Origin of the sequence: Streptomyces sp. NPDC050759, from assembly GCF_044456945.1 — a bacterium.
Lineage (GTDB): Bacteria > Actinomycetota > Actinomycetes > Streptomycetales > Streptomycetaceae > Streptomyces.
This window is the reverse complement of sequence record NZ_JBITGI010000020.1, coordinates 112841-157235: the sequence shown is the minus strand read 5'-3', so window position 1 is coordinate 157235 and position 44395 is coordinate 112841. Positions and strand designations below refer to the sequence as shown.

47 protein-coding genes and 1 pseudogene (1 of these 48 only partly in view) are annotated in these 44395 nt (G+C 71.2%); 23 read left to right on the top strand and 25 right to left on the bottom strand.

Annotated features, from left to right (window positions below; all coding sequences use genetic code 11):
* Positions 1-368 precede the first annotated feature (368 nt).
* The 3 genes from groL (at position 369) to ACIBJB_RS40515 (ending at position 5105) form a co-directional block, all read left to right on the top strand.
* Positions 369-1994: a chaperonin GroEL gene (gene groL / locus ACIBJB_RS40525; RefSeq protein ID WP_057608613.1), complete on the top strand. Its 1626-nt coding sequence runs from the start codon at positions 369-371 to the stop codon at positions 1992-1994.
* 376 nt (positions 1995-2370) lie between these two features.
* Positions 2371-3492: an NADH:flavin oxidoreductase gene (locus tag ACIBJB_RS40520; protein WP_398938725.1), complete on the top strand. Its 1122-nt coding sequence runs from the start codon at positions 2371-2373 to the stop codon at positions 3490-3492.
* An 89-nt stretch (positions 3493-3581) separates the two neighbouring features.
* Positions 3582-5105: a carboxylesterase/lipase family protein gene (locus ACIBJB_RS40515; protein ID WP_398938722.1), complete on the top strand. Its 1524-nt coding sequence runs from the start codon at positions 3582-3584 to the stop codon at positions 5103-5105.
* 27 nt (positions 5106-5132) lie between these two features.
* Here the strand turns inward: ACIBJB_RS40515 and ACIBJB_RS40510 are convergent, their stop codons facing one another.
* The 7 genes from ACIBJB_RS40510 to ACIBJB_RS40480 form a co-directional block, all read right to left on the bottom strand.
* Positions 5133-5702 carry a hypothetical protein gene (locus tag ACIBJB_RS40510; RefSeq protein ID WP_398938720.1) on the bottom strand — a complete coding sequence of 190 codons (570 nt, stop codon included), beginning with the start codon at positions 5700-5702 and terminating at the stop codon, positions 5133-5135.
* Positions 5703-5733: 31 nt separating this feature from the next.
* Positions 5734-5952, bottom strand: coding sequence for a type II toxin-antitoxin system RelE/ParE family toxin (locus tag ACIBJB_RS40505; RefSeq protein ID WP_359429715.1), 219 nt, complete (start codon positions 5950-5952; stop codon positions 5734-5736).
* Positions 5953-5981: 29 nt separating this feature from the next.
* Positions 5982-6257, bottom strand: a complete 276-nt coding sequence (locus tag ACIBJB_RS40500) for a type II toxin-antitoxin system Phd/YefM family antitoxin (RefSeq protein ID WP_311717885.1) — start codon at positions 6255-6257, stop codon at positions 5982-5984.
* Positions 6258-6325: 68 nt separating this feature from the next.
* Positions 6326-7141 carry a hypothetical protein gene (locus ACIBJB_RS40495; RefSeq protein ID WP_398938717.1) on the bottom strand — a complete coding sequence of 272 codons (816 nt, stop codon included), beginning with the start codon at positions 7139-7141 and terminating at the stop codon, positions 6326-6328.
* A 274-nt stretch (positions 7142-7415) separates the two neighbouring features.
* Positions 7416-7949 (bottom strand): DinB family protein, encoded by a 534-nt coding sequence (locus ACIBJB_RS40490; RefSeq protein WP_398938715.1) that lies wholly within the window; start codon positions 7947-7949, stop codon positions 7416-7418.
* Between the two features lie 25 nt (positions 7950-7974).
* On the bottom strand, positions 7975-8169 hold the full coding sequence (locus ACIBJB_RS40485) for a DUF397 domain-containing protein (RefSeq protein ID WP_398938713.1): 195 nt from the start codon (positions 8167-8169) through the stop codon (positions 7975-7977).
* Positions 8153-8992, bottom strand: a complete 840-nt coding sequence (locus ACIBJB_RS40480) for a Scr1 family TA system antitoxin-like transcriptional regulator (protein ID WP_398938711.1) — start codon at positions 8990-8992, stop codon at positions 8153-8155. Before ACIBJB_RS40480 ends, ACIBJB_RS40485 begins: the two co-directional genes overlap by 17 nt.
* Positions 8993-9108: 116 nt before the next feature.
* Here ACIBJB_RS40480 and ACIBJB_RS40475 point away from each other — a divergent pair, with 116 nt between their 5' ends.
* The 5 genes from ACIBJB_RS40475 (at position 9109) to ACIBJB_RS40455 (ending at position 11628) form a co-directional block, all read left to right on the top strand.
* Positions 9109-9498, top strand: coding sequence for a hypothetical protein (locus tag ACIBJB_RS40475; protein WP_398938709.1), 390 nt, complete (start codon positions 9109-9111; stop codon positions 9496-9498).
* Between the two features lie 88 nt (positions 9499-9586).
* Positions 9587-9793 carry a type II toxin-antitoxin system VapB family antitoxin gene (locus ACIBJB_RS40470; RefSeq protein WP_398938707.1) on the top strand — a complete coding sequence of 69 codons (207 nt, stop codon included), beginning with the start codon at positions 9587-9589 and terminating at the stop codon, positions 9791-9793.
* Positions 9784-10206 (top strand): PIN domain nuclease, encoded by a 423-nt coding sequence (locus ACIBJB_RS40465; RefSeq protein ID WP_398938705.1) that lies wholly within the window; start codon positions 9784-9786, stop codon positions 10204-10206. The genes ACIBJB_RS40470 and ACIBJB_RS40465 overlap by 10 nt, the downstream gene beginning before the upstream one ends.
* A gap of 51 nt (positions 10207-10257) precedes the next feature.
* Positions 10258-10944 carry a class I SAM-dependent methyltransferase gene (locus ACIBJB_RS40460; RefSeq protein ID WP_398938703.1) on the top strand — a complete coding sequence of 229 codons (687 nt, stop codon included), beginning with the start codon at positions 10258-10260 and terminating at the stop codon, positions 10942-10944.
* Between the two features lie 45 nt (positions 10945-10989).
* Positions 10990-11628, top strand: coding sequence for a dihydrofolate reductase family protein (locus tag ACIBJB_RS40455; RefSeq protein WP_398938701.1), 639 nt, complete (start codon positions 10990-10992; stop codon positions 11626-11628).
* A gap of 5 nt (positions 11629-11633) precedes the next feature.
* Here the strand turns inward: ACIBJB_RS40455 and murQ are convergent, their stop codons facing one another.
* Together murQ and ACIBJB_RS40445 are read right to left on the bottom strand one after the other, a co-directional pair.
* Positions 11634-12569 (bottom strand): N-acetylmuramic acid 6-phosphate etherase, encoded by a 936-nt coding sequence (gene murQ / locus ACIBJB_RS40450; protein WP_398938699.1) that lies wholly within the window; start codon positions 12567-12569, stop codon positions 11634-11636.
* 34 nt (positions 12570-12603) lie between these two features.
* Entirely contained in the window at positions 12604-13491 is an 888-nt protein-coding gene (locus tag ACIBJB_RS40445; RefSeq protein WP_398938697.1) for a MurR/RpiR family transcriptional regulator, read from the bottom strand.
* A gap of 55 nt (positions 13492-13546) precedes the next feature.
* On the opposite strand from ACIBJB_RS40445, the gene ACIBJB_RS40440 reads away from it, so the two are divergent.
* Both ACIBJB_RS40440 and ACIBJB_RS40435 read left to right on the top strand, forming a co-directional pair.
* Positions 13547-13930, top strand: coding sequence for a hypothetical protein (locus ACIBJB_RS40440; RefSeq protein ID WP_398938695.1), 384 nt, complete (start codon positions 13547-13549; stop codon positions 13928-13930).
* Positions 13927-14187, top strand: a complete 261-nt coding sequence (locus ACIBJB_RS40435) for a DUF4031 domain-containing protein (RefSeq protein WP_069764921.1) — start codon at positions 13927-13929, stop codon at positions 14185-14187. The genes ACIBJB_RS40440 and ACIBJB_RS40435 overlap by 4 nt, the downstream gene beginning before the upstream one ends.
* A gap of 10 nt (positions 14188-14197) precedes the next feature.
* On the opposite strand, the gene ACIBJB_RS40430 is transcribed toward ACIBJB_RS40435, so the two are convergent.
* Together ACIBJB_RS40430 and ACIBJB_RS40425 are read right to left on the bottom strand one after the other, a co-directional pair.
* Positions 14198-15301 carry a GNAT family N-acetyltransferase gene (locus tag ACIBJB_RS40430; RefSeq protein WP_398938693.1) on the bottom strand — a complete coding sequence of 368 codons (1104 nt, stop codon included), beginning with the start codon at positions 15299-15301 and terminating at the stop codon, positions 14198-14200.
* A 26-nt stretch (positions 15302-15327) separates the two neighbouring features.
* Positions 15328-15972, bottom strand: coding sequence for a hypothetical protein (locus tag ACIBJB_RS40425; protein ID WP_398938691.1), 645 nt, complete (start codon positions 15970-15972; stop codon positions 15328-15330).
* 42 nt (positions 15973-16014) lie between these two features.
* Between ACIBJB_RS40425 and ACIBJB_RS40420 the strand changes: the two genes are divergently transcribed.
* Both ACIBJB_RS40420 and ACIBJB_RS40415 read left to right on the top strand, forming a co-directional pair.
* On the top strand, positions 16015-16692 hold the full coding sequence (locus tag ACIBJB_RS40420; RefSeq protein WP_398938690.1) for a maleylpyruvate isomerase family mycothiol-dependent enzyme: 678 nt from the start codon (positions 16015-16017) through the stop codon (positions 16690-16692).
* A gap of 89 nt (positions 16693-16781) precedes the next feature.
* On the top strand, positions 16782-17474 hold the full coding sequence (locus ACIBJB_RS40415; RefSeq protein ID WP_398938688.1) for a copper homeostasis protein CutC: 693 nt from the start codon (positions 16782-16784) through the stop codon (positions 17472-17474).
* 191 nt (positions 17475-17665) lie between these two features.
* Here the strand turns inward: ACIBJB_RS40415 and ACIBJB_RS40410 are convergent, their stop codons facing one another.
* Positions 17666-19729, bottom strand: coding sequence for a HelD family protein (locus ACIBJB_RS40410; protein WP_398938686.1), 2064 nt, complete (start codon positions 19727-19729; stop codon positions 17666-17668).
* Positions 19730-20027: 298 nt separating this feature from the next.
* Here ACIBJB_RS40410 and ACIBJB_RS40405 point away from each other — a divergent pair, with 298 nt between their 5' ends.
* Positions 20028-20210 (top strand): hypothetical protein, encoded by a 183-nt coding sequence (locus tag ACIBJB_RS40405; protein WP_398938684.1) that lies wholly within the window; start codon positions 20028-20030, stop codon positions 20208-20210.
* Between the two features lie 15 nt (positions 20211-20225).
* Here ACIBJB_RS40405 and ACIBJB_RS40400 read toward each other — a convergent pair whose 3' ends face one another.
* The gene (locus tag ACIBJB_RS40400) at positions 20226-21872 is read right to left on the bottom strand and encodes a DNA repair helicase XPB (RefSeq protein ID WP_398938681.1); all 1647 of its coding nucleotides are present in this window, start codon (positions 21870-21872) and stop codon (positions 20226-20228) included.
* Positions 21873-22010: 138 nt separating this feature from the next.
* Here ACIBJB_RS40400 and ACIBJB_RS40395 point away from each other — a divergent pair, with 138 nt between their 5' ends.
* Positions 22011-22559, top strand: a complete 549-nt coding sequence (locus tag ACIBJB_RS40395) for a hypothetical protein (protein ID WP_398938679.1) — start codon at positions 22011-22013, stop codon at positions 22557-22559.
* A 3-nt stretch (positions 22560-22562) separates the two neighbouring features.
* Here ACIBJB_RS40395 and ACIBJB_RS40390 read toward each other — a convergent pair whose 3' ends face one another.
* Positions 22563-23462 carry a UTP--glucose-1-phosphate uridylyltransferase gene (locus ACIBJB_RS40390; RefSeq protein ID WP_398938677.1) on the bottom strand — a complete coding sequence of 300 codons (900 nt, stop codon included), beginning with the start codon at positions 23460-23462 and terminating at the stop codon, positions 22563-22565.
* Between the two features lie 134 nt (positions 23463-23596).
* Positions 23597-26119 (bottom strand): helicase-associated domain-containing protein, encoded by a 2523-nt coding sequence (locus tag ACIBJB_RS40385; RefSeq protein ID WP_398938675.1) that lies wholly within the window; start codon positions 26117-26119, stop codon positions 23597-23599.
* A 133-nt stretch (positions 26120-26252) separates the two neighbouring features.
* On the opposite strand from ACIBJB_RS40385, the gene ACIBJB_RS40380 reads away from it, so the two are divergent.
* Together ACIBJB_RS40380 and ACIBJB_RS40375 are read left to right on the top strand one after the other, a co-directional pair.
* The gene (locus ACIBJB_RS40380; protein ID WP_398938673.1) at positions 26253-27311 is read left to right on the top strand and encodes a hypothetical protein; all 1059 of its coding nucleotides are present in this window, start codon (positions 26253-26255) and stop codon (positions 27309-27311) included.
* A gap of 52 nt (positions 27312-27363) precedes the next feature.
* The gene (locus ACIBJB_RS40375; RefSeq protein WP_398938671.1) at positions 27364-28008 is read left to right on the top strand and encodes an HAD family hydrolase; all 645 of its coding nucleotides are present in this window, start codon (positions 27364-27366) and stop codon (positions 28006-28008) included.
* On the opposite strand, the gene ACIBJB_RS40370 is transcribed toward ACIBJB_RS40375, so the two are convergent.
* The gene (locus ACIBJB_RS40370; protein WP_398938669.1) at positions 27975-28235 is read right to left on the bottom strand and encodes a hypothetical protein; all 261 of its coding nucleotides are present in this window, start codon (positions 28233-28235) and stop codon (positions 27975-27977) included. The two genes, ACIBJB_RS40375 and ACIBJB_RS40370, sit on opposite strands and share 34 nt — an antisense overlap.
* A gap of 163 nt (positions 28236-28398) precedes the next feature.
* Here ACIBJB_RS40370 and ACIBJB_RS40365 point away from each other — a divergent pair, with 163 nt between their 5' ends.
* Together ACIBJB_RS40365 and ACIBJB_RS40360 are read left to right on the top strand one after the other, a co-directional pair.
* Positions 28399-28782, top strand: a complete 384-nt coding sequence (locus tag ACIBJB_RS40365) for a cold-shock protein (protein WP_007382863.1) — start codon at positions 28399-28401, stop codon at positions 28780-28782.
* Positions 28782-29240, top strand: coding sequence for a hypothetical protein (locus ACIBJB_RS40360; protein ID WP_398938667.1), 459 nt, complete (start codon positions 28782-28784; stop codon positions 29238-29240). The genes ACIBJB_RS40365 and ACIBJB_RS40360 overlap by 1 nt, the downstream gene beginning before the upstream one ends.
* Here ACIBJB_RS40360 and ACIBJB_RS40355 read toward each other — a convergent pair.
* The 4 genes from ACIBJB_RS40355 to ACIBJB_RS40340 all read right to left on the bottom strand — a co-directional run bounded on the left by ACIBJB_RS40355 (position 29233) and on the right by ACIBJB_RS40340 (position 32740).
* Complete coding sequence (locus tag ACIBJB_RS40355; protein ID WP_398938665.1) at positions 29233-30081, bottom strand: 1,4-dihydroxy-6-naphthoate synthase; 849 nt, start codon at positions 30079-30081, stop codon at positions 29233-29235. The two genes, ACIBJB_RS40360 and ACIBJB_RS40355, sit on opposite strands and share 8 nt — an antisense overlap.
* Positions 30071-30736 (bottom strand): futalosine hydrolase, encoded by a 666-nt coding sequence (locus tag ACIBJB_RS40350; RefSeq protein WP_398938663.1) that lies wholly within the window; start codon positions 30734-30736, stop codon positions 30071-30073. The genes ACIBJB_RS40355 and ACIBJB_RS40350 overlap by 11 nt, the downstream gene beginning before the upstream one ends.
* A gap of 19 nt (positions 30737-30755) precedes the next feature.
* The gene (locus tag ACIBJB_RS40345) at positions 30756-31259 is read right to left on the bottom strand and encodes a hypothetical protein (RefSeq protein ID WP_398938661.1); all 504 of its coding nucleotides are present in this window, start codon (positions 31257-31259) and stop codon (positions 30756-30758) included.
* Between the two features lie 71 nt (positions 31260-31330).
* The gene (locus tag ACIBJB_RS40340; protein ID WP_398938659.1) at positions 31331-32740 is read right to left on the bottom strand and encodes an MFS transporter; all 1410 of its coding nucleotides are present in this window, start codon (positions 32738-32740) and stop codon (positions 31331-31333) included.
* A 314-nt stretch (positions 32741-33054) separates the two neighbouring features.
* Here ACIBJB_RS40340 and ACIBJB_RS40335 point away from each other — a divergent pair, with 314 nt between their 5' ends.
* Positions 33055-33981 carry a DUF3027 domain-containing protein gene (locus ACIBJB_RS40335; RefSeq protein ID WP_398938657.1) on the top strand — a complete coding sequence of 309 codons (927 nt, stop codon included), beginning with the start codon at positions 33055-33057 and terminating at the stop codon, positions 33979-33981.
* A 101-nt stretch (positions 33982-34082) separates the two neighbouring features.
* Here ACIBJB_RS40335 and ACIBJB_RS40330 read toward each other — a convergent pair.
* A pseudogene (locus ACIBJB_RS40330) lies at positions 34083-34262 on the bottom strand (RNA polymerase subunit sigma-70); the annotation flags it as partial.
* 171 nt (positions 34263-34433) lie between these two features.
* Between ACIBJB_RS40330 and ACIBJB_RS40325 the strand changes: the two are divergent.
* Complete coding sequence (locus tag ACIBJB_RS40325; RefSeq protein WP_398938654.1) at positions 34434-37565, top strand: sacsin N-terminal ATP-binding-like domain-containing protein; 3132 nt, start codon at positions 34434-34436, stop codon at positions 37563-37565.
* A 5-nt stretch (positions 37566-37570) separates the two neighbouring features.
* On the opposite strand, the gene ACIBJB_RS40320 is transcribed toward ACIBJB_RS40325, so the two are convergent.
* Both ACIBJB_RS40320 and ACIBJB_RS40315 read right to left on the bottom strand, forming a co-directional pair.
* Complete coding sequence (locus ACIBJB_RS40320; protein WP_398938652.1) at positions 37571-37807, bottom strand: hypothetical protein; 237 nt, start codon at positions 37805-37807, stop codon at positions 37571-37573.
* A complete protein-coding gene (locus ACIBJB_RS40315) occupies positions 37804-38049 on the bottom strand; it encodes a hypothetical protein (RefSeq protein WP_398938650.1) in 246 nt (81 codons plus the stop codon). The genes ACIBJB_RS40320 and ACIBJB_RS40315 overlap by 4 nt, the downstream gene beginning before the upstream one ends.
* A gap of 217 nt (positions 38050-38266) precedes the next feature.
* Here ACIBJB_RS40315 and ACIBJB_RS40310 point away from each other — a divergent pair, with 217 nt between their 5' ends.
* Positions 38267-39121, top strand: coding sequence for a DUF5707 domain-containing protein (locus ACIBJB_RS40310; protein WP_398938742.1), 855 nt, complete (start codon positions 38267-38269; stop codon positions 39119-39121).
* Between the two features lie 133 nt (positions 39122-39254).
* Positions 39255-40055: a hypothetical protein gene (locus ACIBJB_RS40305; protein WP_398938648.1), complete on the top strand. Its 801-nt coding sequence runs from the start codon at positions 39255-39257 to the stop codon at positions 40053-40055.
* A gap of 119 nt (positions 40056-40174) precedes the next feature.
* On the opposite strand, the gene ACIBJB_RS40300 is transcribed toward ACIBJB_RS40305, so the two are convergent.
* Together ACIBJB_RS40300 and ACIBJB_RS40295 are read right to left on the bottom strand one after the other, a co-directional pair.
* Complete coding sequence (locus tag ACIBJB_RS40300) at positions 40175-42571, bottom strand: HAD-IC family P-type ATPase (RefSeq protein WP_398938646.1); 2397 nt, start codon at positions 42569-42571, stop codon at positions 40175-40177.
* 112 nt (positions 42572-42683) lie between these two features.
* Positions 42684-42968, bottom strand: a complete 285-nt coding sequence (locus ACIBJB_RS40295) for a DUF2530 domain-containing protein (RefSeq protein ID WP_398938644.1) — start codon at positions 42966-42968, stop codon at positions 42684-42686.
* A gap of 112 nt (positions 42969-43080) precedes the next feature.
* Here ACIBJB_RS40295 and ACIBJB_RS40290 point away from each other — a divergent pair, with 112 nt between their 5' ends.
* Positions 43081-44395, top strand: the 5' portion of a protein-coding gene (locus tag ACIBJB_RS40290; protein ID WP_398938642.1) for an NCS2 family permease. 80 nt of this gene lie beyond the right edge of the window; only the first 1315 of its 1395 coding nucleotides appear in the window; its start codon is at positions 43081-43083; its stop codon lies beyond the right edge, outside the window.

The following is a 44395-nucleotide window of genomic DNA, read 5'->3' as shown; positions in this document are numbered from 1 at the left end:
GCGGGGGCCCCCCCCCCCCCCGGCGCGCCCCCCCCCCCCACCCCGGCCCCTTATCGCCGTACGCGGCTTTCGCGCCGGTGGGTCGTCCTGGGTCTCAACGTGACCGGCTCCGGGCGGCTCGTGGGGGCGGGGAGAGGGCTGGCGGCAGGGCCGGGTGGGGGCCCGATACGCGAGAGGCGCTTGCACTCGACCATGGCGAGTGCTAATCATTGGCGTTAGCACTCTGAAGGTGAGAGTGACAAAGATGGACCGGGTCGGTGAGGCCCGCAGGCCTTGTGGGGCAAGGATCCACAGGCCGGCGAGCCGTCCGTCGCGGGCGCGGGCGCGGTCCGAAGGAATCACCCCCAGTCCTGGAGGGACCACTTCACATGGCCAAGATCATCGCGTTCGACGAGGAGGCGCGGCGCGGCCTCGAGCGCGGCATGAACCAGCTCGCGGACGCCGTCAAGGTGACGCTCGGCCCCAAGGGCCGCAACGTCGTCCTCGAGAAGAAGTGGGGCGCCCCCACGATCACCAACGATGGTGTCTCCATCGCCAAGGAGATCGAACTCGAGGACCCGTACGAGAAGATCGGCGCCGAGCTGGTCAAGGAAGTCGCCAAGAAGACGGACGACGTCGCCGGTGACGGTACGACCACCGCGACCGTGCTCGCCCAGGCCCTGGTCAAGGAAGGCCTGCGCAACGTAGCCGCCGGCGCCAACCCCATGGCCCTCAAGCGCGGTATCGAGAAGGCCGTCGAGGCCGTCTCCGCCGCCCTGCTCGAGCAGGCCAAGGATGTCGAGACCAAGGAGCAGATCGCCTCCACGGCCTCCATCTCCGCCGCCGACACCCAGATCGGCGAGCTCATCGCCGAGGCGATGGACAAGGTCGGCAAGGAAGGCGTCATCACCGTCGAGGAGTCCCAGACCTTCGGTCTGGAGCTGGAGCTCACCGAGGGTATGCGCTTCGACAAGGGCTACATCTCGGCGTACTTCGCCACCGACATGGAGCGGATGGAGGCGTCGCTCGACGACCCGTACATCCTCATCGCCAACTCCAAGATCGGCTCCGTCAAGGACCTGCTCCCGCTCCTGGAGAAGGTCATGCAGTCGGGCAAGCCGCTGCTGATCATCGCCGAGGACGTCGAGGGCGAGGCCCTGTCGACCCTGGTCGTCAACAAGATCCGCGGCACCTTCAAGTCCGTCGCCGTCAAGGCTCCGGGCTTCGGTGACCGCCGCAAGGCCATGCTCGGCGACATCGCCATCCTCACGGGCGGCGAGGTCATCTCCGAGGAGGTCGGCCTCAAGCTGGAGAACGCGACCCTGGACCTCCTGGGCCGCGCCCGCAAGGTCGTCATCACCAAGGACGAGACCACCATCGTCGACGGTGCCGGTTCGTCCGACCAGGTCAACGGTCGCGTCAACCAGATCCGCGCCGAGATCGAGAACAGCGACTCGGACTACGACCGCGAGAAGCTCCAGGAGCGCCTGGCGAAGCTCGCGGGCGGCGTGGCCGTCATCAAGGCCGGTGCCGCGACCGAGGTCGAGCTCAAGGAGCGCAAGCACCGCATCGAGGACGCCGTTCGCAACGCGAAGGCGGCCGTCGAGGAGGGCATCGTCGCCGGTGGTGGCGTGGCCCTCATCCAGGCCTCCTCGGTCTTCGAGAAGCTGGACCTGGAGGGTGACGAGCTGACCGGCGCCAACGCCGTGAAGCTGGCCCTGGAGGCCCCGCTCAAGCAGATCGCCGTCAACGGTGGTCTCGAGGGTGGCGTCATCGTCGAGAAGGTGCGCAACCTGCCCGTCGGCCACGGCCTCAACGCCGCGACCGGTGAGTACGTCGACATGATCGCCGAAGGCATCATCGACCCGGCGAAGGTCACGCGCTCTGCCCTGCAGAACGCCGCCTCCATCGCCGCGCTGTTCCTCACCACCGAGGCCGTCATCGCCGACAAGCCGGAGAAGGCGGGCGCTGCCCCGGCCGGCGGCGGCATGCCGGGCGGTGACATGGACTTCTGATCGACCCCCGGCCGCCAGGCCTGACGGTTGATCAACGTCCTTGCCGGGGGCGGCCCTTCCTGGAAACAGGGGGTGGCCGCCCTCGGTCTTTTCCTGCGCTATGCTTGATCACGAGCCGCTCGACGTGAACTCCCGTCGGTCGACTACGCGTTGGTGGTCCAAGGAAAGACGCCCCGCTTCCTGTGGGGAGATGCAGGTGCAAGGCCTGCCCGGCGCTCGACAAGAAGCCCGTCCCACGATGGTGGGGCGGGCTTCTTTCATGCGTGGCCTCCCTGCGTGGGCGGAGTCACAGCGCATCGGGAAATCCTGAGCCGGATGAGGCGGTTGGCACCTGGGTAGTGTCCATGCGCATGCACATACCGAGGAGTACTGCCACGTGACCGCCCCCGCCACCTCCCGCGCCGCCGAGATCCTCTCCCGTCCGGTCCACATCAACGGCCTGACCGTCCCGAACCGCATCGTGATGGCGCCCATGACCCGGAGCTTCTCCCCGGGCGGCGTCCCCGGCGCGGACGTGGCCTCGTACTACTCCCGCCGCGCCGCCGCCGGAGTCGGTCTGATCGTCACCGAGGGCACCTACGTCGGCCACGAGTCGGCCGGGAACAGCGGCAGCGTCCCGCGGTTCCACGGCGAGGAGCAGCTGGCGGGCTGGGCGAAGGTCGCCGAGCAGGTGCACGCGGCGGGCGGCACCATCGTCCCGCAGCTGTGGCACATCGGCATGGTGCGTGAGCAGGGGCAGCCGCCCTACGCCGACGCCCCCGCCGTCGGGCCCTCCGGCATCCGCCTCGGCTCCGACGAGCCCACCGGCAAGGCCATGACCCAGCGCGACCTGGACGACGTCATCGGCGCGTTCGCCGAGGCCGCGGCCGCCGCCGAGCGCATCGGCTTCGACGGGGTGGAGCTGCACGGCGCCCACGGCTACCTCCTCGACCAGTTCCTGTGGGCGGGCACCAACCGCCGCACCGACGCCTACGGCGGTGACCCGGTCGCCCGTACGAAGTTCGCGGCGGAGATCGTGGCGGCCGTACGGGAGACGGTGTCGTCGGAGTTCCCGATCATCTTCCGCTACTCGCAGTGGAAGCAGGAGGCCTACAAGGCGCGCCTCGCCGAGACGCCGGAGGAGCTCGAGGCGATCCTCGTCCCGCTCGCCGCCGCCGGAGTCGACGCCTTCCACGCCTCCACGCGCCGCTACTGGCTCCCCGAGTTCGACGGCTCCGACCTCAACCTCGCCGGCTGGACCAAGAAGCTCACCGGCAGGACCACCATCACCGTCGGCTCGGTCGGTCTCGACGGCGACTTCATCCGCGGCTTCATGGGCGAGGGCTCCCCGGTCAAGGGCATCGACGACCTGCTCGACGCCCTGGAGCGCGAGGAGTACGACATGGTCGCCGTCGGGCGGGCGCTGCTGCAGGACCCGCAGTGGGCCGCGAAGGTTCTGGCCGGCCGGTTCGACGAGCTTGAGCCGTACGACGCGTCCGCGCTGAAGTCGTTGAGCTGACGGGACAACGGTCCCCGGCTTGGTTGACTCACGCAAGGGAAGTGGGCTGGAGTGAAGCGACCAGCCCCCTACCCGTGAGGAGTTCGACGATGACGTCAGCCGAGGATCTCGAAGTGCGCACCGCGGCCGGTGCCGTGCGCGGGCGGGCCGAGGGCGGACTGATGGTCTTCCGGGGGATCCCGTTCGCCGAACCACCGGTCGGGGAGGCCCGGTTCCAGGCGCCGCGGCCCGTGAAGGGCTGGGAGGGGACCCGGGAGGCGTACGCCTTCGGGCCCCCGCCCCCGCAGGAGTCCGCCTTCCAGGGGCGCGCGGGTGTCCCGGAGACACCCACCGGGGACGACTGGCTGACGGTCAACGTCTGGACGCCCGGCACGGACCCGTCGGCCCGCCGCCCGGTCATGGTGTGGATCTACGGCGGCGCCTACAAGCTGGGTCACGCCGGCAGCCCCGGCTACGACGCCCAGCACCTCGCACGCGCCGGTGACGTGGTCGTCGTGACCCTCAACTACCGCGTCGGCATCGAGGGGTTCGCCCTGCTGGAGGGGGCGCCCGCGAACCGGGGGCTGCTGGACCAGGTCGCGGCACTGGAGTGGGTGCGGGACAACATCACGGCGTTCGGTGGCGATCCCGGGCAGGTCACGGTGTTCGGGGAGTCGGCCGGGGCCGGGTCGGTGGCCTCGCTGCTGGCGATGCCGAGCGCGCGGGGACTGTTCGGGCGGGCCGTCGCGCAGAGCGTGCCCGGCACGTACTTCTCCGCCGAACTCGCCCGGGACATCGCGGTGGAGATCGGCAAGGAGGCGGGTCTGGCGCCGACGGCCGCCGCGCTGTCCGCGGTGGACCCGCTCGAACTCCCTTCGGCGGGAGAGCGGTTGAGCTCGCGGATGCGTGATTACGACGACCGGTGGGGGCAGGTGGCGCCGACCGCGACGCCGTTCTCGCCGGTGGTCGACGGCGAGGTGCTGCCGTGCACTCCCTGGGAGGCGCTGGCGGCCGGCGCGGCCCGGGACGTGGAGCTGCTGGTCGGGCACAACCGGGACGAGTACCGGCTCTTCCTCGCCCTCGCCGACCGGCTCGGCCGGACAACCGAGGAACAGGCGACCTCGGCCCTGCGGATGTTCGCGCCGGGCCCGGACGGCGAGCGCGCCTACCGCGAGGCCTTCCCGGACGCCACACCGAGCGAACTCTACGAACGCGTGCAGACGGACTGGCTGTTCACCATGCCCTCCCTGCGGCTGGCCGAAGCGCAGGTCGCCGGCGGCGGGCGCGCCCACCTCTACGAACTGGCCTGGTCCGCGCCGGGGTTCGGTGGCGTGCTCGGAGCGTGCCACGGACTGGACATCCCGCTGCTGTTCGGCACGTACGACGCCGACCTCGGGAATCTGCTGTTCGCGGGGAGCGGGGTGCCGGACGAGGCGAGGGCGTTGACCGCGCGCTTCCAGACGGCGTGGACCGGGTTCGCGCGGACCGGGGATCCGGGATGGTCGGCGTACGACGGCGAGGCGCGCGCCACTCAGGTCCTGGACGTCACCCCCGAGGTGCGGCCGTACCCGGAGGAGGTCTCCCGGCGGCTGTGGGAGACGTACGACTTCCGGGCGCTTCCCCTGCTGAAGTAGGCCCTGCTGAAGTTGGTCTTCCGGGCGTTAGAGATTGCCGAGCGGCTCGATGTCCACCTTGACCGGGGTGCCCCACACCCGCAGCACCTCGTAGTCGGTGAACTCGTGCACGAGCCGGTACGCCATCGCGGCGCGCGGGCCACGGCGCTGGGCGTTGATGTAGAGCTCGGCCTCGTGCCGGTCCCGCCTCGGCGTCCCGCACAGCTGCCACTCCTGGCCGGTCCACAGCTCCGGCAGCCAGCGCTGCTGGGGCTGCGGCCGGTCTTCGCGGACGCCGTACCTGGAGGGGGTGGGGCCGGCGGTCCTCGGGCGCGCGCCGGGCCCGTTGATCTCGGCACGGCGGGCCGCCCGGCGCCGCGTCTCGCACAGCAGGCACAGGTCGGGGGCGTTCTCGTCGACCGGGCCGTTGGGGTGCTCGGCGCAACGGGTGGTGGGGGCGGCGCCGGTGACGCTGTCCTCCAGGAGGTCCAGGGCCCGCTTGATGTCCGCCTTCACCTCGTGCAGCTTGGCGTCGGGGGTGTCACCGGCGAGCGACTCGCCGTGCTCGCCGAGGAGACGGAGGGCGCGGCCCAGGGCGGTGAGCTGGGCGTGGTTCATGGGGTGGCTCCGGTTGTCGCGGGGGCCGGGTTCAGTTGCTGCGGCCGACCTTCAGCACATGCACGGTGACGGTGGGTCCGTCCGGCCGGTACAGCACGCGCCAACTTCCGACGTGCAGCCGGTAGTAGCCGGAAGTTCCCAGGGCCCGGGCCGCATCAGGACGGGGATCGTCGGCGAGGGCGCGTACTGCCACGGCAGTCGCCTTGGCACCTACTGGGTCGAGGACGCGGAGCCGTCGGAACTCGTTCATGGCGTGGTTCTCCCACACCACCGTGTACGTCACGAAGCGGCCTCTCGGCGATCTTCCGCCTCCAACTGTGCCATGAACGCGTCGTGGGACATCGACGGGCCGGCCGGAGCGGCCTCACGAGCGCGCGCCTCGGCGATGTCCGCCTCATCACGCAGCCGCTGCAGCTCTTCCAGTTCGCTTATCGGGATGAGTGCCGCAGCGGGCTTGCCGTACTCGGTGATCAGGATCTGCTCCTGTCCGTGCCGGACCCGGCCGACCAGTTGGCCGAGCTGGTTGCGGGCTTCGACGAGCGGATACGTGTCCATGGGAAAACTGTACACACCAGCGGGTGTGTGTACTGCCTGCCGCGACAAAGCCAGGCTTGGGTCAGTCGTCATGCGTATGTGCCCTCTTCTCGTTTCAGGGACATCGCGGCCCGGATCTCGTTCGCGCGGGCGTGGATCTCGGGGGCGGGCAGGAGTGAGGCGGGGCGCGTGGGGGCGTATCCGTCTCGGCAACCGCGGCAGAAGCCCCCCGGCAGGGTCTCAGGAGGCCCGGGCACTCTGCACTCCGCGCACCCCAGGATCCGGTGGGGCGCTTGGGGAAGCGGCAGCTCCGGTGGCATTTTGTCGGTCAGGCGGCGGCGGAGCAGTGCGGCCGGGTGGTGGACCGGAGTCGGCAGGCCGCTGGTCAGGGCGTGGCGTACGACCTCCTCGGTGGCTCCCCGGGCGAACCACAGCTCCGCCAGCGGGGCGAGGGCCGCGCATTCGGCGGCGGAGAGGGACAGAGAAGGCGTCTCACGGCCCAGCGCGGCGAGGAGGATGTGGGCGCGGGAGCGGGTGGGCGGGCGGTGTTCGGTGCCTTCTGGTACGTCACCTCTCGTGAAGGCGGCCCACCAGTCGTCGTCGCGTGCGGTACGGGACCACCACGATCGGGTGATCCAGTGGGTGCTGCCCGAGTCGGCGGCCAGCTTCTCGCGCCCCCGGCGCAAGTGGCCTGCCTCTTGGAGGCGGTTGAGGGCAGTACCGAGGGCGCACTGTCCGTAGGGCAGCTGCTTGGCCAGCGTCTTTACGGAGATGTCGGCGGCGTCGGGGAGCCGGTCGAGGTACGCCGCGATGGCGGCTTCGCGGGGTGGGAGGTGGGCGAAGTCGTGCGCGGTGCGGGCCTGTTGGCCGGGGGCGGAGCGTTTGCCGTATCCCGGTTTCGCCATGGGGTGCGGGGATGCGTGCGCGGGGAGGAAGGCAGGACTAAGATTGGCATCAGCCACGGGATCGACTCGCATTCGATCTTGTAGGTCAAGCCCCCGCAGGTGTTGCTAGCACCTGGCGGGGGCTGTTCGTTATGCGGGCACGCTAGACGATCGTGACTGTGCGTGGCAAGCCGGTTGCTTCCCGTCAACACGCGGGGTGGGAGGGCGGGTTGAGGCCCTCCACCCATTCCTTGCAAAGAGGGCTCGGAGCTGGACGCTTGAGCTTCGGGACCGGTCAGCCCATGCTCTTGGCGCCGTCCAGGGACTCGCGGATGATGTCGGCGTGGCCCGCGTGCTGGGCGGTCTCGGCGGCGATGTGCAGCAGCACCCTGCGGGCCGACCAGCGAGCCCCCGGCTCGTTCCAGGGCGCCTCGGGCAGCGGGTGAGAGACGTTCAGGTCCGGCAGGGCGGTGACGAGTTCGTCGGTCCGGTGGGCCGTCTCCTCGTAGTCGGCCAGCACTCCGGCCAGCGTCTCGCCGGGCTGCATCCGGAACTCGTCGGCCCGCCGGGCGAAGTCGGCCTCGGTCATGGCGGTGAAGTCGGGCATGGCCGAGGGGCCGTTGAGGATGAACTCCGCCCAGTGCCGCTCCACCGACGTGACGTGTTTGATCAGGCCGCCCAGACACAGCTCGCTGGCCGTGGTCCGCTGCCCGGCCTGCTCGTCGGTGAGGTCGCGGGTCGTGAAGCGCAGGAAGCGCCGGCTGTGGGCCAGCGCCTCCAGCAGGTCGGTGCGCTCGTCCGTGGTGATGGTGTGTGTGGTGTCGGTCATGGGGCCACGTTAGGAGTCGTATAGGTCAGATCCTGACCTCTACGACCGCCTCGACGAAGGCGGACCATGCCTCGGGCCGGAGCATGAGCTTCGGGCCGTGGGGGTTCTTGGAGTCGCGGACGGAGATGGCGGTGGGGTGACCGTCGGCTACTTCCAGGCAGTCGTCGCCGGTGCCACCGCTGTACGTGGACTTGCGCCAGGACTCAGGGGTGTTCCTCATGTGCGTAATCCTGCGCCATCGCCTTGATCAAGACCAGGGACTTCTCGCGGGGGAGGGCGGATGACGTGAGGAGTTCGTAGTAGAGCCGATAGCGGGCGACGCTCGCGGGATCGTCCTCCAGCCGTCCGGTGTCGACTCCCTCCAGGTAGACCAAGGGCGGAGCGTCGTCGAAGTCCATCAGCTTGATGGAACCCTGCATCGCCGGGTGGGCTCCCGCGTCGAACGGCAGGACCTGGACGATCACACGGCTCCGGTGGGCCAGGTCGGCGATGTGGTGCAGTGCCTCGCCCATGACCGCTCGACTGCCCGTGACCCGATGCAGCGCGGCTTCGTCAACCACGGTCCACAACAACGGCGTTGTTGGATCGGCCAGGATGCGGGTCCGCTCCATCCGGCCCTTCACCAGTTCCTCGATCACGTCGTCCGGAGCCGTCGGCTGATAGGCACGGCAGACGGCTCGTGCGTACGCAGGTGTCTGGAGCAGGCCGGGGATCAGCATCGACGCGTATTGCCTGATCGCCGTACACCTCGCCTCCGCCTCGGCGGCCTCCGCGAAGTGCTCCCGGTACTTGGACTTCGCCGACGCCCCACAGTTCCGCCGGAAGAAGTCCTCCGTCCCCAACACCTCATCCAGCAACCGCGCGTACTCCGACTGCATCCTCCGCGTGCCCGCCTCCAGTTGCCCCACGAACGACCCGCTCACGAACAGCCGTTGCCCCAGCTCCTCCTGGCTCAGCCCGGCCTTCTCCCGCGCATGGCGCAACTCCGCGCCCAGTAGAGCCCTCGGTGACGACGACGGGTCGAGGTCCTTTGATCCCGGCATGTGCGACTCCCCATCCATCAGGTGAGGTTGTTGGGCTGGTCCGTATGGCCAGGTTAGGGGCGCGCCGGACACGCTGTGTTGCGAATAGCAAACTCACCGTGCCCATGGAGGAAAGCGTGCGGTCCACCCAAGAAGTCCTGGAATCCCTGCGACAGGCCCTCACCGGCGTCGGTGTCGTCCTGCCGTCCCTCGCCGTCGACCCCCTCACCGGCGCCGGCGACGAACCCTTCCCCCTGGTCGACCTCGGCCGGTGCAACGTCCGTACGGCCGAGCGGCTGGCGTCGGTACTGCGGGGGGAGTCGCCGCCGATCGGGACGTACGCCGTGGACAAGCGAGACGGGAGGGTGGGGGAGGTCATGGGGCATCTAGGCGGGAGGGTGCAACTGCGGCCCGTGGGTGGTGGGCGTGAGTGGGACTGTCCGCGGGAGGAGGTGGGAGTCGCGCCGCCGGAAGAGGTGTTGCGGGCTCGGTTGCGGAGCCGGAACCGGGAGGCGCGTATCTCGTGACGTGTGTATAGGGACGCCTCGGCTTGGCTACCATTTCACGCAGAATCATGCATACTATTTCTTTGAAACTATATGCCTGGAGGTGGCGATGTCACGCACCATGATCGACCTTGATGATGTGCTTCTGGCTGAGGCCGCCGAAATACTGGGCACGACGACCAAGCGGGCCACGATCAACGGCGCTCTGGCGGAGTTCGTGGCCGCGGCCAAGCGGCGGCGCTTCATGGAGATGCTGGACGAGGGCCATTTCGACGACCTCGCCGACCCGGAAGTGATGGCGGGTGCATGGCGCTAGCGAAGTACCTGGTCGACAAGAGTGTCTGGGCACGGGCCCGGCATCCCGCCGTCAGGGCGGTCCTCGGACCTCTTGTCGAAGGAGGTCTGATCGCGACCTGCGCTGTGATCGATCTGGAGATCCTCTACAGCGCCCGGAACGCGGAGAGCCATGCCGCAGGACGCTCGGTTCGCCGCGGGTTCGAGTGGTTGCCGCTGACGGACGAGATCGGTACGCGGGCCGTCGAGGTTCAGGCGCTGCTGGCCGAGAAGGGACACCATAGGGCGGCCTCGGTGCCGGATCTGTTGATCGCCGCCACCGCCGAACGCCACAAGGTCACCGTTCTTCACTACGACGCGGACTTCGACACCATCACCGCGGTGACCGGGCAGCCCACGGAGTGGGTTGTTCCGCGAGGGAAGGCCGACGGCTGATCTTGATGAAGCGGTCGCGCCCGGACAGCTCGCCCCTGCTGAACTGACCCCATGACGATCCTCAGCCCCCGAGTTCTCCGAGCCCTCGCCCGCTTCAACGACGCCCACCCCTGGTCCCACAACGCCCACTTCCACCCTTGGCTGCTACGGCAGTTGCCCCCGCGCTACGACCGCGCCCTCGACGTCGGCTGCGGTGCCGGAGATCTCGTACGGCTGCTGGCGACCCGCGCGACACATGTGCACGGCATCGACAGTGACGAGCGAATCATCGGCAAGGCACGGGAGTTGACCGATCCCGGCCTTCCCGTCACCTTCTCCGTCGCGGACGGGCTGTCGTACGACGTGGGTGCCCCCTACGACGTCATCACCTGCGTCGCCGTACTCCACCATCTCCCCCTGACCGAGACCCTCGTCCGCTTCCGGCAGCAGTTGGCCCCCGGCGGCACCCTGGTGATCGTCGGGCTGACGCGAGAAGACACCCGCGTCCAGACACTCCTCGGCCTCGGGTCCGTTCCGCTCAACCTGGTCACCGGTTGGGTCAAGAACAGGGGACGTACGGCACCACGGCGCCCCGTCGCGATGACCGCCCCGACCCGACCGGCGGACGTCCCCTACACCGAGTTCGCCCGCGAGGTCCGCCGTATCCTCCCCGGCGCCCGGCTGAGGCGGCGGCTCTTCTGGCGCTGCACCCTCGTCTGGAAAAAGGTGCGCGGGGATGTCGATCCAGGCACGCTCTGAACGACGCAGAGGTGAGAGCACGGCACCACACGAGAGGTGAAGGACATGCCCAAGGTCCGGGTACACAACGTGACGATCTCCCTCGACGGCTTCATGGCCGGTCCGAACCAGCGCCTGGACGCCCCGTTCGGCGACGGCGTCGGCTGGGGCGACGAGCTGCACAGCTGGTTCATCTCCGCGTCGCAGGACGCGGCCGCGGGGAAGTCCGGGATCGATGTCGACTACTTCGTCCGCGGTGATCAGAACATCGGCGCCACGATCATGGGGCGGAACATGTTCGGCCCGCAGCGTGGGCCGTGGGAGGACGAGTCCTGGCAGGGCTGGTGGGGCGACAACCCGCCGTACCACCACGATGTCTTCGTCCACACCCACCATCTGCGCCCGGCACTGGAGATGGAGGGCGGGACCACCTTCCACTTCACCGACGAGCCGCCGGAGACGGTCCTTCAGCGTGCCTTCGACGCCGCGGACGGCAAGGACGTCCGGATCGGCGGCGGGGCGGCGGTCATCCGGCAGTACCTGCGCGCCCGGCTGATCGACGAACTCCACCTGGTGATCGCGCCGCTCCTCATCGGACGCGGGGAGCGGCCGCTCGACGACCTGGGCGACGGGATCGACGGCTACCGGGTGTCCGAAATGGTCAGCTCACCGAACGTCACCCACGCGATCCTCGTCCGCAGCTGAGCCTGCTAGCGGGCCGTCGCCGCCAGTGCCGCGCGCAGGTGGCCGTCGGACTCCTCCAGGAGCCGGGCCGCCGTGGGGCCGTCCACGTCGGCCAGGATGGTCAGGATCGCGTTCTTCACCTCGCCGTCGGTGGCGGCCAGGGCGCGCTCGACCTCCTCGTCGTCGGCGCCGGTGGCGAGGGCGACGATACGGCGGGAGCGGGCGCGCAGCTTCTCGTTGGAGGCGCGGACGTCGACCATCAGGTTTCCGTAGGTCTTGCCGAGGCGGATCATCGTGATCGTCGACAGCATGTTGAGGACGAGCTTCTGGGCCGTGCCCGCCTTGAGACGGGTCGAGCCGGTGAGCAGCTCGGGGCCGACGACCACCTCGATGCCGTGATCGGCGGCCGCGGCGAGCGCGCTGTCCGCGTTGCAGGACAGGCCGACCGTCAACGCCCCCTGTGCGCGGGCGTGTTCCACCGCTGCGATGGCGTACGGGGTACGGCCGGACGCGGACACCCCGACCACCGTGTCCACGGCCGTCACCGCGAGCCCGTCGAGGTCGGCCCGCGCAAGCTCCGCCGAGTCCTCCGCCCCCTCCACGGAGGTGACCATGGCCTCGGGGCCGCCCGCGATCAGGCCCACGACCTGGGTGGGGTCGGTGTTGAAGGTCGGCGGACACTCGGAGGCGTCCAGCACACCGAGGCGTCCCGCGGTGCCCGCACCGGCGTAGATCAGCCGACCGCCCCGGGCCATCCGGTCGGCGATCGCGTCGATGGCGGCGGCGATCTGCGGCAGACGCCGGGACACCGCGGCGGCCACGGAGGCGTCCTCGCCGTTCATCAGCCGGGCGATGTCGAGGGTCGGCAACTGATCGATGTCGGCCAGCTCCGGCCGAAAGGCCTCGGTGGTGAGCGACTCCAACGCGGCACGCAGCTCACGGGAAGAGGACGTGGAGGTCATGGCGGTGACTCTTTCAGAGTTGCGTTCCGATCGACTATCGACGATGCCGGTGCGCCAGCGCCTCGTAAGACGCGGCCAGCGCCGGCGCCGCCGTCTCGTACGTCCGCTGCGCCACCCCCACGAACAGACAGTCCACCACCAGCAGCTGACTCGTCCGCGAGGACATCGCGGCCGGCCGCAGCTCACTCTCCCGGGCCGTGGACGTCGTCAGCACATGGTCGGCGTACTGCGTCACCGCCCCGCCCGGCCGCCCGGTGATGGCGACGGTCGTGGCCCCGTGCTCGAAGGCGACGCGCAGCGGCTCGATGACGTCCCCGGTCGCCCCGGAGTGCGTGATCGCGATCGCCACGTCGCCCGACCGCAACTGCACGGCGTTCGTCACGGCGAGATGCGGGTCGCTGTGCGCCTGGGCTATCAGTCCTATCCGCAGCAGCTTCTGGGTGAGGTCCTGGGCGACGAGACCGGAGGCCCCCACGCCGTACACGTCGATCCGCCGCGCCGAGGCCGTCGCGGCGACCGCCGCCCCCAGTTGCACGGTGTCGAGCCCGGCCGCCGTGTCCGCGAGGGTCTGCTGTTCGTCGTAGGCGAGTTTGGCGACCACGTCGGCGAGGGAGTCGTCCACCGCGATGTCCGTGGTGATCGCGGGTGCCCGCCCGGACTGCTGCTGCGCGGCCAGCCCGGCGAGGGCGAGCCGCAGGTCGCGGTACCCGGGATACCCCAGCAGCCGGGCCGTCCGCACGACGGTCGCCTCGCTGGTCCCGGTCAGTTCCGCGAGGCCGGTGACGGTGAGCGCCGCGCACCCCGCGGGGTCCTTCGCGACGGCCTCGGCGACCCGCTGCATGGAGCGTGTCATGGACGGACCCAGCGTGCGCACCTTGGCGGCGAGGGCGCCGCCGAAAATTTCCTTCACTTCCTGGGTCACGTATGAAAGATATTTTCGGCTCGGGCCCGTGGTCAAGAGCGCGCACAATGGCACCATGGAGTCCATCGATCGACTGGAACAGATCCTGCACACGGCCCGCGCCCTCGTACTCGCCGACCTGGCCGCCGGTGAGGTCGCCGCCGCGGACGTGGTGTCGATGGTCGAGGACTCCGTCGTACAGCGGCGCTGGTGGGTGGAGCAGTGGCCCGAGGGTGCGGCATTCGTGGCGGGCCTGGTCGCCCAGGACGTCCAGGACGCCCTTCTCGAGCGGTACGGCCGCTGGCCCCTGTGCCCGGTGTGCGGCTCCGGCGACCCGCACGCCCTGGACGTCGAGCCGGAGCTCGGCCCCGACCCGCACTGGGTGTGCCACAAGGCGGGTGTGAAGATCGCGGCGGTCGGCTCGCTCGGGACCGCGGCGGGCGGGACCCCGTCCTCGTGACCGTCTACATCGACCCACCCACCTGGCCGGGACACGGCCGCATGTGGTCCCACCTCGTCAGCGACGTCTCCTTCGACGAACTGCACGCCTTCGCCGACGAGCTGGGCGTCCCGAGGCGCGCCTTCGAACGCGACCACTACGACATACCGTCGCACCGGTACGCGGACGTCGTGGCGGCCGGCGCGGTGGAGGTCAGCAGCCGCGAGGTGGTGCGGCTGCTCACGGGGGCGGGACTGCGGCGGCCCAAAGGCCGTTGACCGAAGGCCGTTAACCGGCCCGACCGGGCAGCACGTACAGCCGGAGCCCCGGTTCCGCCTCCCCGTACGCCTGTTCCTCCTCCACCGTCGCCCGGACGTACCCGGCCCGGGCGATCACCCGCTGCGAGGCGGCGTTGTCGGACGCGGTCGTGGCGCAGAGGCTGCGGACGTCGTCGCGGGCCAGGGCCCAGTCGCTGAGGGCGCGCAGGGCCTCCGTGGCGTAGCCCTGGCCTCGGGCGCTTTCGGCGAGGTCGTAGCCGACCTCCGCGCGGCCGTCCTCGTCGGGGGCGCCGTGGAAGCCCATGCCGCCGATCGCGCGGCCGTCCTCCCGTCGTACGAGGGCGAAGAGGCCGAACTCCGGGCGGTGGACGCCGGCTTCGTAGGCCTTGATGGTCATGCCGGCGGCCTCGCGGGTGCCCTCGAAGGGGCCGTCCTCGACCCACTCGAAGTCACCGTCGCCGCCCGCGGCCAGCTCGGCGGCGGAGGCGGGGGTGACGCCCTGGAGGGTGAGGCGTTCGGTGGCCAGGACGAGGTTGTTGCTCCAGCGCCACTGTGTGCGCGGGGCGCGGCCGGGCAGGTCGCCGCGGCCGGTGGCCCACAGGAGGGTGCGCCAGGGGTCGGTGCCCGGCTGGACCTCGGGGAAGATCCGCGTGAGGACGTGTTCGGGGAGGTGGGTGGGGGGTTCGTACGGCAGGCCCAGGCCGTCCGCGATGTCGTACGTGTGCAGCAGCACCTCGGCGATGCCCATCGCGGCGAAGCCCGTGCGGTTCGCGCTGCGGAAGGGGTACGGGTGGAAGGCGCGGACCTCGCGCGGGGTGGCGCGGATCGTCGCGGCGAAGAGGGTGCCGGCCGTCTCGATCACCTGGAGGGCGCCCTCGGCGTCCGTGTCGTCCTCGAGGTGGATCTCGAAGGGGACGTACCTGTCCTGCGGGCGGCCCGCCAACTGCCCCGCGTACGCGATCAGATCGCTCGCGATGTGCTCGGCCGTCTTCAGACAGCTCCACTCCGTCCGGCCGGCCCGTACCGTCCCCCAGTCCCGGTCCACCGCCGCCCGCAGCGCCGCCACCGCGTCCGCGACGGCCTCCGTCACCCGTTCCGCGCCCATGTCTGCCATGCGGGCAGGCTAAGGCGCCGGGCGCCTCAGAGCGACAGCATTTCCAGCTCCGAGGTGAGGTTGTAACGGGCCGTGGCCTCCCATTCCCGTTCCCCGTACGGCGTCCTGAACAGCCGGGGCAGATCGAGTAGTTGGCGCAGGATCGCGGAGCGGCCCTCGCGGAAGGCGTCGGTCGGGACGAAGCCGTACTCCTCGCGTACGGCGGCCGTGTAGGCGGCGTAGGCGGAGGGCGGGGCGGCGAGGATCGCGAGGTCGGCGTCGCAGAGGACCTGGCCGTTGCGGTCGTCGTCGGCGGGATCGTGGGCGGTGGTGAGGCGGACGAGGCGGGCCACCTCGGCCGTGCCTTCCTGGGAGAGCCCGGCCTCGGGGAGGGCGCGTTCGGCCAGTCGGGCGGAGCGTTCCTCGTTCTCCGAGCGGTCCGGGAGGTAGACGGCGTCGTGGAACCAGGCCGCCAGCCGCACCAGGTGCGGGTCGTCCGCGTACTCCTCCAGCACGTCGACGTGGTCGAGGACCGCCGTCAGGTGGTGGACGGTGTGATACCGGCGCTGCGGCTCCTGCCAGCGGGTGAGCAGGTTGTCGGCGTACGGCGCCGGGTCGGGTCCATCGGCCCCGGGACGGGCCCGCTCCAGGGCATGGGCGAAACGGTCGCGGAGGTCGTCGAGATCGGCCATGGCCTCATTGTCCCGCGCGGCGGCCCCTGGCAGTTTGACCCCATGACCACAGACATGACTGCGGACGCCGTACGCGACCCCGATCTCCCCGGCCGCCTCCTGACCACCGAGCGCGACGCCCTGATCCCCCTCCTGCGCTCCCGCCCGGACGCCGATTTCGCGCTGCCGACGCGGGCGTGTCCGGGGTGGAGCGTGCGGGACGTGCTGGCGCACTGTTCGTCCGCGCTGACGCGGGTGGTGGAGGACCGGTTCGAGAAGGGGGTCTTCTCGCCCGAGTCGAACGACCGGGACATCGCCGAGCGCGCGGACCGGACGAACCAGCAGATCGTGGACGAGCTGGAGCGCGGGATGACGGAGGCCGGCCCGGTGATCGCCGCGGCCGGTGGGGTGCTGGACATCCTGGCGCTGGGGGAATGGGTGCACGCGGGGGACGTACGGGACGTCCTCGGGGAGCCGGGGGCGTACGCGGGTCCCGGTCTCCCGGACGCCCTCGCCCTGCTGGCCCGTACCACCCGGGAACGCGGCCACCTCCCGCTCCATGCCGACGTCGACGACCTGGACGAGCCGCTCCGCCTGGGCGATGTGGCCGGTGACCGCACTCCGGCGCGGTACATCGGGGACGCGGCGACCCTCGTACGGCTGTACTCGGGGCGTCCGGTGGAGGGGAGGGCGTACGAGCTCGCGGGGGCGGAGGCGAAGGAGCTGAACATCTTCGGCTGAGACGCGCTGGTGAGGGGGACCACGGAGCGGCGTATTCTGGAATTGGACTAGACCTGTAGCCGCCCGAGACCGTCGACGAATGGGGTCCCATGAGCAAGCGTGCAGTCCTGGAGGTGATCGCCCTGGACGCCGAGGACGCGATCGCCGCCCAGGCCGGAGGCGCGGACCGGCTGGAACTCGTGACCGACATGACGGCGGACGGCCTGACGCCGACGGTCTCGACGGCCGCCGCGATCCGGGCCGCCGTGGACATCCCGGTGCGGGTGATGCTGCGGCTGTCGGACGGGTTCGGGGCCGGAGATGTCTCGCGCGTGGTCCGGGCGGCACGGGAGGTGCGGGGCGCTGGGGCCGAGGAGTTCGTGCTCGGCTTCCTGGACGCGGGCGGTGACGTGGATCTGGCGGCGGTGGAGCAGGTCGTCGGGGCGCTGGACGGGTGCCGCTGGACGTTCCACCGGGCCATCGACCATGCCGCCGACCGGGACGCGCTGCGGAAACAGCTGGCCGATCTGCCGGGCCTGGACACCTACCTCACCGCGGGCTCCGCGGCAGGCGTCGACGAGGGGCTGCCGGTACTCCTCGCGGAGGCGTCGAGGGCGGGGGAGCCGGGGTACGAACAGCAGCTCCTGGTGGGTGGCGGTCTACGACTTGACCATGTGCCGAGGCTGCGGGCGGCGGGCATCGACGCCTTCCACATCGGCGGGGCGGCGAGGCCGGAGGGCTGGCAGGCACCGGTTTCGGCGGACGCGGTAAGGGAGTGGCGCCAAGTCCTGGACGAGGGCTGAGCTGAACTCCCCAGGGGTGCGGGGCCGTGTCGATGTGCGGCTCCGCCGCGCCGGCGCGACCAGCCCCGCCACCTGCAATCGGTGAACAGCAGGACGCGGCGCCCTAGTCGGCGAGCGCCGCGGGCAACGGCGCCGCCTGCGTCACAATCAGCCCCCGCCCCCGCAATCGGTGAACAGCAGGACGCGGCGCCCTAGTCGGCGAGCTGCGCCGGCAGCGGCGCCGCGTGCGTGACGATCAGGCCCGACACCGCTCGGGTCAGCGCCACGTACAGCCGGCGCAGGCCCGTGCGTTCGTCCGGTTCGCCGTCCACCACCGCCTGCGGCTCGTCCAGGACGACGTAGTCGTACTCGAGGCCCTTGGCGAGGGACGCCGGGACCAGGGTCAGACGGGTTTCGGCCGTCGTCTCCTCGCCGGGGGCCAGGTGGCCGATGCCGGCCGCGGTCAGCGCCGCCGCCAGCTCCGGGACGCGGGCGTCGGCGGCGATCAGACCGGTCGAGCCCTCGTTGCGCAGCAACTCCTCGCACGCGGCGACCACTTGGTCCGCGGTCTCCACCGGGCGGACATCGAAGAAGCCCGGGTTCTCCCGGACCGACGCGACCGGGGTCAGGCCCGGCGCGATGTGCGGGAGGAGGCGGGAGGCGTACGTGATGACGTCCGTCGGCACGCGGAAACCCGCCGTCAGCTCCTCGATCACGCCGTCGGTTTTGCCCAGGTGGGCCAGCGCCTCGTCCCAACTCCGCGTCGCCCACGGCGTGGTGCCCTGCGCGAGGTCGCCGAGGACGGTCGCCGAACCGGTGGAGCAGCGGCGGCCGACCGCGCGGTACTGCATGGGGGACAGGTCCTGCGCCTCGTCCAGGACCACATGCCCGAGGGAGTGCGTACGCTCCACGATGTCCGTCGCCTCGTCGATCAACACCGCGTCCGCGGCGGACCACTTGGCCGACTTCACGCCCCGGACGGGCTTCGCCCACAGGATCGTCTTCTGCTCGTCCTCGTCGAGGATCCCCTCCGCGTGTGCGGCGAGGAAGTCCGCGTCCGTCAGCAGCCGGAGCACCAGCTTCGCCGGATCCACCGGCGGCCAGATCGCCTTCACCGCCGCCTTCACAGCCGGGTTGCGGGCCACCGCGTCCTGCACGCGGTCGTCCGGCGCCTCCCCGGACCGCTCCATCTGGACCAGCACGGCGTGCGCGATGCGCTGTGGGAGCGCCTCGCGGGCGGCGCCGTACCGGATACCCCGGTCGAGCAACTCCCGGACGATCTCCTCGATCTCGTACGCCGGGACCCGCCACCTGCGCGACCCGCGGACGACCATCACCGGCTCGGCGGGCATGGTCACGTGCGAGTAGACGGCCCGCTTGAGCACCTCCGCCATCCTCGCGTCGCCCTTGAGGACGGCGGCGGCCGTGTCATCGGTGCCGCGCACCTGAAGGCCCGCCGCCACCAGGTCGTCGACGGTCGCCTGCTTCACCGTCAACTCGCCCAGGGCGGGCAGCACTTGCTCGATGTAGTGCAGGAAGGACCTGTTCGGCCCGATGACGAGGGTGCCGGTGCGGGCGAGCCGCTCGCGATGGGCGTAGAGCAGATACGCGACCCGGTGCAGACCGACGGCGGTCTTCCCGGTACCCGGACCTCCCTGGACGCAGACCGTGCCGCCGAGACCGGACCGTACGATCTCGTCCTGCTCGGGCTGGATGGTCGCGACGATGTCGCGCATCGGGCCGACGCGCGGGCGCTCGATCTCCTGCTGGAGCAGCTTGCTTGTGGTCGCGGCCTCGGCGGGGTCGGAGAGGTGCTCGTCCTCGTACGCCGTGATCTCGCCGCGCGTGTAGCCGAAACGGCGGCGCAGCCCGACGTCCATCGGGTCCTTCTTGGACGCCCGGTAGAACGGCTGCGAGACCGGCGCCCGCCAGTCGATCACCATCGGGTCGCCGTCGTGGTCGTGGACGTGCCGGCGGCCGATGTAGAAGCGCTCGCCGTCCGCGCCCTCGGCCCGGTCGGCGCCGGGGGAGTGCAGGTAGTCGAGGCGGCCGAAGAAGAGGGGGGTGTCGCTGAGGTCGGCCAGCGACTTGATGCGCTCGCCGATCTGGCGGGCCAGGACCTCGGCGTTGACCCAGTTCGCGGTGACGTCCTTGATGTCCAGCGACTCGGCGTCCTCACGCATGGCGCGCAGTGCGGCACGGGAGCCGGCGAGATGGGAACGTTCGCGGGCGAGGGGGTCGTCGGCTACGGGCACGGGCGTGGACGGCCTGGACAAGGGGGTGCCTCCGAAGGTGCTGCGGGCCGCGTGGTGGGATGCCGACCGGTTTCCGTCCGGGCGGCGGCACTCCGTGAGGGAGGCGGGCAAGAGCGGAGAGCTTAGAGCAGGCCTCCGGCAGGACGCCAACCGTTTTTCCTCCGCCGGCCGTCCTCGAACCCCCTTCCGGCCGTCCCCCTAGGGGATCGCCCCTGCGTCCAGTGGGGGAGGCTCCACCCCCGGGGGGTACTCAGGTAGCACAGGAAGTGGCTACCTGGGACCGATGCCCTGCTTATGCCTCGAAAGCCACTATGGAGGCATGAGCGCAGCGACCTTCACCCCAGCCCCCGGTCGCCCGTCCGGGGCGACCCCCGTCTCCGGTACCCACAGCACCCACCGCCTGGGCAACGCCCTCCGGGCGATCCGCGTCCTCGCAGGCGCCGCCTTCGATGTCGTCATACTCGGCGAGTACGGCGAGGAAGCCGGCGTCCGCCGCCGCTGAGCAGACGGCGCCGGTTCAGGCCCCGTCCGCCAGCAACTCGTCCGCGTCCACGATCCGATAGGCGTACCCCTGCTCCGCCAGGAACCGCTGGCGGTGGGCGGCGAAGTCCTGGTCGATCGTGTCGCGGGCGACGACGGAGTAGAAGTGCGCCTGGTGGCCGTCCGCCTTCGGGCGCAGTACCCGCCCCAGCCGCTGCGCCTCCTCCTGCCGTGATCCGAACGTGCCCGAGACCTGGATGGCGACCGTCGCCTCCGGCAGGTCGATCGAGAAGTTCGCGACCTTCGACACCACCAGCACGCTGATCTCGCCCTGCCGGAAGGCTTCGAAGAGCTTCTCGCGCTGGGCGTTGGAGGTCTCGCCCTTGATGACAGGAGCGTCCAGATGCTCGCCGAGTTCGTCGAGCTGGTCGATGTACTGGCCGATCACCAGGATCTGCTGGCCCGCGAACCGCCGCACCAGAGCCTCCGTGACCTTCCGCTTCGTCGCGGTCGTGGCACAGAAGCGGTACTTCTCCTCCTGCTCGGCGGTGGCGTAGGCGAGCCGCTCGGAGTCGGTGAGGTTCACCCGCACCTCGACACAGTCGGCCGGCGCGATGTACCCCTGCGCCTCGATCTCCTTCCACGGCGCGTCGAACCGCTTGGGCCCGATGAGGGAGAAGACGTCAGACTCCCGCCCGTCCTCGCGCACGAGGGTCGCGGTCAGCCCGAGTCTGCGCCGGGCCTGGAGGTCGGCGGTGAACTTGAAGACGGGCGCCGGCAGCAGGTGCACCTCGTCGTAGACGATGAGCCCCCAGTCCCGGGAGTCGAAGAGCTCCAGGTGCGGGTAGACGCCCTTCCGCCGGGTCGTCAGCACCTGGTACGTGGCGATGGTGACCGGCCGGATCTCCTTGCGCGTCCCGCTGTACTCGCCGATCTCGTCCTCGGTCAGGGAGGTCCGCTTCACGAGCTCGTGCTTCCACTGCCGGGCCGAGACGGTGTTGGTGACGAGGATCAGCGTGGTCGACTTGGCCTGCGCCATGGACCCGGCGCCGACGAGGGTTTTGCCCGCACCGCAGGGGAGCACCACGACCCCGCTTCCGCCGTGCCAGAAGTTCTCCACGGCCTGCTTCTGGTAGGGCCTGAGCGCCCACCCGTCCTCGGCCAGCTCGATCGGGTGCGCCTCGCCGTCGACGTACCCCGCGAGGTCCTCGGCGGGCCAGCCCAGCTTCAGCAGCGTCTGCTTGATCTGCCCGCGCTCGGAGGGGTGCACGGCCACGGTGTCCGGGTCGAGCCGCGCCCCCACCAGCGGGATGATCCGCTTCGAGCGCAGGATCTCCTCCAGCACCGGCCGGTCGGTGGTGGTGAGCACGAGCCCGTGCGCGGGGTGCTTGCTGAGCGTGAGGCGCCCGTAGCGGTCCATCGTCTCGGCGACGTCGACGAGCAGGGCGTGCGGCACCGGATACCGGCTGTACTGCACCAGCGCGTCGACCACCTGCTCGGCGTCGTGCCCGGCGGCCCGCGCGTTCCACAGCCCCAGCGGCGTCACCCGGTAGGTGTGGATGTGCTCGGGCGCCCGCTCCAGCTCCGCGAACGGCGCGATGGCCCGACGGCACTCGTCGGCCTGCTCGTGATCGACTTCGAGCAGCAGGGTCTTGTCGGACTGGACGATGAGAGGACCGTTCACGTACATGCATCCTTCCGCACGGGCCAAACGTCCAGTGTGCCTCAACCTGGGGCGATCAAGGGAGCTCGGCGGCGTGCAACCCCGGCCCCCGCTCGGGTGTCTTGACTGACGGGAGTGGGGCGAGGAGGACGTATGGGGATGTCTGCGGGCAGATGGGTGGTCGGTGGGGGAGCGGTCGCGGTGCTGGTGGCGACGGGTGCCTACGTGATGTCACCGGCGGCCGACGTCGACACGCGGCTGTGGGGCGAGGTCCGGCCGGTGATCGAGGCCCGGCTCGCGTCCGACGCGCGCGGCAGCGGTTACGGCGAGACGTTGCCTGCCCTCAAGGCACGCTGGTTCTGCCGGGCGGAGGCGCTCGGTCTCCAGCAGCAGGGGGACGACGTGCGGGCGGACGTCACCACGCTGTGCGTGGAGTACGGCGTGCACGACGACACCCTGGTGGAGTGCAGCGCCGGGCAGGTCCCGCAGGTGGTGCGGCTGGAGCGGGACGGTACGGCCGCCGGCGGCTACCGGGTCGTGTCCCGTGAGGAGGCCCCCGACGGTGCCGGGAACGCCCGGTGGACGAGGGACCGCTTCGGGATCGTCGGTGCCTCGCTCGCGCGGGAATCGATGTCCTCCGGCGCGCTGGAGGCCGAGGCCCGCACCCACTTCGGCCTGCCCGCGGGCGGCGCCGTCGTGGACTGCTGACCGTCAGGGCCGGTCCTCGGCGAGCTCGGCCAGCCGGCGCAGATGGGGGCCGTACTCGGGGTCGGCGAGCGCGGCGGCGAACTGGGCCGTGAGGTAGGCCAGCGGATTGCCGGTGTCGTACCAGCGGCCCTGGATGACCTGTCCGTAGACGGCCTTGCTGCTCGCATAGGCGTTGATGGCGTCTGTGAGGTAGATCTCGCCGGTCCGGTGCTCGTACCAGCGCTCGGTCTGGCTGCGCAGCTCCTCGATGATGCCGGGGGTGATGACATAGCCGCCGATGGCCGCGTAGGCGGAGGGCGCGTCCTGCGGCTTGGGCTTCTCGACCAGGCCGGTGATGCGCAGCAGCCCGTCTCCGAGGTCCTCCTTGACCCGGGGCACGCCGTAGCGCTGCGAGTCGGCCGGGTCCATCGGCAGCAGGGCGAGGACCGGGCAGCTGGTCGCCTCGTAGGCGCGGATCAGCTGCTGGGCGCGCGGGACCTCGGCCACGAAGACGTCGTCGGGCCACAGGACCAGGATCGGCTCGTCGCCGACGTTGCGCGCGGCGTTGAGGACGGGGGTGCCGTTGCCGTACGGGCCGTGCTGGTCGAGGTAGGTGATGTGCCCGAGCCGGGAGAGCTCGCCGACCTCCTCCACGGCGTCCGCGTAGGCCGTCTTGCCGTCCGTCCGCAGCTGCGCGACGAGGGTCGGGTTGGGGCGGAAGTGGTCCTGGATCAGGCCCTTGCCGCCGGAGACGACGATGGTGATGTCGGTGATGCCGGACGCCACGAGTTCCCGGACGGTGTGCTCGATGACCGGCTTGTCGCCGACCGGCAGCATCTCCTTCGGGGTCGCCTTCGTCAGGGGCAGGAGACGGGATCCCAGCCCCGCCGCGGGGATGACCGCCCTGCGGATCGTCGTTGCCATGAAATCCCCTTCGCCGAAGACACCGAATGTGCCGAAGACACCGCGTGTGCCGGACACACCGCGTGTGCCGGACACGCGGTCCTGTCCAGGAGACGTTTCCCATCCGCCCGCCCGGGAAGCGCCGGTTTCGAGCCCTACGCCTCGTCCGCCAGTTCCGCCACCCCGGTCACCCGGTGCAGCGGATACGTGCGGACCTCGTCCGCGGTGTGGTCGTAGGCCGTGACGAAGCCGCCCTCGACGCGCACGGGGGCGATGAGGCGCTGGCTGGCGGCGCCCTCGGCGTTGACGTAGCCGATCCACAGGGCCTCGCCGGTGAGGACGGCGGCCTGCATGGTGGCGAGGGTCTCGGCGGAGTTGGTGCGGGGCAGCTCGCCGCCGGCGGGCGGGGGCCGGTCGGTCTGTCTGCGCGGGGTCGTCGAGGCCAGGTCACCTGCCCGGATCGCCCGGATCGCGGCCGACAGGAGCGTCGCGTCGGGGATCGGCGGGCCGTCCGGGACGGGTTCGGGGGCCGTGCGGGGCGGGGTGCGGTGGGCGTGGGCGCGGGTGATCAGGACGTCGCCCTCCGCGGACTCGGCGGCCGGGGCGAAGCCCATCGCGCGCAGGCCGTCAAGGAGTGCCGCCGGATCGGCCTGCGCGGCCAGCACCGTCGGGGCCAGGCGGCGCAGGCGCAGGCCCGCGGCGCGCTTGTCGGCGAGGATCTCGTTGAGGACGGCGTCGTCGTCGCAGCGGACGTAGGCGGAGGCCGCGCCGATCCTGAGGTGGCCGTGCCGGCGCGCCACGTCGTCGATGAGGTACGTCAGCGGCTGCGGCACCGGCGTCCGGGCGTGCGCGGCGAGGAAGGCGTGCAGGTCGGAGGCGGACTGGCCGGCGTCCAGAGCGCGGCGTACCGAGCCGGGGGTGAAGCGGTAGACCGTCGCCCCGCCCTTCGACTCCACGTCGGCCAGCACGTCCAGCACCTCGGCCAACGACCGCTGCAACGGGCCCGGGGCCACCGCCGTCAGGTCGGCCTGCAGCAGGACGTGGTCCAGCGGCTCGGGCAGCAGCGGCGCGAGCAGCCGGGCGGCCGCGGCGGACGCGGTGGCCTGCTCGGCGGGGGAGAGGGGCTCCACGGGGGTGGAGCGATGGTGCACGGGCAGCTTGTCCCCGGGGCCGCGCGGTGCCTGGTCCGGCGTCTTCGGCGCGGTCGCGCCCAGCAGCGCCCGCCCGTGCCCCGACAGCGCCCCCCGTCCCGTCACGCCCAGCAGCTCCGCCTCCGCCAGCGTCCACTCGGCGAGCCGGGAGCGCAGGTCGTCCTCGCGCTGCGGCCCCCGCAGCGGACGCTCCCAGCGCAGCCGGGCCAGCACCGACTCCTTCGACGGCGACGCCCCTTCCGGCAGCCCCGCCAGCAGCGTCAGCACCCGGTGGCGTACCTCCGGCGCCGCGCTGCGGTCGAGTCCCGGGCCCAGCGTCGACAGCGTGCGTTCCTTCGCGTCCCGGCCGCCGACCAGGCCGGACACCCGCGTCGCCGTCAGCCACGCCTCCGCCAGCCGGGTCCAGCGCTGTGCCGCGGGCTGCTCCAGCCACTCGTCGTGGGCCGGGGTCGCCGCGTACCGTTCGTCGGCCTCGCCGTCGGAGGCCAGCAGGCCCGCCGCGTACGCCAGCTCGACCCAGAACGCGGCGACCGGTTCCGCCACGTCCAGGGCGACGGCCGTGCGCTTGAGGTCGCGGACGCTGAGGCCGCCCGCCCGCAGCACCGCGGGCCCGCCCTCGTCCCAGTCCTTCAGCAGCTCCTCGACGGTCGCGAGCGCGGTGTACGCCTGCCCGGCCGCCGTCGCGTCCACCACCTGTGGACGGTGCGTCGCCGCCGGCTCCACGGCCGGCGGCAGCGGCTCCACCGCGCGGTGCGCACGGCCGCCGCGCAGATGCAGGGCAACTTCCCGCGGGAGTACGACCGTCCCGGGCGCCGTCGGCACCAGCAGCCCCAGGTCGAGCAGGCGCCGCAGATGGGCCGCCGGCTCGGCGGTGACCTGGCCGTACGGCGGGCCCCACACCAGCCGGGTGAGCACCTCCCGCGACTCCTCCGGGAGCCCCGCGAGCAGCGCGGACATCCGCTTCCGGTCGGTGAACAGGGCCGTCAGCGACGCCACCGCCGACACCGAGTCGTGGGTAGAGCCGAGCCCCGTCGCCGTCACGATGTCCTGGATGCGGCCCGGCGACATCCCCGCCGTGGCCTCCTGCACGGTCGGCCCGAGCCCGGTCGGCGACGGATGCTGCGGCGAGGGCGCGAGCAGTTCACGGGCGGTGCGCACCAGCCGCAGCCGGTCGTCGTCGCCCCACACCAGGGCCTGCTCCCGCAGGGTGGCGAGGGCGCGGGGGAGCGCCGCCGAGACGGCCGGGTCGCCGCCGTCGCCGGTCAGCAGCGCCAGCAGTTCCTCGTACGGCGCCGGGTCCGCGGCCACCGCCAGCGCCTCCGCCGTCTGCAGCGCGAAACGGTCCAGCCGCTCCAGCGCCCGCACCACCGACGCCCGCGTCCCGGCCCGGGTCGCGAGCTGGGTGAGGTCCGTGGGCACGGGGGTGATGAGGTCGGGGCGGGCACGCAGAAGCGCGGCCAGGGAGGCGTCGTCCCTGGCCCGGAGCGCTTCCGCGAGGGAGCGCGGCGGTACGGCCGGGTTGCTCATCCGACCAACGGTAGCGGGTTGCCCGCGGCGGCCCGACCGGGCAGGTGCGGTCGGCGGAGGTACGCGTCCCCGGGGGCGGTGCGCTAGTTTCGTCCCACGGGAGAGCCAACGCACCAACCCCGGAGGGGACTTCGTGGGTATCGAGAGCGACCAGGTCGTCTACGAGTATCTGAGCCGCGTCGGAGACGTCGCGCAGCAGCGGCAGTTGCCGTCGTCCACCCGGATGAGACTCGTCTCGGAGCTGCGCAACGAGATCGACCGGCGGCGCGCCAAGGTCACCGTGGACTCGCCCGCCGCCGTCCGCCGGATCATCGCCAGGCTGGGCAGCCCCGACGAGGTGGTCACCGCCGCCGGAGGCACGGCGGGCAGTGCCCCGCAGGCGCCGGTCGTCTCCATGCCCGTACAGCGGGACCGGGAGCCGGAGGAGACCGAGCGGCCCAAGGGGCTGCGCAAGGTCGTCCCCCGGCCGCGCCCCGGGACCCCGCCGCGGCCCGCCCCGGCCGCCGACCGCGACACGTCCCACGGGCCCCATCTGGCCGGCCTGGACGAGCTCGGCGACAGTGCGGCGCAGCCCGACTGGTGGCGGGTGGACAGCAGTCCCTTCGGTGTCGGCGACAGCGTGCCGGGCTTCGTGGGCGGAGTGGAGATCCCGGAGCTGCTGAAGCCCCCGCCGCCCAAGGAGGAGACCACACCCGAGCCCGCGCCGGCTGTCGAGCAGGTGGCGCAGGCGCCGGTGGTGAAGGCCCGTACGGCCTGGTGGAGGCCGAAGACGGTCACCAAGGCCGCGGAACCGGTCGTCGAGGCCGTCCCGGCCCGCCGGCGCCCCTTCTTCCGGTCCGCTGGCTCCGGAGGCGGGGGCTGGAGCAACCCCCTCCTCCTGCTCGCCGCCGCCGCGCTCGTCGCCGGTGCCGTGCTCGGCAACCTCCTCGTCCTGATCGTCGGCTGGCTCATCGCCTGGGCCTCGCGCCGGCTGACCGACACCGAGACCAAATGGGCCGTCGTGATCCTGCCCGGCCTCTCACTGACCGCGGGGCTCGTCTGGCTGTGGGGCAGGAACGAGGGCCGCTGGGGCGAGCCCATCGCCCAGGGCCACATGAACGACGCGATCTCCGAGACGTGGCCATGGGTGGTGCGGGGCGCGGCCGTGGCGTCGGCGCTGTTCCTGGTGTGGCGCTCGCAGCGGCAGCGGTAGGCCGCGGAAATCCGGTGTCCGCGCGCCCCTCCGCCCGGGCACAATGGCCCATATGGCCTCTACAAGCATCACCGCCCCGACCGTCGGCTTCGACCTCGACATGACGCTCATCGACTCCCGCCCCGGCATCCACGCCTGCTGGGTGGAGCTGTCGGAGCGGACGGGGATGTACGTCGACGCCGACCTGGTGGTCACGCGGCTCGGGCCGCCGCTGGAGGAGGAGATGGCGTACTGGTTCCCGGCGGACCGCATCCCGGCCATGTCGGGCCTGTACCGCGAGCTCTACCCGTCGTACGCCATCACCGGCACCCTGGCGATGGCCGGCGCCCGCGAGGCCATAGGCGCCGTACAGGCGGCCGGCGGGCGGGCGATCGTCGTGACGGCCAAGTGGGAGCCCAACGCCAAGCTGCACATGGAGCACCTGGGCATGGAGCCGGACGCGGTGATCGGCAACCTGTGGGCCGAGCAGAAGGGCGAGGCGCTGCGCGAGCACGGCGCGAGCGTGTACGTCGGCGACCACACCGGCGATGTGCGCGGGGCGCGGATCGCCGAGGCGCTCTCGGTCGCGGTGCCCACGGGACCGTGCACCGCCGAGGACCTGAGCGAGGCCGGCGCCGATGTCGTCCTCGGAGATCTCACCGAGTTCCCGGGGTGGTTTTCGGACTACCGTGCGGGCTGTCGGCCGGCCCGCGCCTGACGCCTTCCCGCCGCGACCGATTGCAGCACGCCCGCACCGGCCACCAGGAAACCGACGGCCATGAGCATGCTCAATCCGAACATGTACGTCGGAAAAGGCGTCGTTCCGAGCAGGAACGGGGCCACGGTGACCAGAGTGGCCACCGCACCGATGAAGAAGACGATGGCTCCGGCACGGATCAGACGGTCACCGGGAGCGGCGGAATTCGGTTGGGTTTTGTCACGCACCGGACCAGGGTAGTTCCCTGCGCGAAGGAACAACCGGGCGACGTCTTGTCACCGGCCTGAAGACCATTAGCCTGGGAACCGGCGGGTCCCGACGACCCGCCCCAGTGCTATCAAGAGCCGTTTCAGAAGCAGTTTTCCGACGAGTACGAGGACGAGGACAGACGTGCCTACCGGCAAGGTCAAATGGTTCAACAGTGAGAAGGGCTTCGGCTTTCTCTCCCGCGACGACGGCGGTGACGTCTTCGTCCATTCCTCCGTCCTCCCTGCCGGAGTCGAGACGCTGAAGCCCGGACAGCGGGTGGAGTTCGGGGTGGTCGCCGGGCAGCGCGGTGACCAGGCCCTTTCGGTGGCCATCCTCGACCCGACCCCCTCGGTCGCGGCGGCGACGCGCAAGAAGCCGGACGAACTGGCCTCCATCGTCCAGGATCTGACGACCCTTCTGGAGAACATCACGCCGATGCTGGAGCGCGGCCGCTACCCCGACAAGGCCGCCGGCGGGAAGATCGCCGGTCTCCTGCGAGCGGTCGCCGACCAACTCGACGTGTAGTGAGCGGGACAGCGGCCGAGGCACCGTCCCCGCAGCTGCTGGAGCACATCCGGCGGCAGCGGCGCCACACCCTGGAACTGCTCACGGTGTGCGCGGTGGGGCTGGTCCCGTGGACGATCCTGCTGGCGTTCACGCTGCCCAGCGGCTACACGGTCCGCCAGTGGCGTACCACCTGGGTCGGCTTCGACGTCCTGCTCCTGCTGGCGATGGCCGCCACGGCCCTGCTCGGCTGGCGCCGCCACCGGGGGGTCGTGGTGGCGGCCGTGTCGACGGGTGCCCTGCTGGTCTGCGACGCGTGGTTCGACGTGTCGCTGGCCCTGGGCACCCCGGACGTCTGGTGGTCGGCGGCCTTGGCGGTGTGCGTGGAACTGCCGCTCGCCGGCTTCCTGATCCACCGGGTCCTGGGAATGCTGAAACTGGCCCAATGGCCGAGCGCCCCGCGGGAACGCGTCAGGTGAACGACAACGCGTCGGGCCCCAGAGCGGGCACCAGACCTTCCGCGGCCGCCCGGGTCAGGAGCCCCCGAATCGCCGCATATCCGTCTTCCCCGAGGTCCGCGGTGAACTCGTTGACGTACAAACCAATGTGCTGGTCGGCGACAGCGGGATCCATCTCCTGCGCATGTTCCATGACATAAGGCCGGGAAATCTCGGGCGCGTCCCAGGCGGCCCGCACGGACGTACGGATGGACTCGGCGAGCGACTGAAGCCTCTCGGTGCCGAGAGCGCGCTTGGCGATGATCGCCCCCAACGGAATCGGCAATCCCGTCGTCGACTCCCAGTGCTCGCCCATGTCCGCGAGCTTGTGCAGCCCGTAGTTCTGATACGTGAACCGCGCCTCGTGAATGACCAGCCCCGCGTCCACGCGACCGTCCCGCACGGCCGGCATGATCTCGTGGAACGGCAGCACGACGATCTCCCCGACCCCGCCCTCGAGGACGTCCGCCGCCCACAGCCGGAACAGCAGATACGCCGTCGACCGCTCGGACGGTACGGCGACGGTACGGCCGGTGAGCTCCACGTCGGCCTCCCGCGTCAGCACCAGCGGCCCGCACCCGCGCCCCAGCGCACCCCCGCAGGGCAGCAGCGCGTACTCGTCGAGGACGTACGGCAGCACGGCGTACGACACCTTCAGCACATCGAACTCACCGCGCTCCGCCATCCCGTTGGTGATGTCGATGTCGGCGAAGGTCACGTCCAGCGAAGGCGCCCCCGGCACCCGGCCATGGGCCAGCGCGTCGAACACGAAGGTGTCGTTCGGGCAGGGTGAGTACGCGATCTGCAGCGGCTCAGTCGTCATGGTGGTTCCAACCCTCCAGTACGGGTGTCAGCTTCCCGAACCCCTCCGTCAGGGCCGCGAGCGCGTCGCCGATCCGCCAGGCGGCCCGGTCGCGCGGACCGACCGGGTTGGAGACGGCGCGGATCTCCAGCACGGGCACCCCGTGCGCCCCGGCCGCCTCGGCGACCCCGAAGCCCTCCATGGCCTCGGCGAGCGCGGTGGGATGGCGTTCCCTCAGGGCGGTTGCGCGGGCGGCCGTACCGGTCACCGTGGAGACGGTGAGCACGGCTCCGGCCCGGCCGCCGGTCGCGGCCACGGCGGCCCGTACGAGTGCTTCGGGCGGACGGTGGGTGACGACCCCGAACCCCAGCTCGGTCACCGGCACAAATCCCTCGGCGGTCTCGGCCCCGAGGTCGGCCGCGGTGATCTCGTCGGCGACGACGAGCGAACCGACCGGCGCGTGCGGCAGAAACCCGCCGGCGATCCCGGCGGAGACGACGAGGCCGTAGGGAGCACCCGCCACGGCGGCCATGGTCAGCGCGGTGGCGGTGGAGGCGGCGGCGAGAGCGGGCCCGACCCCCACGGCGACGACGTCGACGGCCGACACCGTGCCCTCGAACGCGCGGGCCACCGCGTCCCGTTCGACCGGGACGGCGGTGGCCACGAGGATGCGCATCAGCCAGGGCTCCGACGGATCAGTAGTCGGCGTTCTCCAGCTTGAAGTTCCACACGCCCTTGTGATCCTTGCTCTGGCCCGAGGTCGTCTTGTCCTGCTCGACGATGCTGATGTACAGCGTCTTCTGCGGGGCCTGGCCCTGCTGCTGGGCGAAGAGGTCGACGCCGTCGAAGGCGTAGTACGACTTCTTGTACACGTAGGTCATCTGCTGGCCGTTGATCCACAGGGCCCAGCCGGTGTCCGCGATCTTCTGGTCGACGCCGACGCGCAGGGTCTCGCTCTGGGGGACCTTGATCGTCTTGGCGTCGCCCTTCTCCAGGGCGCACTTGGCGGCCTTCGCCTGGCCGAGGTCGTTGCCGTCGTCGTAGCAGACGGCCTCGGAGCTCACCGAGGTCGAACCGACCGTGACGGTGACGCGCGGCGTCGGCTTGTCGCAGGCCGACAGGACGAGCAGTCCGGCGGAAACGAGGCCGGCGGCGGCGACTGCACGGCGGCGTCGCACATCGGATTGCAGCGTGGTCATGGCGGAAGGCTATCTGGCACGTCCTACGGTCCTCTTATGCGGGGTACGGCGTGCCGTGCGTCGGGGCCGGGTTAGGCCACTCGCGCCTTGGGCGCGCTGCCGTGCCGTGCCGAGCTGAGCAGCCCCTTCGCGGTGGCCAGCCAGCCCGCGGCGACGACCGCGGCGGCCACGGACAGGCCCAGGTAGCCGTTGAGCGGCATCACGATGCCGACCGCGCCGCCGAACACCCAGGACACCTGGAGCATCGTCTCGGAGCGGGCGAACGCCGAGGTGCGGACGAGTTCCGGCACGTCCCGCTGGATCAGCGCGTCCAGGGACAGCTTGGACAGGGCCTGGGAGAATCCGGCGACGGCCGTCAGACACGCCACCAGGAACGCCCCGAAGAAGATCGCCGCCGTGATCGCCGCGCCCAGCACGAACGCCACCACCGTGAGGATGATGATCTCCGGCGCTCTCGAGCGCAGCCAGGCCCCGACCGCCGTACCGAGCGCGTTGCCCACGCCCGCCGACACGGCCACCAGGCCCAGGGAGACCGCCGCGCTCTCGCCGGTCAGCGGATGCTCGCGCAGCAGGAAGGCGAGGAAGAAAGTGAGGAAGCCGGAGAGCCAGCGCAGGGCGGCGTTGGCGCCGAGGGCGTGGGTGACGGCGGTGCCGACCGTGCGCAGCCCCGGCCGCTTGAGGGGCTTGAGGTGCGGACCGTGCAGATGTTCCTCGTCGGCGGCGAGCAGCGCCACGTCCTCGCCCTTGGCCGAGTCGACCTTCGGCGGCAGGGAGAAGGACAGGAACGTACCGGCGATGAAGATCACGAAGGCGCCGTAGAGCGGCCAGCGCGGTCCGACGGCCTGGAGCCCCGCGCCGATCGGGGCCGCGATACCGGTGGCGAGGAGGCCGCCGAGCGTGACGCGGGAGTTGGCCTTGACGAGGGAGAAGCGGGGCGGGAGCAGCCGGGGCACGACCGCGCTTCTGACGACGCCGTACGCCTTGGAGGCCACCAGTACGCCCAGAGCCGCCGGATACAGCTCCAGGCTGCCCGTGGCGACCGCCCCGGCGATGATCAGCGCGAGCATCGCCCGGGCGAGCATCGCGCCCGCCATGGCGGCACGGCGGCCGTGCGGGAGGCGGTCCAGGAGCGGGCCGATCACGGGCGCGAGGACCGTGAAGGGCGCCATGGTGATGGCGAGGTAGAGCGCGACACGCCCACGGGCCTCGTCGGTCGGCACGGAGAAGAACACGGTCGAGGCGAGCGCGACGGTGATCATCACGTCACCCGCGCCGTTGACGGCGTGCAGTTCGATCAGCTTGCCGAGGCCGGACTCGCCCGCCCCGTGCGCGTGGGTCGCCTTGCGGATCCCCCGGGCCGTACCGGTGAACGGGAAGTGCAGGGCACGCCCGACGGCACGGACGGGCCCTGTCATCTGGGTAATCCGGCCCGAACCGCCACCGACTCCGGTGGCTCCCTGGGGTGTCCTCGCGGCTGCCACCCCGTCATAGTGCCCCGAGAAAGCTGTGAGTAGTGCGGTTACCGCGCGTATGAACGCATATGAAGCGCCACCGGAGGCAACGGATCATCACGTCGGTGTAGGCCGGGCGGCGGCGAGCAGGTAGCGTGCGTAGCGCGCCGTGGCGAACGTTCTCGGCCGCGCGCCTCTCTGACATCCCGCAGAATGGATAGGAGCAGGTGCGCCCGAGCGCGATCGGGCGCGGACGTCGACGCGGTCCTCCGGTCCGCTCCGTCCGCACCCACCGCCTTCAGGCCGGCGCACCCGAGTGACGGCGTAGGAGAGAAGCGATACCTGTGAGCGCAGCGACAACGCGAAGCCGCACCCCCGACCGCTTGTGCGCCGAGGCCGTCGACCTCGCCCGCGCCGCCGCCGAGGAGGCCGCCGCGCCCGGGGTGGTGGGCGAGCACGCGGGCCTGGTCTCCGAGGGAGACCGTGTCGTCACGCACTTCTTCGAGTGCAAGGAACTCGGCTACCGGGGCTGGCGCTGGGCCGTCACGGTGGCCCGCGCCTCCCGCGCGAAGCTGGTGACGCTGGACGAGGTCGTCCTGCTCCCCGGCCCCGACGCGCTGCTGGCGCCGGAGTGGGTGCCGTGGAGCGAACGCCTGCGCCCCGGCGACATGGGCCCCGGCGATCTGCTCCCCACCGACGCCGAGGACCTCCGGCTGGAGCCCGGCTACACCGGCGAGGACGAGCCGCTGCCGAGCGCGCCCGTCTCCGAGGAGATGGCCGAGCTGGTCGAGGCGGAGGACGCGGAGCTCACGGCGGGCACCCCCTCGAACCTCCCGGTGGCCCCGACCCGCGGCTCGATCGCCGCGGTCGCCGAGGAACTCGGCATGCGCCGCGCCCGGGTCCTGTCCCGCTACGGCCTCCATATCGCCGCCGACCGCTGGGAGGAGTCCTTCGGCGCGAAGACGCCGATGGCCCAGGCGGCCCCGGCGCCCTGCGTCAGCTGCGGCTTCCTGGTCCCGCTCGGAGGTTCGCTGGGCCAGGCCTTCGGACTGTGCGCCAACGAGTTCGCCCCGGCGGACGGCCGCGTGGTCTCCCTGTCCTACGGCTGCGGAGGCCACTCGGAGGCGGCGGTCATGCCCAAGCCCCCGCAGCCGTCCCCGCCGGTGATCGACGAGACCCGAGTGGACCCGTTCCCGCTGCGCCCGGCACCGGACTCCGGGTCGGTGCCGGTGCTGGCGGACGAGGACACGGCGGAACTGGGCCACTCGTAGGACGGGCGCCCGCTCAGGGGCGCTGCAGCACCCGGTCCACCACCCCCTGGGCCATCACGCGCTGCCACTGCTCGTACGACGTTCCCCGGCCCTGACCCGCTCGCCATCACGTCCTCGGCCGCTTCCCCGCCCAGCCGGCGCGCCGCGTGACGGTGCACCGAGTCGGCATGGCGGTCGAAGAGCGGGGCGAACGCCTCGGGCTCCTCCCACGACTCCCACGACCGTTCGATCACCGAGGCGTCGCTGTCCCGTCCCACCCTGACGCCTGGTTCGACGGTCAGCGGGGCTCCTTTCGTCGCTGTGGCGTGGTGAAGCCCGGGCTTTCACCCGTACTTCGCCGCCCGACGGAATCCGGTTCCCATGGGGACGAGGTGTGAGGGCCACAGGGGCGGAGTTACCTTCCCCCGTCCTCGCGGTACCTTCATCGTCACGCCGACGAGGAGAGTGTGAACGTGAGCAAGTTCGTGCGGCCCGCTGCCGAGGGTGCCGACCCGTTCGGGACCGCCCGGCTCAGGCGAGGGGTGCTGGACGCCTGGGCCACCAGCCCCGCCCGGTTCCGGGAGGACGCCAACGCCGAGGAGGACCTCGTCCTCGGCGGGTACCGGGACCGACTCGTCGTCGAACTCGCGCAGAACGCCGCCGACGCGGCGGCCAGGGCGGGGGTGCCGGGACGGCTCCGGCTCACCCTCCGCGAGGGCGTCCTGTTCGCCGCCAACACCGGTGCCCCGCTGGACGCGGCCGGTGTCGAGTCCCTCGCCACCTTGCGTGCCTCCGCCAAGCGCGACAGCCAGGACGGTTCGATCGGCCGCTTCGGCGTCGGCTTCGCCGCCGTGCTCGCCGTCACCGACGAACCCGCCGTCGTCGGCCGGCACGGCGGGGTCCGCTGGTCCCTCGCCGAGGCCCGCGAGCACGCCGCCGACACGGCACGGCACAGTCCCGGGCTCGGTGACGAGATCCGCCGCCGCGACGGCCATGTCCCACTGCTGCGGCTCCCGTTCGCCGCCGAGGGCAGCGCGCCCGACCCCTACGACACCGTCGTCATCCTCCCGCTGCGCGACACCGCCGCCGCCGACCTCGCCGAGCGCCTCCTGAACGCCGTCGACGACGCCCTCCTCCTCGCCCTCCCCGGGCTCGAGGAGGTCGTGATCGAGACGGACACGACCCGCACGCTCAGCCGCCGCACCGAGGACCACCTCGTCGTCGTGGAGGACTCGCGCGACGGTACGACCCGCTGGCGTACGGCGTCCGCGCACGGCCCGCTCACCCCCGAACTCCTCGCCGGCCGGCCCGTCGAGGAGCGGCTGCGGCCGCACTGGTCGCTCACCTGGGCCGTGCCCGCCGACACCGACGGCACCCCGGCCCACCCCCGCACCAGCCCCGTCGTGCACGCCCCGACGCCCAGCGACGAGCCGCTCGGCGTCCCCGCGCTGCTCATCGCGTCGTTCCCGCTGGACACCACCCGCCGGCACGCGGCACCCGGACCGCTCACCGCCTTCCTCGTGCAGCGGGCGGCGGACGTGTACGCCGAGCTCCTCGCCGGCTGGCGTCCGGTGAGCGAAGGGATCATCGCGCTGGTGCCCGGCCCGCTGGGCAAGGGCGAGCTGGACGGGGCGCTGCGACAGGCGATTCTCGACCGCCTCCCGCGAACCGCGTTTCTCCCGCCGGCCCTCCCGCCCGCACTTGAGGAGCCCGGCGACGACTCGGAACTGCCGGAGGTCCTGCGCCCGCGCGAGGCCGAGGTCGTCGAGGGCGCCGGCGCCGACACCGTGCGGGTGCTCGCCGAGGTCCTGCCCACCCTGCTGCCCGCCGGACTCGAACGGCGGGTGGAGCTCCGGACGCTGGGCGTCGCCCGCATCCCGCTCACCGACGCGATCGACCGGCTCGCCGGGCTCGAGAAGGAGCCGGAGTGGTGGCAGCGGCTCTACGACAGTCTCGCGGGCGTCGATCCCGACCGGCTCTCCGGCCTTCCGGTGCCGCTGGCCGACGGGCGTACGACCATCGGGCCCCGGCAGGTGCTGCTGCCCACCTCGGACGCGTCCCTGATCGACCCCGAGATCCTCGCCCGGCTCGGCCTCAAGGTCGCACACCCGGCCGCCGCCCACCCGCTCCTCGAGAAGCTCGGCGCGCTGCCCGCGACCTCGCGCGCGGTGCTCACCACGCCCCAGGTGCGGGCCGCCGTGGCCGCCTCCCTGGACGACGACGGCGGGATGGGCTGGGAGCAGGACACCCCGGACGCCGAGGAGCTGGCCGACACCGTCCTCGCGCTCGTCCGGGACGCGGGACTCGAGCCCGGCGACGAGCCGTGGCTGGCCGCGCTCGCCCTGCCGGACGAGGAGGGCGAACTGGTCCCCGCCGGTGAACTCGTCCTGCCCGGCAGCCCGTTCGCCCAGGTCATGCGGGAGGACGAACTCGCCTACGTGGACGCCGAACTGGCCGAGAAGTGGGGCGAACAGCCCCTCGCGGCCTGCGGAGTGCTCGCCAACTTCGCTCTGGTCCGTGCCACGGACGTGGTGCTGGACCCGGACGAACTGGAGCCCCGCGAGGGCGACTTCGCGGAACCGGACGACGCCGGTCTCCTCGACGCCGTGGACGTGTGGTGCGAGGACATCCTCGACCGCTTCCCGGACACACCGGTCCCGCCGGTCGCCACCGAACTGGTCGCCGTACGCGACCTCGACCTGGTCGACGAGGACAAGTGGCCCGAGGCGCTGGCCCTGCTGGCCCGGCCGCCCCTGCGGGACGCGATCACCCAGCAGGTCCGCATCCTCCTGCCCGACGGCACCCATGAAGTCGTACGGCCGTACACCGCCTGGTGGTTGCGCGGGAACCCGGTGCTCGACGGCCGCCGCCCCGCCGGCCTGCTGGCGGCCGGGGGCGACCCCCTCCTGCGCGGCCTGTACGACGAGGCGGACGCGACCGGGTTCGACGACGAGCAGGTGCTGCGGGCGCTGGGCGTGCGGACGTCGGTGGCCGCGCTGCTGGCGGAGCCGGGCGGAGCGGCGGAGCTCCTGGACCGCCTCGCCGACCCCGACCGACCGGTGACCGGCGCCCAACTGCACGCCCTCTACACTGCGTTGGCCGACCTGGACCCCGAACAGGTCACCCTGCCCGACGAGCTGCGGGCGGTGACCGACGGCCGGGTCGAGGTCGTGGACGCGGCCGACGCGGTGGTCGTCGACTCACCGGACCTGCTCCCCTTCACGGCGGGCGTCCCCCTGCTGCCGGTCCGCCCGTCCCGGGCCGCGGAACTGGCCGAACTCTTCCAGGTCCGCCGCCTCAGCGAGTCCGTCACCGGTTCCGTCGACTCCGAGGGCACCGAGCACGACGTACCGGAGCCGGTACGGCTGCTGCTGGGCACGCGGACCCCCTCGACCTACGTCGAGCACGAGGAACTCGTCGTCGACGGAGTTGAGATCGACTGGCGCCTGACGAACGACGGCGTCCTGCACGCGTCCACCCTCGAGGGCGTGGCCGCGGGCCTGGCCTGGGCGGCGGGCCAGTGGCCACGGCGCTTCGAGGTGGCGGCGCTCCTGGAGGACCCGACCCGCACGGAGGAACTGGCCAGGGACCGCTGGTTCGACTGAGCGTCTCAGCCGGAGCTGGGATCCAGGAAGTAGTCGTACGTCTCCAGGTCGAGCGTGATACCGGTGAGCTGCCGGACACGCTCGGCATGCTCCTGTGTCAGGGGCACATCGCCGACGAGTTCGTCCGGCGGAATGCCCACGAGGTCCGCGAGGACGTCCACGCCGACCGCGGTGACGTCGACGGACGAGTCAAGGAACTCGTCATCCTTCGGGAAGCGGGAGATGGCGAGTCGGCCGTTCACAGGGAAGGGTCCTCCTCCGGTTCCAGGAAGTACTCGTACTTCTCGAGGTCGAGCGCGATGCCGGTCAGCTGTCGGACTCGGTCGGCGTGCTGGTGCGTCAGCGGGTACACGTCGGCTAACTGCTCCGGCGCCATCCCGAGGAGTTCTCCCCAGGCTTCCGCGCCGACCGCGGTGACGTCGGTGGACGAGAGCGGCTGGTCGCCGTCCTTGGGATAGCAGGTGACAAGGAAGTACACGGTCACGGCGGCTCTTTCCGGGTGGGGTCGGCGGGTTGGGCTGGGCTGGGCTCCAGTATTCCGGGCGAATTCCCTCGCTGCGGGCAAGCCATGTGGACGAAGGCCTGACCCCCAGGACGGACGGCTTGTGGAAAATCAGGCCGGTCTGCTGCAACGGTTCACCCCGGTCGCGCATCTGACCCCACGAGCCGCCAGGCTCCACGACCAGTCCCTGGGGGAACGCATGCGCATCCGCACCATCGTGGCCGCCGTCTCCGGCGGCCTCGTCCTCTCCGCCCTCGCCGTCCCGGCCGCGCAGGCCGACGGCGGGGGCCTGCACAAACCCACCGCTGCGGAGCGTTTCGGCGTCTCCAGAGCCGCGATGAGTGCCGCCGCAGACGACGAGGAACTGCCCGTCGTCTCCGACGTGAAGATCAACGGCGGCAAGAGCATCGTGTTCGGTACGACAGGTGCCAAGACCTACACCGTGTCGCTGACCGCCAGTCACTCCGCCGGTATCGAGGACGCGTACGTCGACCTGTGGCACGGCAAGGACCGCGCCCACGTCGACGGCGTGTTCCCACCGAACGAGCAGACGGCCACCTGCACCGCGGTCAGCGACACGACCTCGACCTGCAAGCTGACGGTCAAGGTCGACGTCACCCGCGATCTGTACATGAACTCGCTGGCCGGTACCTGGCACGTGACGGCCGCCGCGTTCGCCAAGGACGAGGCCGGCAGCGTCTACTGGAACGACTTCTACAGCACCCACCGGGTCCAGCGCCTCTCGAAGCTCACCGCCAACGCGTCCCCCGAGCCGGTGAAGAAGGGCAAGACGATCACCGTCACCGGCAAGCTGACGCGGGCCAACTGGGAGACCCGTAAGTACGCCGGTTACTCGACCCAGCCGGTGAAGCTGCAGTTCCGCAAGAAGGACTCCGACACCTACACCACCGTGAAGACCGTCAAGACCAACACCAAGGGTGACCTGAAGACCACGGTCAAGGCCACGGTCGACGGCTTCTTCCGCTGGAGCTTCGCGGGCACCTCCACCACCCCGGCGGTCAACGCCCCGGGCGACTTCATCGACGTCAGGTAAGTAGGACGGAAGTAAAGCGTTGCGCATGTGCGGACAAAATCACGCCCCACGCGTACAACCAGTCGCGTGAGTCACGGATCTACGGACTGAGTCATCAGACTCCCAGATCCTTCTCTCCTCATGGGGAACGCACATGCGCATACGCGCCCTCGTCCTCGCCGCCTCCGGCGCCGTGGCACTCTCCACCCTCGCCGTGCCGGCCGCCCAGGCCGCCACGGCCGGGCCCGCCGTCACCTTCTCCAGCCTGAAGGTCAACAGCGGCAAGAACATCGTGGTCGGCTCGACGGCGATGGTCACGGTCTCCGCGACCTACACCGTGACCAAGCCCGCCGACCTGGACGCGAGCTCCATCCAGACCGGCCCGGTCCTCTACCGCGGCGCCACGCTCGGCGAGACCTCCGACGACATGCTCCTCGGTGACGACCCCGGCACCTGCACGGCGTCCTCCTCGACGGTGCTGAAGTGCACGGCGAAGATCCAGTTCCGCCCCAAGGGCTCCGACGAGGACGGCGACCTGGTCAGCAGCGAGGCCGGCACCTGGAAGCTGGGCGCCCTCGCGGTCAACGCGGACCAAGGCGTCACCTGGCAGGGCGGTCTCGGCACCACCCACCTCCAGCGCCGCTCCACCCTCACCGCCAACGCGTCCCCCGAGCCGGTGAAGAAGGGCAAGACGATCACCGTCACGGGCAAGCTCGCCCGCGCCAACTGGGACACCAACACGTACGCGGGCTACTCGACCCAGCCGGTGAAGCTGCAGTTCCGCAAGAAGGGCAGCAGCACCTACACGACCCTCAAGACCATCAAGACGACGTCCACGGGCACCCTGAAGACGACGACCACAGCGACGGTCGACGGCTACTACCGCTACAGCTTCGCGGGCACGACGACGACACCGGCCGTGAGCGCGGCGGGCGACTACGTCGACGTCCAGTAGAACGCGCCCCTCAAGGGGCGCGAGGCGGAGTTGATATGGGGCTCCGCCCCGCGGGCGCGACAAGCCACGACGCATCCGCGGACGACACTCGACGGAACGGTCCCGGCTGAAGCCCAGCGCTAGGCGGAACCGCGGCGGTCCACCCACCTCCACAGGAGTTCCAGGGTGGCCGCCGCCACCGCCGAGATGACGACGGCGATCCACGGCATCGTCATCCCCACGAGCTTCAGTGCGAAGAAGTCCTGGAGCCACGGCACCGCCAGGACCAGGACGAACCCGAGGCCCATCGCCGCGACCAGCGCGAGACGCCACCAGGTGTACGGGCGGGCGATGATCGCCAGCACCCACATCGAGATCAGGAACAGGGTCAGCGTCGCCGCGCTCGTCTCCGCGTCCAGCGCTCCGGTGCCCGTGTAGTGGTGCCGGGCGATCAGATACGTCACGAAGGTCGCGATCGCCGCCACCACCCCGCCCGGGATGGAGTACCGCATCACCCGCCGCACGAAGTGCGGTCGCGCGCGTTCCTTGTTGGGCGCGAGGGCCAGGAAGAAGGCCGGGACGCCGATCGTGAGCGTCGACAGCAGGGTCAGGTGCCGCGGCAGGAAGGGGTATTCGACCTGCCAGCACACCACGAAGATCGCCAGCAGCACCGAGTACACGGTCTTCACCAGGAACAGCGTCGCGACCCGGGTGATGTTGCCGATGACCCGTCGCCCCTCCGCGACGACGGACGGCAGCGTCGCGAAGCTGTTGTCGAGCAGCACGATCTGCGCGACCGCCCGCGTGGCCTCCGACCCGGAGCCCATCGCCACTCCGATGTCGGCGTCCTTGAGGGCGAGCACGTCGTTGACCCCGTCACCGGTCATCGCGACCGTGTGTCCGCGTGACTGCAGTGCCCCCACCATGTCCCGCTTCTGCTGCGGGGTGACCCGCCCGAACACCGTGCCCTCGTCGAGCTCCTTCGCCATCCCGTCCTGGTCGGCGGGCAGCCGGCGCGCGTCGACCACGCTGCCGTTGAGCCCGAGCTTGGCGGCCACCGCCCCGACCGACACCGCGTTGTCGCCGGAGATCACCTTGGCGCGGACGTCCTGGTCGGCGAAGTACCGCAAGGTGTCGGCCGCGTCGGGCCGCAGCCGCTGTTCCAGTACGACGAGGGCGGTCGGCCGCGCTCCCCGGGCGACCTCGGGATCGTCGAGGTCGCGGGAGGCCCGGGCGAGCAGCAGCACGCGCAGTCCCTGCTCGTTGAGCCGCCCGGTCTCGGCGAGCGCGGGGTCCTCGGGGGCCAGGAGCACGTCCGGCGCCCCCAGCAGCCACGTACTGGACTCGCCGTCGCCCTCGCTGAAGGAGGCCCCGCTGTACTTGCGGGCGGAGGAAAAGGGGAGCGACTCGGTGCAGCGCCACTCCTCGACGTCCGGGTAGGCGTCGATGATCGCCTGGAGGGAGGCGTTCGGCCGCGGGTCCGATTCACCGAGGGCGCCCAGGACTTTGCGTACGTACGACTCGTCGGCGCCCTGCAGCGGCCTGAGCTCGGTGATGTCCATGCCGCCCTCGGTGAGGGTGCCGGTCTTGTCGAGGCAGACCGTGTCGACGCGGGCGAGGCCCTCGATGGCCGGGAGCTCCTGGACGAGCGCCTGTTTCCGGCCAAGCCGGATGACGCCGATGGCGAAGGCGACGGAGGTCAGCAGGACCAGCCCCTCGGGGACCATCGGGACGATCCCGCCGACGGTCCGGGCGATGGAGTCCTTGAGGTCGTTGTCCTTCACGAACAGCTGGCTGATGACCAGGCCGATCGCGGTCGGGACCATCATCCATGTGACGTACTTGAGGATCGTGGAGATGCCCGTGCGCAGTTCGGAGTGGACCAGGGTGAACCGGGAGGCCTCCTCGGCGAGCTGGGCGGCGTAGGCCTCGCGGCCGACCTTGGTGGCCTGGAAGGCGCCGCCGCCGGCGACCACGAAGCTCCCGGACATGACCTGCTCGCCGGGCCGCTTCACCACCGGGTCGGCCTCGCCGGTCAGCAGTGACTCGTCTATCTCCAGGCCGTCGGCCTCGACGACCACCCCGTCGACCACGGCCTTGTCGCCGGGCCCGATCTCGATGAGGTCGTCGAGGACGATCTCCGAGGTGCTGACCTGGGACGCGGTCCCGTCCCGCCGTACCGTCGGCCGGGCCTCGCCGATCACCGCGAGGGAGTCGAGGGTCTTCTTCGCCCGCCACTCCTGGATGATGCCGATCCCGGTGTTGGCGAGGATGACGTACCCGAACAGGCTGTCCTGGAAGGGTGCGACGAACAGCATGACCAGCCACAGCACACCGATGATCGCGTTGAACCGGGTGAAGACGTTCGCCCGGACGATCTCCGCCAGGCTCCGGCTGCTGCGCACCGGCACGTCGTTGACCTGTCCCCGCGTCACCCGCTCGGCGACCTCGGCGGCGCTGAGTCCGCCCGCCGCCCGTGCCCGCAGTGTCGTGGGGTGCACAGGGTCGAGTTCGGCGCCCGCGTCGGTGTGCGTCATGCATTCGACGGTACGTGCGGTTTTGCGGCTTCACCCGCCGAGTGACCGGAAGTTCCGACCTGGGGAGGAGACGGGAACGGGCGAGTGATGCCGTGGTACTAGGGGACGCTCGTCACTCGGCAGCAGGGGTCGCGGCGGAGTCGGAGCCGGCCGCCTTCTTGATCGCCGCGTCCCGCTTCCGCACGTACCAGGTGCCGTACAGCCCGAGCACGCCCCCGGCCAGGCAGGTCCACAGCCACCAGGTGTGGTCGTGGTCCGCGAACCAGCCGTAGAAGGGAAGCTGCACGAGGAAGAGCACGAACCAGAGGATCGTGCCACCGGTGACGGTGGCGACCACGGGGCCCTCCAGGGGCTCCGGCGCCTCGTGCTTGATGGGTCCCGAAAAAAAACCGGCCATGGGGACAGCTTACGAGGCGATCACATCTACGCGCGGAGATAGTCTTGGTCGACGTTATACGTTCATACTGAAACGGTTTGCGTCTGTCCACTTCTGCTCGTAGGAACATCCAATGCCGACCGCCCTCGACCGCTACTTCAAGATCTCCGAGAGGGGCAGCAGTCTGCCCCGGGAGATCCGGGGCGGCTTCGCCACGTTCTTCGCGATGGCCTACATCATCGTGCTGAACCCGATCATCCTCGGCAGCGCCAAGGACATGTACGGCCACCAGCTGGACAACGGCCAACTGGTCACCGCGACCGCCCTGACCGCGGCCTTCACCACGCTCCTCATGGGCGTGGTCGGCAACGTCCCGATCGCGCTGGCCGCCGGCCTCGGGGTGAACTCGGTCGTCGCGCTCCAGCTCGCGCCCCGGATGTCCTGGCCGGACGCGATGGGCATGGTGGTCCTGGCGGGCTTCGTCGTGATGCTGCTGGTCGCCACCGGTCTGCGCGAGCGCGTGATGAACGCGGTGCCCTTCGGCCTGCGCAAGGCGATCTCCATCGGTATCGGCCTGTTCATCATGCTGATCGGGCTCGTGGACTCCGGCTTCGTCTCCCGCATCCCGGACGTCGCCCACACCACCGTCCCGCTCCAGCTCGGCGCCGACGGCCACCTCGACGGCTGGCCGGTCCTGGTGTTCATCCTGGGCGCCCTGCTGACCCTCGCGCTCATCGTCCGCAAGGTCTCCGGCGCGATCCTGATCTCGATCGTCACGATGACCGTCGTGGCGATGATCATCGAGGCGGTCGCCGAGGTCCCGTCCTGGGGGCTGACGGCCCCGAAGTGGCCCGGCAACCCGGTCGCCACCCCCGACTTCGGTCTGCTCGGCAAGGTCAGCCTCTTCGGCGGCTTCGACAAGGTCGGCGTGCTGACCGGCATCCTCTTCGTCTTCACGGTCCTGCTGTCGTGCTTCTTCGACGCGATGGGCACGATCATGGGCGTCTCCGACGAGGCCAAACTCACCGACGCCCAGGGCCAGATGCCCGGCATCAACAAGGTGCTCTTCGTGGACGGCCTCGCGGTCGCCGCGGGCGGCGCGAGCTCGTCGTCGGCGACGACGGCCTTCGTGGAGTCGACGGCGGGAGTCGGCGAGGGTGCGCGCACCGGTTTCGCCAACATCGTCACCGGCGGTCTCTTCACCCTTGCGCTGTTCCTCACGCCGGTCGCGACGATGGTCCCGTCCCAGGCGGCGACCCCGGCCCTGCTGGCGGTCGGCTTCCTGATCCTGGCGGGGAACGTCAAGGACATCGACTGGGCCGACCACACCATCGCGATCCCGGCCTTCCTCACCATGGTGATGATGCCGTTCACCTACTCGATCACCAACGGCATCGGCATGGGCTTCATCACCTTCGTGGTGCTGCGACTGGCGGCCGGGCGGGGCC

Bases quoted from the DNA above. Each gene is read 5' to 3' on its own strand.
- groL (WP_057608613.1), top strand. From the start codon at position 369: ATGGCCAAGATCATCGCGTTCGACGAGGAGGCGCGGCGCGGCCTCGAG.
- ACIBJB_RS40515 (WP_398938722.1), top strand. From the start codon at position 3,582: ATGACGTCAGCCGAGGATCTCGAAGTGCGCACCGCGGCCGGTGCCGTG.
- ACIBJB_RS40510 (WP_398938720.1), bottom strand. From the start codon at position 5,702: ATGAACCACGCCCAGCTCACCGCCCTGGGCCGCGCCCTCCGTCTCCTC.
- ACIBJB_RS40505 (WP_359429715.1), bottom strand. From the start codon at position 5,952: ATGAACGAGTTCCGACGGCTCCGCGTCCTCGACCCAGTAGGTGCCAAG.
- ACIBJB_RS40500 (WP_311717885.1), bottom strand. From the start codon at position 6,257: ATGGACACGTATCCGCTCGTCGAAGCCCGCAACCAGCTCGGCCAACTG.
- ACIBJB_RS40495 (WP_398938717.1), bottom strand. From the start codon at position 7,141: ATGGCGAAACCGGGATACGGCAAACGCTCCGCCCCCGGCCAACAGGCC.
- ACIBJB_RS40490 (WP_398938715.1), bottom strand. From the start codon at position 7,949: ATGACCGACACCACACACACCATCACCACGGACGAGCGCACCGACCTG.
- ACIBJB_RS40485 (WP_398938713.1), bottom strand. From the start codon at position 8,169: ATGAGGAACACCCCTGAGTCCTGGCGCAAGTCCACGTACAGCGGTGGC.
- ACIBJB_RS40480 (WP_398938711.1), bottom strand. From the start codon at position 8,992: ATGCCGGGATCAAAGGACCTCGACCCGTCGTCGTCACCGAGGGCTCTA.
- ACIBJB_RS40470 (WP_398938707.1), top strand. From the start codon at position 9,587: ATGTCACGCACCATGATCGACCTTGATGATGTGCTTCTGGCTGAGGCC.
- ACIBJB_RS40465 (WP_398938705.1), top strand. From the start codon at position 9,784: ATGGCGCTAGCGAAGTACCTGGTCGACAAGAGTGTCTGGGCACGGGCC.
- ACIBJB_RS40460 (WP_398938703.1), top strand. From the start codon at position 10,258: ATGACGATCCTCAGCCCCCGAGTTCTCCGAGCCCTCGCCCGCTTCAAC.
- ACIBJB_RS40455 (WP_398938701.1), top strand. From the start codon at position 10,990: ATGCCCAAGGTCCGGGTACACAACGTGACGATCTCCCTCGACGGCTTC.
- murQ (WP_398938699.1), bottom strand. From the start codon at position 12,569: ATGACCTCCACGTCCTCTTCCCGTGAGCTGCGTGCCGCGTTGGAGTCG.
- ACIBJB_RS40440 (WP_398938695.1), top strand. From the start codon at position 13,547: ATGGAGTCCATCGATCGACTGGAACAGATCCTGCACACGGCCCGCGCC.
- ACIBJB_RS40430 (WP_398938693.1), bottom strand. From the start codon at position 15,301: ATGGCAGACATGGGCGCGGAACGGGTGACGGAGGCCGTCGCGGACGCG.
- ACIBJB_RS40425 (WP_398938691.1), bottom strand. From the start codon at position 15,972: ATGGCCGATCTCGACGACCTCCGCGACCGTTTCGCCCATGCCCTGGAG.
- ACIBJB_RS40420 (WP_398938690.1), top strand. From the start codon at position 16,015: ATGACCACAGACATGACTGCGGACGCCGTACGCGACCCCGATCTCCCC.
- ACIBJB_RS40415 (WP_398938688.1), top strand. From the start codon at position 16,782: ATGAGCAAGCGTGCAGTCCTGGAGGTGATCGCCCTGGACGCCGAGGAC.
- ACIBJB_RS40405 (WP_398938684.1), top strand. From the start codon at position 20,028: ATGAGCGCAGCGACCTTCACCCCAGCCCCCGGTCGCCCGTCCGGGGCG.
- ACIBJB_RS40395 (WP_398938679.1), top strand. From the start codon at position 22,011: ATGTCTGCGGGCAGATGGGTGGTCGGTGGGGGAGCGGTCGCGGTGCTG.
- ACIBJB_RS40390 (WP_398938677.1), bottom strand. From the start codon at position 23,462: ATGGCAACGACGATCCGCAGGGCGGTCATCCCCGCGGCGGGGCTGGGA.
- ACIBJB_RS40385 (WP_398938675.1), bottom strand. From the start codon at position 26,119: ATGAGCAACCCGGCCGTACCGCCGCGCTCCCTCGCGGAAGCGCTCCGG.
- ACIBJB_RS40375 (WP_398938671.1), top strand. From the start codon at position 27,364: ATGGCCTCTACAAGCATCACCGCCCCGACCGTCGGCTTCGACCTCGAC.
- ACIBJB_RS40355 (WP_398938665.1), bottom strand. From the start codon at position 30,081: ATGACGACTGAGCCGCTGCAGATCGCGTACTCACCCTGCCCGAACGAC.
- ACIBJB_RS40350 (WP_398938663.1), bottom strand. From the start codon at position 30,736: ATGCGCATCCTCGTGGCCACCGCCGTCCCGGTCGAACGGGACGCGGTG.
- ACIBJB_RS40345 (WP_398938661.1), bottom strand. From the start codon at position 31,259: ATGACCACGCTGCAATCCGATGTGCGACGCCGCCGTGCAGTCGCCGCC.
- ACIBJB_RS40310 (WP_398938742.1), top strand. From the start codon at position 38,267: ATGCGCATCCGCACCATCGTGGCCGCCGTCTCCGGCGGCCTCGTCCTC.
- ACIBJB_RS40305 (WP_398938648.1), top strand. From the start codon at position 39,255: ATGCGCATACGCGCCCTCGTCCTCGCCGCCTCCGGCGCCGTGGCACTC.
- ACIBJB_RS40300 (WP_398938646.1), bottom strand. From the start codon at position 42,571: ATGACGCACACCGACGCGGGCGCCGAACTCGACCCTGTGCACCCCACG.
- ACIBJB_RS40295 (WP_398938644.1), bottom strand. From the start codon at position 42,968: ATGGCCGGTTTTTTTTCGGGACCCATCAAGCACGAGGCGCCGGAGCCC.